This window comes from Streptomyces sp. PA03-3a, from assembly GCF_033792735.1.
Taxonomy (GTDB): Bacteria; Actinomycetota; Actinomycetes; order Streptomycetales; family Streptomycetaceae; genus Actinacidiphila.
Genome location: NZ_JARAVM010000001.1, coordinates 57,672 through 115,080 on the forward strand (window position 1 = coordinate 57,672; position 57,409 = coordinate 115,080).

Consider the following 57,409-nt stretch of genomic DNA (forward strand, 5'->3'; position numbering starts at 1 on the left):
CCGATGCCGCAGCTCAACCCCGAACAGGCCCTGCTGATCGAGCTGCGCCAGGCCGACTGACCCGTCCCGCGCCCCGGCCCGGACCGCTTCGGGGGAACCGGGGCCCCTACTCCTCCTCCGCGTCCCCGGGCGCCGCCGTGGCCTGGCGGCCAAGCCAGTACAGGGCCGTGTCGACGTCGCGGGCGGTCCAGCGGTCCGCGTCGGGGCCCGAGCGGACGAGGAGGTCGTCGAGGAGGTCCATGTAGCGGCCGTAGCGGCCCGGTGCCGGTGTCAACTGGTAGCCCAGCCGCTCCAGGCCGAACTGCGCGCGGCGGTCGTAGACGGCCATCCGGTCCGGCGCGGCGGCGGTGAGCAGCGCCGAGGCCAGTGCGTCGCCGTTGCGGCAGCCGGGCAGGGGGAGCAGGGCCCGGCGGCCCTCGCGGGCGGCCGCGCCGCGCGGGGCCTGCGGGTCGCGGACCGCGTCCACGGCCGCGGACGTGACGGCCCGGACCTCCGCGTCGCGCAGGTTCATCAGCTCGACGACCCACGCGGTGCCGGCCTGCAACCGCTTCCACACCACCAGCGCGGCGACGTCCGTCTTGCCGAGGCTTCCGGTGTCCCGGGCGCGCTCCGCGATCTCCGTCAGCACCTCGTCGTACGCGGCCGGGACGGCGGCGCGGTACGCCTCGCGGGCGGCGGAAAGGGTGGACCAGACCCCGTCGGGGAGCGGGGTGAGGGCGGCGGTCGCGGATGCGTTCATACGCCGATGGTGACCCGTCTCGGCCCGCTCCGTGTGCACTTGGCCGCTTGTGATCGATTCGGTGTGATGTGCCGTCAGGAAGGATCAGATCCAGCCACGCGCGTGGGCCTCCGCCCCGGCCTGGAAGCGCGTGCTCGCGTCCAGCCGTGCCATGAGCGCGGCGATGCGGCGTGTCGCCGTCCGTGTGCTCAACCCCAGCTGACGGGCGATCGCCTGGTCCTTGAGTCCGGCCCGGAGCATCGTCAGCAGCGCGACCTCCTCCGTGGTGGGACCCTCCTCCCCGGCCGCCCGGGCCGGTGCGCCGATCGGTTCGGCCCGGGCCCAGTACGCCTCGTACAGCTCGATGAGGGCGTCCAGCAGACCGGAGGGGTGCACGACGGCGAGGCTGTCGTAGACCCCGCCGACCAGCGGGACGAGGGCCACCCGGCGGTCGATGATGTGCAGCTTGAAGGGGAGGCTGGGCAGCATCCGGGCCTGCTCGCCGAGCGCGGCCATCTCCAGCACCGTCTCGAACCGGCCGGGCCGCTCCATGGACTCCGGGCAGTACACCGACCGGATGTCGACGCCGTCGCGCGCCCACGCGGCGGTCGACGCCCTCTCGGCCTCGTTGGTGTGGGGGAGGCCGTCCGCGCGGTCGAGGTAGGGCGGCTTGTCGAGGATCCATATGTGCGTGCTGACCGAGCGGTTGAGCTCGTCGATGCGCGGCGCGACGACGTCGCGCCCCGACAGCACCTCGACCAGGCTGCCCGGGTCGCTGCGCAGCCGTCCGGCCCGGTACTCCTCGGCGAGGTCGTCGACGACCGACCGTACTCCTGCGAAGGCCGCCTCGGCCTCCAGCCGGCGCTGGTCGAGCAGGGCGGTGAGCGCGGTGCCGGGCCCGACGGGGCGGAACTCGCCCCGGCCGTCGCGGCGCAGGAGACCGAGCCCGGCCAGCCGCGCCGCGGCGTGGCGGACGCGGTCCGGGGAGACCCCCGCGGTTCGGGCGTACTCCTGTGCGTCGAGGCCGGCCCGGGTGAGGAAGGCGCGGTAGACGGCCTCGTCGAACTCGCTGATACCCAGGGCCTGCAGCACGTACGCGCTCCTTGTGATGGCGTGGTCCGCCAGCTGTCCGAAGACGCCACAAGATTATCTGGACATCGAACGGCCGTGGGCCGTTCACTTTTGAATCGTTCCTCACACCGCACCGGGAGCGGCGGTCCCGTACCCGCCCCCGCACACCCCACCGCGCCCGGACGTGCGGTGACGTCCCTGGCCTCTTCCCTCTGGAGGACCGAACGTGACCTCGAAGTCACGCATCAGACCCGCCGCCCTGGTGGCGGCCACCGCCGTCGCACTGGCCCTGTCGTCCGCCGTCCCCTCCCAGGCCGCTCCCGCCGCCGGCACCGAGCCGGTCCCGGTGGCGGGCCACCTCGTCGCGGGCCGCTACATCGTCACCCTCGCCGACCGGCCGATCGACGCCTACCGCGGCGGAGTCGACGGCATACCCGGCACCGCCCCCGCGCCGGGCGCCAAGGTCGACCTGGCCGACGCGGACGCCGTGCGCTACCGCGCGCACCTCACCGACGCCCAGCGCGCCGCGGCCGCCTCGGTGGGCGCGCGCATCAAGCGCCGGTACTCCGTGGTCACCAACGGCTTCACCGCGGACCTGTCCGCCACGCAGGTGGCGGAACTCTCCAAGGCGCCCGGGGTGCTGTCGGTCGCGCCCGACACCCTCAACAAGGTCTCCGACGACCGGAACTCGCAGGACTTCCTCGGGCTCACCGGGCGGCACGGCCTGTGGTCGGCCCTCGGCGGCACCAAGGAGGCCGGCCGCGGTGTCGTCGTCGGTGACATCGACACCGGCATCTGGCCGGAGAGCCGCTCCTTCGCCGCCGCCCCGCTGGGCACCTCGCGGCCCACGTCGAAGGACCCGTACCGCCCCTACCGCAAGGGCGACAAGGTTGTCATGCGGAAGGCTGACGGCGGTACCTTCACCGGAACCTGCCAGGCCGGCGAGGAGTTCACCGCCGGCGCCTGCAACAGCAAGGTGATCAGCGCCCGTTGGTTCGGCGACGCCTGGCTGGCCCAGGTGCCCCCGGAGCGCCGAGCGGACTACGTCTCGGCGCGGGACGGCGAGGGCCACGGCACGCACACCGCCTCCACCGCCGCGGGCAACAGCGGGGTGGACGTCACCGTCGACGGGCGGCACCTCGGAGAGGTCTCCGGCGTCGCGCCGGCCGCCGCGATCGCCGTCTACAAGGCGTTCTGGACCGGCAAGGCGGCCGGCGACAGCGGCGGCATGACCTCCGACATCGTCGCGGCCGTCGACCAGGCGGTCGCCGACGGCGTCGACGTCCTCAACTACTCAGCGGGCTCGGTCATCGAGACCGCGCCGGACTCCCCGGTCCAGGCCGCCTTCCGCACCGCCGCGGCCGCGGGCGTCTTCGTCGCCACCGCGGCCGGCAACTCCGGCCCCGAGGTCTCCTCCGCCGACAACGTCGCCCCGTGGACGACCACGGTGGCCGCGAGCACCCTGGCGCCCTACGAGGCCACCGTGCGCCTCGGCAACGGCGACACCTACGTCGGCGGAAGCACCACCGTGGACTCCCCGCTCGGCCCTAAGCCCCTCGTGCTCGCCGAGAAGGTGAAGAACGCCTCCGCCTCCGCCGGCGACGCCGCGCTGTGCCAGGACGGCACCCTCGACCCGGCGAAGGCCGCCGGCGCGATCGTCGTCTGCGACCGGGGCGTCAACCCGCGCGTGGACAAGTCCCACGAGGTCCAGCGGGCCGGCGGAGTCGGCATGGTCCTGGTCAACGTCAGCGACCTCGACACCGACGGCGACCTGCACGCGGTGCCCACGGTGCACCTCAACACCCCCGGTGCCACCGACGTACGGGCGTACGCGGCCACCGCCGGGGCCGAGGTGAGCCTGCTCCCGGGCGGCACGACGGGCCAGCCGTACCCGCAGATCGCGCCGTTCTCCTCGCGCGGTCCGTCGACGGTCAACAACGGCGACCTGCTCAAGCCCGACATCGCCGCCCCGGGTGTCGGCATCCTCGCGGCCGTCGCGCCCGCCTCCAACTTCGGCCACGACTACGACTTCATGACCGGCACCTCGATGGCGACCCCGCACATCGCCGGCCTGGCCGCGCTCTACCTGGCCGAGCACCCCTCGTGGTCGCCCATGGCCGTGAAGTCCGCGATGATGACGACCGCCGTCGACACCAGGACGGCGACCGGCGCGAAGAACACCGACCTGTTCGCGCAGGGCGCCGGTGAGGTGCGGCCGTCGGACATGTTCGAGCCGGGCCTGGTCTACGACTCCGCCGAGAAGGACTGGCTCGGCTACCTGGAGGGCCTGGGCGTCGACACCGGCAGCGGGGTGAAGGCCGTGGACCCCAGCGACCTCAACTACCCGTCGATCGCCATCGGCCGGATGGTCGGCTCGCAGACCGTGACCCGTACCGTCACCGCCGTGACGCCGGGCACCTACCGGGCCTCGATCTCGGTGCCCGGGGTCAAGGCCACCGTCCACCCGTCCGTGCTGCACTTCAGCAGGGCGGGCCAGAAGGCCCGGTTCAGCGTCTCCTTCGAGCTGACGACCGGGCGGTCCGGCGAGACCGTCACCGGTGACCTCACCTGGCGGCACGGCCGCACCGGCGTGCGCAGCCCCGTCGTCCTCACCCCGTGGAGCCTGATCGCCCCCGACCAGGTGTCCGGCACCGCGGGCAGCGGCAGTGTCTCCTTCCAGGTGACGCCGGGCACCACCTCGCTCGCCCTGGCCCCCCGCGGCCCGGTCGCGGGCACCCCGGTCCGCAATGCGGTGTCCAACGACAAGCCCGAGCAGGACTTCACCTTCACGGTGCCGGAGGGCACGCAGGCCGGGCAGTTCTTCGTCACGCCCGACAACCCCGAGGCCCGCCTCAGCCTGCTGCTCGCGTACGACCCGGGCGACGGCCAGGACCCGTACATCGTCGGTGACCTCGCCCTCGACCAGACGCGGCCGGTGGTGAGCCTGCCGAGCATGAAGGCGGGCAAGTACCTGGCCCTCGTCATGACGCTGGGCGGCCAGCCGGAGCTGACGGACTTCCCGTTCTCCTTCCAGGCCAACCTGATCGGCCCGGACAGCGCGCCGACGCAGGGCACGTTCACGGTGACACCGCGGAACCCCGCCACGAAGCCCGGCGTCCCGCTGACGCTGACCGCCTCGTGGAGCGGCGTCCCGTCCGACCGTCCCGCGACCGCCTACATCGGGTACCCCAACGCGGCGGGCACCCTCGTCACCATCGGCTGACGGGCCCCGTGCGACGGTGCCGGCCCCCTCATGACGAGGGGGCCGGCACCGCTCCGTGTCCGGGGCCGACGCCTTGACCGGGACGGCGACGTACGGCGGCGCGGCACGGAAGTCCGGCTCCCGCTCCAGCGCCCCGCGCGTCTGGAGGACCATCGCCACCCCGACGGCCAGTGCCACCACGGCGATCAGCAGCCATGCCCCGGCCGGAGACTTCTCCGGCTTCGCCGATCCCACCGTCTCTCCTCACCCCGCGCGACCCTCGGCCTGCCCCCATCCGATCACGCCGTGCGGAGGCCGCCGAGGCCCGTTGTCGGCAGCGGGCGACCCGTCCGCCTGCCGGGCCGAGACCGGCGACGGGCGCGCGCCGACGGAACGACGGCGCGGCCGGCCCCTCCGCACGGAGGGACCGGCCGCGCTGTGTGCGGACGCGGATCAGACCAGGCCGGTCGCCCGGATCACCGTCTGCGTCACCGTGTTGCCCCGCTTGTCCGAGGCGCGCACGCGCAGCGACAGGAACTCGGCCCGCCGCGGCGCGTCCAGCCGGACCCGGGCGGCGCCGTCCTCCGCGCCGCGCAGCGAGAGCCGGTGCCACGTCCGGCCGTCGTCGTACGAGGCCTCCACCGCGTCGGCGCTGACCCGTCCGGCCGACACGCCCGGCAACGGGGAGGCGCTCACCGTGAGTTCGGCGTCGCGTCGCGCGGCGCCGCCCGCGTCGGTGCGGATCCCGTAGTCGAGCTGCAGGAGCGGGAGCACCTGCGGGTCGTCCGTGCCCGACGTCGCCGAGGAGAAGCCCCACTCGGTGCGGGTCGCGGTGGAGTACGGGTACCCCTCCGTCCGCTCGGTGGACGTCACCAGGCGGTACCGGCCCGACGCCGCCGGGACGTCGCCGCCCAGCCAGCCGCCCTCGGTGCGGGTGACCAGGTCGCCGCCCCGGTAGAGCTCGTTCACCTGCGAGGTGGTGCCCGGACCGACCACACCCGCGTGGTCGCGGCCGCCGTCACCCCAGGCCGGGATGGTGACGTCGAGGACGTCACCGCTGCGCTGCGGCAGCCACTGGCTCTCGTTCATCCGCGGGTGCTCCACGGGCCCGAACCACTGGACGTCGGTGGTGCGCCCCGCCGGGTAGCCGACCAGCCCGGAGAACTGCATCGAGCGGATGCCGTTGGCGGCCTCCTCCATCCAGGTCGCCTCGCCCGACGGGGTGACCCAGTCGGTGCGCTCGGCGCCGGCGGACGACAGCCGGGTGCCGCCGACCTTGACGCCCAGGTAGGGCTGGATGTCGTAGCGGAACTCGTCGACCTCCGTGCCGGGTTCGTTGCGGAACCCGACGTCGACCCGGGCCAGGCGGTGCTCGGCCGGCGCGTAGCGCTGGGTCTGCGGGATCGTCCCGTGCCAGGTGTGCACCAGGTCGTACAGGTAGTCCGTCTCGGCGTGGCCGACGACCCGCATCGGCACCGAGCCGGAACGGCTGTCCTGGATGCGGCCGATCAGGGTCTCGCCCTCGGTGCGGGAGATGCCCGCGACGACGAGGGCGGTGCGGCGCACGGGCTCGCGCAGCCGGCCGTCCAGGTCGTTCACCACGACGAGCAGGGCGACGCCCGCCTTCTGCGCGTCGGTGAGCTGGTCGTCGTCCCCCGTGTAGCGGACCACGGCCACCTTGCCCTTGGCGCCGGCGGCCGCGTACTCGGCAGCGGTGCCCTTGCCGGCGAAGACCGCCGGCAGCGTCCCGGTGCCCTCGGCGGGGCGGCCGGAACCGGGCTGCAGCCACAGGTCGTCGAAGACCTGGTCGCCGGAGGAGAGCGCCAGCAGCGGCTGCTGCATGCGCCAACGGACCGTGTACGCCAGGTCGCCGCCGGAGGCCTTCGGCATGGGCAGCGCCCACACGCTGTCGAAGCCGTCGCCGACCGTCGCGGTGTCCGTGATGGCGGGGGACCCGTCCTTGAAGGACTGGTTGAAGTCCATGCGGATGTCGCTGTCGGTGGAGGTCTTCGGCGTGACGACCTCGGTCCGGCGCAGCTTCGTGCCGTCCAGCGTCGTGTCGGTGTCGGCGTTGCCGACCACGACGCCGGTCCTGGCAAGCAGAGCCCGCCCGTAGGAGGACTCGCCGTGGACGCCGCGTACGGCGCCCCAGGTCCAGACGGTGTACGTGCCCGGCGGGACGACGGTGTCGAGGACGCCGTCGAGGTCGGTGTAGAGCGCCTGCGCGTACTCGTCGCCCTTGCGCTGGTACATCACCAGGCCGACCATGGGGTCGCCGGCGCGGTCGGTGACGTGGACGCGCAGGTGGTGGTACTCGTCACGGGTGCTGACCGCGAGCAGGGTGCGGGTGACGGCCTTGCCGTCGACGACGCCCTCGACGTGCCCGGTGAAGCGGGATCCCGCCGGGGCCCGGTCGAGCGCGGTGGTCACGCTGGTCGACGCGGTGCCGTGCGCGGGGACGGTGACCTGGCGGTCCGTCACCGTGAACAGGCCCTCGGGCACGTCCGCCGCGTCCAGGCGCGGCGTCACGGTGACCGCGGTGTCACCGGAGTTGGCCCATTCCACGGTGCGGGTCACGGTCTCGCCGGCCGCGCCGCCCGGGGGGTGGATGCCGGCGTCGGCGGTGGCGGTGGCCACGAGCGTGCCGCTGGTGGCGGCCACCGCGTCCACGCGGCCGTTGCCGCCGGAGTCAGCGGGGATGTCCGGCGTCGCCACGGAGGTCGAGACCAGGGCGTCCTTGATCCGGGCCCCGTTCCAGTCGGGGTGCTTCGCCGCCACCAGGGCGGCGACGCCCGCGACGTGCGGGGTGGCCATCGACGTGCCGCTGAGGGTGGCGTACGACCCGGTGCCGAAGGGCGCCCACTGCGAGCGGGCCGCAAGGATGTCGACGCCGGGGGCGGTGATCTCCGGCTTCATCGCGTCGTCCCGGAAACGGGGGCCGCGGCTGGAGAAGTCGGCTATGGCGTCGGAGGAGTCGACGGCGCCGACGGTGAGCGCGGCGTCCGCGGCGCCGGGCGCCGCCACGGTGCCCTCGTAAGGGCCCGAGTTGCCGGCGGCTATGGTGAACAGGGTGCCGGTCTCGGCGCTGAGTTCGTTCACCGCCTGGCTCATCGGGTCGGTGCCGTCGGTGGGCTGGTCGCTGCCGAGGCTCATGCTGACCACGCGGGCCTTGGCCTCGCGGGCGGCCCACTCCATGCCGCTGATGATCCAGGAGTCGGAACCGCTGCCGGCGTTGCTGAGGACCTTGCCCACGTGCAGCCGCACGCCGGGGGCGACGCCCTTCTCCTTGCCGTCGGACGCGGCGCCGCTGCCGGCGATGGTGGACGCCACGTGGGTGCCGTGGCCGTGGTGGTCGTCGACGTCCTCGCCGGGCACGAAACTGCGGGAGTCGGTGACGACGCCGTCGAGGTCGGGGTGCCCGGGGTCGTAGCCCGTGTCCAGGACCGCGACGTCCACACCCTGGCCCGTGTCGCCGCCGGCCCACACGTCGGGGGCGCCGATCTGCGCGACGCTGTCCGCGAGGTCGGCCTCGACCTTGCCGTCCAGCCACACCTTGCGCACGCCGCCGGTGAGGGCGAGGCCGCTCGCCTCGGCCTTCGCGGCCGGCTGCGCGGCGGCCGGGCCGGTCAGGTCGGCCCAGAACTCCGCCGCCCGGTCGTGGTCCTGGGTGGTGGCGGTGCTGTCGATGCTGGTCAGCGCCCGTGCGCCGGTGGCCCCCTCGGGGAGGGAGGGCGCCGCGAGCCTGCGGCGGGCGTCGGAGGAGTAGGTCAGGATGACGGGCAGGCCCTTGGACCGGGCGTCGTCGTAACCGTCCGCGATCAGGCGCGTGACGTTGAAGAGGTCGGTGTCCAGCAGCCCGGCCGCCACGTACCGCTCGGCGGCGAACGGGTAGACGTAGGTGTCGCCTTGCCGCGTGGTGATGCGGGCGTCCGCGCGGTGGCCCCGGGGGCCCTCCACGGTCACGGAGGCGCGGCCGTCGCCGCCGGGGGCGACGGTGACCCGGTCGCCGGTGATGAGGGTGACGGTGCGCGGGGTGGAGCCGGCGGGGGCTCCGCCGGTCACGGTCACGCCGTCCGACGGGGAGCCGGTGGCGGCGTGGTCGCTGGCAGCCGCCGGTGGGATCGCCATCAGCACGGCCGCGACACCCGCGACGATCGGCAGGCCTGTTCGGCCTGGGAAGAGCGGTCTCACAGGGGATCCTTCACGTTAGATCCATCCAATGTCCGCCGCATGCTAGCGAGTTAAACGATTCAACGGGCGGTGAACGGCACACGGACTGCGGCGTCTTTCCGCCCTCTGTCGGGATCACGACAGGGCTGAAACCGGCCGCGCGAAGCCCCGCTCGGCCGGGGGCGGTTCGCACCGCCCGGCTGCGGGGCCGTCGTCCGCGGGTGCCCGGTTCGGTGATCCGCCCTTCGGGGGCATGTCCGGGGCCCTCGCGCGAGGGCGGCAGTGTTCCGCGGGGCCACGGACGGCCCAACGAGGGGACCGGCCGAAGGTAGCCGACCTCGCACGTAGTTACGATCTTCCCGATATGGCCGATTTGACTGGGTGTGAGCCATGGCCGGCTGTCGTCCGATCACCGGGAGCACGCGTGTTCGCACCTTCGCTGTCCCGTCGTGGATTGCACCTTTCGCGCTCCGGGGGCCGAGGCCCCTGGGAGAGCCGCGGCCGAATACGGCCCGGACGGGGCCCCCGATCCGGGCGGCTCGTGGTCGCAGGGCTCCTGGCCGCCGGTCCGTTGTTCGCCCCCGGTGGGGAAGCCGCGGCCGGCGTGCCGGTGACGATCACGTTCGCCTCTCCGGGGGAGCACGCCTTCACCGTCCCCGCGGGGGTGACGGCGGTGACGATCGCAGCCGTCGGCGCCCGCGGAGGCAACGCGGGGGGATCGGGCGCCACGGTGACCGGTTCCGTCGCCGTGACGAGCGGCAGCACCTACTACGTCCACGTCGCGAGAGGCGGAGCGGCGCCCACCGCGGGCGGTGGGGCGGGCGGCGGAGCCAGTGACGTGGCCACGTGCGGCTCGGCCGACGCGGGGTGCGTCCTGACCGGTGATCGGGCCACCGACCCGCGGTTGATCGTGGCCGCCGGAGGCGGTGGAGGGGCGGCCGTTTCCGGAAGCGGGGCGGCCGCGGCGGCAACGACCTGATCTGCGGCGGGGCCGGCAGCGACACCCTGACCGGCGGCACCGGCAACGACCGCGTCGAAGGCGGCGACGGCAACGACGCCCTGGCCGGCGGTGACGGCGACGACACCCTCTTCGGCGACGCCGGCAACGACGTCCTCTCCGGCGGTCCGGGCGTCAACGCCAACGACGGCGGACCCGGCTCCGACGTCTGCACCAACCCGGCCGCCGGTCCCGGCTGCAATCCCTGACCGCTCATCCGGCCAGGGCCTGGCCGCAGCGGCCCGGGTGGCCCCCGGCGAGGGCGCTACCGGGTCGTGCAGAGGCGGTCGACCAGGTCGTGCCAGCCGGCGTCCAGCCGCTCGGCGGGCATGCCCCGGACCGTGAGCAGGTACTCCACGAGCACGGTGTCGAGGTAGGCCTGCAGGGTGTGCCCGGTCAGTTCGACGTCGCCGGGCGCACCGGCCTGCCGCAGCAGCAGCGTCAGGTGCGTGTGCCTGAGCTGGTAGGCCGGGTGGAAGCGGCGGCTCAGTTCGCGGCGTGCGGCCATGTACAGGTCCCGGTGGGCGTGTTCGTGCCGGATCACGGCGGGGCCGAAGGCCCGCAGCCGCTCCAGCGGCGGGGCGTCCGGTCCGAGGGGCGGCGGGCCGGTGAGGAAGGCGGCCTGGATCTGCTGCTCGATGTGGTCGAGCAGCGAGAGCATCAGCCCCGCGCGGTCGCCGAAGCGCCGGAACACCGTCCCCTTGCCGACCTCGGCCGCGGCGGCGACGGCCTCCATGGTCACGTTCGCCGCTCCGTGCTCGGCGGCGAGTTCGGCCGCCACCTCCAGGAGGCGCTTGCGGTTCCGCGCGGCGTCGGCGCGCAGCCGAGGCGGCTCGCCCGCCGGTGTGAGCGAGAGGTCCATGGGCCCGGCGGAGGCGTCGCGCACGGGGAGGGTGGCGCGGGGCGGCTCGGTCATGGCCACAGCGTAGCGGCGGGAATGAAAGTGGACCGCGGTCCGTTTAGCTGGTAGACAGGTAAGCGGACCACGGTCCGTTTCCGGTTCCCAAAAGGAGATCCCCCATGTCCGTCCGCATCCTCGCTCTCGTCGGCAGCCTCCGCGCCGGTTCGCACAACCGCCAGCTCGCCGAAGCCGCCGTGAAGCACGCCCCCGAAGGTGTCGAGATCACGCTCTACGAGGGCCTGGCGGAGGTCCCCTTCTACAACGAGGACATCGACGTCGAGGGCGCGCTGCCCGAGGCCGCCGCACGCCTGCGGACCACCGCCGCGGCGAGCGACGCGCTCCTGCTCTTCTCTCCCGAGTACAACGGCACCATCCCGGCCGTCCTCAAGAACGCCATCGACTGGATGTCCCGCCCCTACGGCGCCGGGGCCCTGGTCGGCAAGCCGGTCGCCGTGGTCGGCACCTCCCTGGGCCAGTACGGCGGAGTCTGGGCGCAGGACGAGGCCCGCAAGGCCGCGGGCATCGCCGGCGCCTCGGTCCTCGACGACGCCAAGCTCTCCATCCCGGGCTCCGTGAACCGCTTCGCCGAGACCCACCCGGCCGACGACTCGGAGGTCGTCGAGGGCCTGACCCGGGTCGTCCGGCAGCTCACCGAGGCCGGCGCCGCGGCCTGACCAATCCACGCCGGGACCCCGCGGGGCGTTGCCCGCTGGGTCCCGTGTCCCCCGCGGCCCCGCGTCACCCGAAGGCGAGGCGCATGGCAGGGCCGTCGTCGTGATCGGCAAAGGACGGCGGCCCGCGCCGCGCATTCGTGCCCGCCCGCGCACCGAGCCCCTCGGACCTCGCGCTCCTGCGCCGCGAGGCGCTGCGCGTCCCGCGGCCCGGCCTCGACAGCGCGTATCTCGACGCGTACACCGACGGTGTGTGGCCGCGGGAGGTCCGGTCCCCGTACGCGGGCCTGTTCGCCCTGGCCCGGGAGGCGGTGACGGCCGGACGCGCTCAGGGAGGGACGACCCCGGAACGGGATCGACATCGACGCACGGGACGACGCGCGGTTCGGCCTGCTGCTCGACCTGGCCCCATACACGATCCACGCCGAGGGCCGGTGCGGAGGACGGACGGTGTTCACCGCCGACGATCCGGGCGACCTGTGGAGCGCCCTCACGCGGGCACAGGAGGCGGAACTCCTGGCGCGGCTCGCGGCGCACGGGATCCCGGAAGCCGCGCTCGCGGCGCGGGGGCGCTGACGGCGGTGCGGGCGGGCCGTGAACGGCCCGCCCGCACCGGTGGGGATGTGACGCCCTCCGTCAGCGCAGGCCGAAGGCCCGGTTCACGGTCTGGGTGACCGCGTTGCCCGCGGAGTCGTGCGCACGCGCACGCAGCGAGACGAAACGCGCCTGCTTCGGGGCGGACAGCTTGAAGCGGCCGTCGTGCCCGCAGGCGGTCTTCCGCCAGGTGTGTCCGTCGTCGTAGGACACCTCCAGCGAGACGGCCGAGAGTGCGCCCGCACCCACCGCGCCCGGGAGGTGCGCGGCCGTCACGGACAGCGTGCCGTTGCGGGCGGCCCTGCCCTCCGCGTCCGTGGCGACGCCGTAGTCGATCTGCGGCAGCGGCAGCACCGCGGCGTCGTCGCCCGACGGCGCCTTGGACGTGAACTCCCACTCGGTGTGCGTGGCGGAGGAGTAGGGGCTCACCGACGCGTCACGGCTCGCGTCCAGCACCAGGCGGTAGGGCAGCTTGCCCGCGGCCGGGGCGGTGCCCCCCATGCTGGTGTTGGTCGTGCTCTGCCCGAGGCGCGTGCCGCCCTGGTAGAGCGTCAGAGCCTGCTTCGTGCGGTCGTAGTCCATCGACATGCCGACGTGGTCCGCGCCGCCCCAGGCGGGGATGTCGAAGGCCAGCCAGCTCCCGCTGCGGGTGGGCAGCTTGTAGTTGTTGTTGAGGTACGGCCGCTCGACCGGCTTGAACCACTCCTGGCTGTGCCGGCTGCCCGCCCGGTACGTGGCGCGCGGCTCGATCTCGTAGATCAGGCCGTCGACGTAGGCCTCCTGGCCCCAGGAGTACCCGGCCCCGGTGGAGACCCAGTCGACCCGCCGGGAGTTCACCGGCTCCCGCATCGTCAGGCCGAGGCCCCAGTTGGAGTACACGGGCCAGTCGAAGCGGAACTCGCCGCCGCCCTTGGCCGGGTCGGGGCTCTCGAAGGTGACGTCGACCCTGGCCAGGTTGTTTGTGCCGCCCTTGACGACGAGCCGGCCCGGAATCTCGTTGTGCCACGTCCACATGAGGTCGTAGACGTACGGGCTGACCGGCTGCGAGCCGACCTTCAGTACGGCGCCACGTGCCGACGCGCGGCGCATGAGCCGTTCGCCCTCGTCGGTGCTCAGCAGCGCGACGTCGATGGCGGCGGGCGGGAGGAAGGGGTCGCCGGTGTAGCTCCGCAACTGCCGTCCCGGCTGGTCGTTCACGACGAGCAGGAGCCTGGCACCCGCCGCGACCGCCGCCGCGGCCTGCTCGGCGTCGCCCACGTTCCCGTTGCGGCGCACGACCACGGCCTTGCCGCGCGCGGAAAGGCCGGCGTAGTCCGCGCTCGCGCCGTCACCGGCGGCCACCAGCGGGAACGAGTAGTCGCCCTGGGGGAGTGCGGTGACGTCCTCCTGCCGCAGGACGTCGGTGAACTCGTCGTCGCGGGTCGTCACGGACAGCGCGGGCTGCTCCTTGCGCCAGCGGGCGCCGAGGTGGAAGTCGCCGTGGGTGACCTTGTGCGTGGTGGGCTGGGCCCAGAGGCTGTCGTAGCTGGTCTGGGTCTCCATGTAATCGCGCCAGCGGCCGCCGCCCATCGCCCGGTTGTACTCCAGGCGCTGGTAGGTCGCCTCGGTCGGCTGCGGTGTCGTCATCTCGACCCGCGTGACCTTCGTCGCGTCCAGCGTCACCGTCCGGTCGCGGTCCATGACGACCTCGGGGTCGCCGAGGAGCGCCATGCCCATCGAGTGCGGGCCGTGCACCCCGCGCACGTCCTTGAAGGACAGCACCGAGTAGACGTCGTTCGGGAGCCAGGTCTCCAGCCGACCGGTCGCGTCGGCGATGTAGAACTCCGGCTCGAAGTCACCGGAGCGCAGCACCTCGACGACCCCGGACATCGGCTTGCCGTCACCGTCCTTGAGGACCATGGTCAGCTTGTGGGCGGCGTCGCCCAGCGAGACCGCCGTGTGGGTGACCGCCTTCCCCGCCGTGTCGGCCGCGACGACCTGGCCGGACCAGCGGCCGTTGCCCGTCACCATCGAACCGTCGATGGCGACGGTGACCTCGGCGGTGCCGTGCGCTGGCACGACGACCCGGGCCGCGGACAGCGAGAACAGGCCTGCCGGGGCGTTGGGGGCCTCGACGGACAGGGCGAGCGTCACCGGGGCAGTCCCGGTGTTGGTGTACGTGACCGGGCGCCGGACCGCGGCCGCGCCGCCGCCCGCCTCCGCCTGGCCGGTGAACGCGGTCGCCGAGGCGAACACGTCGGCGCCGAGCGCCGAGGGGACGTCCACCCGGCCGCTGCCCGCCTGGAACGCGTCGTACTGCGGGGTCTGCTTCGAGCTGCTCACCAGCAGGTCCTTCAGCTGGGAGCCGGTCAGCCCCGGACGCGCGGCCGCGAGCAGGGCGGCCGCGCCCGCGACGTGCGGGGTGGCCATCGAGGTACCGCTGAGCGTCTGGTAGCTGCCCTCGCCCTCCGGCGCGTACTGCGAGCGAGCGGCCAGGACGTCGACGCCCGGGGCGGTGACCTCCGGCTTGAGCCCGCCGTCGCCGGCCCGCGGTCCCTGGCTGGAGAACCAGGCCACGTCGTCGGAGGAGTCGACGGCGCCCACGGTCAGGGCGGAGTCGGCCGCGCCCGGTCCGCCGATGCTTCCCGGCGTGCCCGCGTTGCCCGCGGCGATCACGAACAGCGCGCCGGTCTGCGCGCTCAGCCGGTCGACGGCCGCGCTGAGGGGATCCGTGCCGTCGGACGGCGTGCCGGAGCCCAGGCTCATGCTCACGATGTCCGCGTCCTGGTCGACCGCGGCCCACTCCATACCCGCCAGCACCCAGGAGTCCTGGCCTGATCCCGTGTCGGCCAGCACCTTGCCGACGTGGAGGTCGGCGCCGGGGGCGACGCCCTTCTCCCTGCCGTCGGAGGCGGCGCCGGTGCCGGCGATGGTGGACGCGACATGGGTGCCGTGCCCGTTGCGGTCGGTCACGTCCTGGTCCGGGACGAAGCTGCGCGTGGCCGCGATCCGGCCCGACAGGTCGGGGTGCCCGGTGTCGACGCCGGTGTCGAGGACGGCGACGTCGACGCCCTTGCCCGTGTCGCCGGCCGCCCATGCCCGCGGCGCGCCGATCTGGGCGGTGGTGTCGGCGAGATCGGCCTCGACCTTGCCGTCGAGCCAGATGCGGGCGATGCCCGAGGCGAAGGACGGGGCGGCGCCCGCCTTGGCGGCCCGCGCTGCGGCCCCGGACGCGGAGGTGACGGACCGCCAGAAGTCGGCGGAGAGGTCCCGGTCCTCGGTGAGGGCGGCGCCCTGGACGCTGCTGAGGTCCCTGACCCGGGTGGCGCCGCGGGGCGTCGTGGAACGCAGGCCCGCGGAGGCGCTGTCGTAGGAGACGATCAGCGGCAGGTGCTCGCGGTGGGCGTCGTCGTAGCCGTCCGCGACGAGCTTGCTGATGTTGAACAGACGCCGGTCCAGCGTGCCCGCAGCCACATAGGGGAGGGCCGACTCGGGATAGACGTAAAGGTCGCCACGCGACTCCATGATGTGCGCGCGGGCCTTGCCGCCGTCGGCTCCGCGCAACTCGACGGTGCCTCCGGCGGCTCCGGACTGCCGGGTGATAACGATGTCACCGGTGATCAGGGTGACCGTGTGAACGCCCGGCGGGACGTTGCTCCGTGGCGCCGGGGCGTCGGACCCGCTGCTCGCGGGCGTGGCGGCGTGGGCGGCGGAGAGCGCGGCGGGCTGTGCCAATGACAGGAGGGCGGCGCCGGCGGCGGCGAACACGCCCCAGCGTCCTGGTGATGGTCTCAAGGGATTCCCTGGCAGTTCCGTCGGGCCGGGTCGGCCCGGAAACGGTTAGGACTGCCCCGGTGGGGGCGGTGGCATCCTGGCCCCAAAACCGTCGTCGGAGGCCGTGCGTGCACGGTGATCTTCGCCACGTCCGCTGTGCCTCCTGGTGGGTTTGGGGTCGTCAGTCACGTTCCGCATGGGGGGAGTTGTCCGTCGCGCCGGTGGCGCGGCACACGGCTCCGCCCGACCCGCGCGGGGCGCGAGCGGCTCGCCGCGGCCGCTCCGGCGTCGCGCTGCGCCGCCCGGCAGCACCCGCACTGCTAGAAAGGGAGGAAATTCGCATACAGGGCAAAGAGGAAAGGGGGCCGGCGTGGGCTACGCCGCGTCCTTCGGAGCCGGCCTGGTCGTCGGCATCATGTACGGCCTGCTCAGGGTGCCTTCCCCCGCGCCGCCGTTCGTCTGCCTCGTCGGCCTGGCGGGCATCCTCGTCGGATACACCGTGCCGGGGTGGATCGCGTGAGGACGCTGCTCTCCCGGTGCCTCCTCGCCTTCTCCGTGGGAGCCCTGGCGGGTGTCCTGTACTGGCTGATGGGCGTTATGGCGCCGGCCCCGCCGTGGATCTCGCTCGTCGGTCTGCTCGGCATCCTCGCCGGTGAGGTGGCCACCCGGCACCTGCTGGCGCGGCGCCGGAACCGGCCCGCCGACCCGCCGGAGGGGGCGCCCCCGGCTACTCCCTGAGGGGCGCTCCCCGGTCCGGACCCAGCCGCGTCGGCCGGGCCCACCGCCAGTGGAGGGCGTCCGGCGGGCCCGCGGAGGCGTCCGCGAGTGGCTCACCGGTGATCTGCCGGAGCCGGCCGAGCCGGCCGGGCCATCCCCCCACCCGGCCCGCCGGCGCCCCACCCCCCCGATAATCCGTTGCCCCCGGCCGACACACGGGTGATCATCGCCGGATGCTCACCACCCCGCCCGACGGCCGCGCCGGAATCGATGCCTCACTGGTCACGCGCCTGCTCGCGGCGCAGTTCCCGCAGTGGGGCCACCTGCCCGTCACCCCGGTGGCGGCCGACGGCTGGGACAACCGCACCTACCGCCTCGGTCACGCCATGACCGTCCGCCTGCCCACCGCCGAGGGGTACGTCCCCGCGGTCGCCAAGGAGAACGAGTGGCTGCCGCGCCTGGCGCCCTCGCTCCCCGTGGCCGTCCCGTCCGTCCTCGCCATGGGCGTGCCGGGCGAGGGCTACCCCTACCCCTGGTCCGTACGCGGCTGGCTGCCCGGGGAGACGGCGGCCCCCGAACGCGTCGCCGACCTGCGCCGGTTCGCCGGCGCCGTCGGCGAGTTCCTGCTCGCCCTCCAGAGCTGCGATCCCACCGGCGGCCCGGCCGCCGGCCCGCACAGCTGGTACCGGGGCGCGTCGCCCGCCCACTACGACGAGGAGACCCGCCGCTGCCTGACCCTCCTCGAAGGCCATGTCGACACCACCCGCGCCCGCGTCGTATGGGACGCCGCCCTCGCCGCCCGATGGCACGGCCGACCCGTCTGGTTCCACGGCGACATCGCCTCCGGCAACCTCCTCGTCCACGGCGGCGAACTCACCGCCGTCATCGACTTCGGCACCTCCGGCGTCGGCGACCCCGCCTGCGATCTGGTCATCGCCTGGACCATGTTCTCCGGCGACAGCCGCGAGGCGTTCCGCCGCACCGTCCGCCAGGACGCCGCCACCTGGGCCCGCGCCCGCGGCTGGGCCCTGTGGAAGTCCCTGCTGGTGCTCTCCGGTTCGCTCACCACCGACCCGGCCCGCGCCGAGACCGACCGGCGGATCATCGCCGAAGTCCTCGACGACCACGACCGGTTCGCCCGGGAGGGCGCGGGCGCGGCGGGGTGAGCGTGTCCCCGCCCGGCGCAGGGCCGGCCGGGCCCCCGGCGCTCCGGCTCACGCGGGTGGCCGGCGCAGTACGAGCACGGCGCGTCCCTCGGCGTCGAAGCGGTCCACCGAGGCCCACCCCTCGACGAGGGCGCCGATCTCGTCCTCGTCCAGGGCGATGCTCCTCCGCTCCTCAGGGGTGTTCACGGCCAGGGGCGTGATCACCACCATGGCGCCCCCGGGGCGGAGACGGGCGGCGAGCCGGCGCAGCACGCGGCTGCGATCACGCAGGACCGCGACCACCAGGCGCAGCGTGATGAGGTCGTAGCCGGATTCGTCCAGTTCGGCGGGGACTTCGCCTTCGATGTCGCCGTACAACCAGCGCACGCCCTCGACGCCGTGCCCGCGCGCTCCGGCCCGCTCCAGGGCGCTCCCGGCGAAGTCGACCCCGTCCACCACATAGCCGAGTTCCGCCAGGTGCAGCGCCAACTCGCCCGTGCCGCAGCCCACGTCAAGCGCCCGCGACCCGGTCCCGGGCGGAACGTGCTCGGCGAACAGACCGCGTTCCGATGCGGTGAGGCCACGGAAGTCCCGCCCCGCGGCGTAGTGCTCGTCCCATACGGTCCGGCTCGTGGATGCCAACGGATCACTCCTGTCGCGTGGGTGACGGTCCGGCCGGGCAGGCCGCTCCACCGGACTCGACGAGCGGGCCGGCCGAGGCGACGACGGCTGAAACGCCGGTCGGCTCAGCCTGCGCGCTCCGCCGCGCTGCGCTCGACGCAGAACTCGTTGCCCTCCGGGTCGGCGAGCACCACCCAGCCCGTGCCGTCCGGGCGGCGCCGGTCGTCGACCTGCGACGCGCCGAGCAGCAGGAGGCGTTCGACCTCCTCGTCGCGGGTGCGGTCCTGCGGCTGGACGTCCAGGTGCACACGGTTCTTGACGGTCTTGGCGTCCGGCACGGTCACGAAGAGCAGCCCCGGGCCGCCGTCGACCTCGATCAGCACCTCCTCGTCACCGGGATGGTCGTCCTCGTGGAGCGGGCGGTCCAGGACGAGGGACCAGAAGCTCGCCAGACGGTGGGCGTCGGCGCAGTCGATCGTGATGTGGCGCATCGCGGAAGTCATGGGGACGGATTCTTGTGCACGGGGGAGGACCGGGGCAACGCGGTTTGTGTCAGGGGTGCGGGATAGCGTGCAGGTGTTCCCGTCCGGTCCCGTGCGCCGGGAGGAAGGAAGCGACAGCCGTGAGCGACGACGTCCTGTCGGTCATACCGACCGACCCCCGGTGGCAGCCGGGCCGTGACGCGGCGGAGCGTGCCGCCGCCCTGGTCGCCTCGCTGGTACCCGGGGATCCCGACGGCTCCGACGTCGAGATCGAGGTCAGCCGGTACGACACCATCACGCCGGTCGACTGCGGGAGCAACCTCGTCGCCCTCGGCTGCCCGTTGTGCGGCGGCTCCATCGACACGCAGTGGTGGGTCGACCTGCTGGAAGCGCATGCCAACCTGGGCTTCGAGACCCTGGCGGTCGACGTCCCGTGCTGCGGCGGCGCCACCTCGCTGGACGCGCTGCTTCATGACTGGCCGTGCGGCTTCGCACGCTTCGAGATCGCCGTGTGGAACCCCGGACGCGACTGGTTCGCCGACGACGAACTGGCCTCTCTCGGTGAGGTGCTCGGCCACCCCGTACGGCAGATCAGGGCGCACATCTGAGGCGCCCGGGGGCCGGACCGTCAGTCCACGCGGCCCGTCGCGGCGACCGTGACGCCGAGGCCGATCATCGTCAGCCCGCCGGCGCCGCCGATCGCGGAGAGGCGGCGGTCGGAGCGGCCCAGCCACATGCGGGCGGCGGAGGCGGTCAGGCCCCACAGGGTGTCGCTGACGAGGCCGATGCCGATGGGGACGAGGCCCAGGAGCAGCATCTGCGCGGGCAGCGACCCGGCGGAGTGGTCCACGAACTGGGGGAGCACGGCGGCGAAGAAGACGATGCCCTTGGGGTTGGTGACCCCGACCGCGAGGCCGTCGGCGACGGTCCGCAGGTCGCCGCGGGCCGGCCGTTCGGGGCCGTCCATCGCGCCCACCGTGAGCTCCCGGCGGTGCCGGAAGGCCTTCACGCCGAGGAAGACGAGGTAGGCGGCCCCGGCCAGTTTCACGGTGAGGAAGAGCGTCAGGGACCGCTCGAACAGCGAGCCCAGGCCGAACGCCACGGCCACCACCAGCAGGTACGAACCGATGAAGTTGCCCAGCACCGACGCGAGGGCGGTGCGACGGCCGTGCGCCAGGGCGCGGCCGATGACGAAGAGCACGCTGGGCCCCGGGACGACGATGACGAGCAGGGACATCGCCGCGAACGCGAGCAGCCGGTCTGTGGACACCATGGTCCCTCACCTCCGCGGCCATTGAACCAGGTGCCCGGGTTCCCCCGCCGGTCGTGCGGCGACCGGTGGGGGAACCCTGGCGGCCCGGGAGCGTCAGTCCCGGCCCACCACGGCCTCGCCGTACGGGACCAGCCGGACCGGCCCGACCAGCCCCGTGCGCTGCGAGGCGGCACCGCCGTACACGGACGAGTCGCTGACGCGCAGCCGGTTGATCAGCGGCGTGGCCACCTCGACCTCGATGGTGTTGGTGCCGCTGCGCAGCAGCCCGCCGAGGTCCACCACGGGGTTGATGTGGCTGGTCACCGGAGCCGGACGCCCGTTGACGCTGACCCGGAAGGTGTCGGTCACCTCGCCGAGTTCGAGCACGGCGCCGAACCCGCCGCTCCAGGACCCGTCGAGTTCGACGGTGGTGCGGTAACGGCCGATGCCCGCGGCGTCCGTCAGGTCCGGGACGGCGTTCCACGGAGCCAGGGCGTCGAGGGCGATCCGGTGGCGTACGACCGTGGTGCGGTCCGGGTCGGCGCCGGGACGCCAGTCCTCGGCGTCCAGGGTCCACGAGGTGAGCTCGCGCGGCGCGGGCACCTCCTCGACCACGGTGCCGACCGAACCCCCGCGCGACAGCGCGGTGGTGTAGGTACCGGCCGCGCGGGCGCGCAGGACGAGCCGCCCGTCGTCGAAGCGCACGTCGTCCGCGTCCGTGGCGACGGCGTGCGTCCGGCCGGGCCTGCCGTGGAACCGCCCCGGCGGCGCGAAGGCCACGACCGTCGACTCGGACGGCTGCAGGGCCACCCGGAACGTGAACAGGTCGCCGTCCTGCGCGTACAGCGCCAGCGGCCGGGCCTCACCCGTCCACGGGTCGAGCAGGTACGGCACCGCGCCGGAGCGGGTGCGGCGCACCGTGACGGCGTGGTCGATCGCGGCGACGGGGGGCTTGACGGTCTCGGCGTGCTTGCCGTTGACGAGGTAGAACCAGTCGACGCCCTCGTCGAAGCGGTGCATCGTCAGCAGCGTCGACGGCACGGCGTAGCTGACGTCGGGCACCAGACCGAGGTCCGCGAGGGCGTTTCCCACCGCCGTCTTGTCCGCGACCTGCCGGACCCGCGGCTGCGCCAGCAGCTCGGCGACGAGGGAGCGGACCTGCTGCAGCCGGGAGTCGTCCGCCACGCCGGGCGTCGTGACCGTCGTCCAGTCGCCGAGCAGGACGATCGGCAGCCCGGCCCGCGTCAGGCGCAGCAGGTGGCGCGCGTCCGCGAGGGTGAGGGTGACCGCGGAGCCGGAGAAGAAGTCGCCCTCGACGAACAGGGCCCGGTAGGCAGGGCCGTCGGGGGCGAGCCGCCCGCCGCGGACCTTCGCCGACGGCAGGTCCAGCAGGGGACCGCTGACGAACTGGTGGGTCCAGCCCAGCGGCACGCCCGTCGAGGTGAACCAGGAGGCGCCGATCCCCGTCGCGGTGTACCCGGTCTGCCGGAAGACGGCGACGTCGATCCGGGAGGTGCCGCGCTGCATCGCGTGGTGCACCCGGGAAAGGTACCCGGACACGTCGCCGACGTGCCGCCAGGTCGGATGCCGCGGTCCCCATGACTCGCCGTAGCCGACGGTGCCGTTGTACGGGGTGAAGGCCGCGTAGCCGGGCCACTTCACCCCGGGCAGCGTGGCGTAGGAGAAGCCGTGCACGACGGTCTGGTTGACGCCGGCCGCGTAGGCGCCGCCCATGGTGCGCAGGAACTTCTCCCACGTGGTGCTGTACGCGGAGCCGGTGTAGGCGCCGGACTCGCAGGACAGCACCGTGTGGCCCGCCATGTCCCGGCCGCCGGCCAGGCAGCGGTAGTCGTCGAGGTTCTTGAAGCCCAGCGACTCGCCCTCGGGGATGTCCAGCAGCGCGGCGGACTCGATCGCGTCGGTCTGCAGCCCGTACGGCTGGGCGCGCATCCCCAGGCCCAGCGTGTGCGCCCAGTCGCGGAGCGCCGTGAGGTGGTGGGTGTTGTACAGGTCGCTGACGGTGTCCCAGAAGTCGTGGCGTATCTGGCGGGTCGCGACGGCGTCGTAGGCGTAGACCTGGTTGCCACCGCTCATCGCGATCACCGGCAGGACGGGCAGCAGCGGGTAGCCGTTGCGCCTCTCGAAGGCGGCGGGGAGCCCCGGGGTCCAGGGCAGCGCCTTGGTCTCGATCTCCAGTGAGTCCTCGAACAGGACGCCGCCGGCGCTCTTGAGGAGTCCCCGGATCTCCTTGGTGAGGAGGTTCCGCTCCCAGAAGCGGGTGACCGCCGCGGTGCCCGCCGCGCTGAAGTGGTCCACGACGTACGCGGTCGGCGAGGTGTGCGGGCCGCCCTCGGGGGTCTGGCCGGTGCCGCGCTGCCAGAAGGCGGTCAGCACCCAGTCGCCCTCGGCCGGGGAGGTCCAGTCCACGGCGCCGTCGACGACCTGAGCGGTGAGGTCCCGGACGCTCGCCCGGTCCAGGCCGGTCTCCTTGCGGGTGGCGTTCCCCGGGGCGATCCGGGTGGCCAGCACGCCCAGCAGCCGCTGCCGGGTCACCCCGGAGGCGGGAGCCGCGGAGGGCGGCGGCACGGGGCCCGAGTAGGCGGCGCCGGCGGCCACGGTCACGGCGCCGAGGGCGAGTTCCTGCACCGCGGCCTCGCTGTCGGGGGTGATCCCGGGAACGGCGGCGGGCCAGCTGGGGCCGACGGTGAGGTCGATGGTGACGCCGCGGCGGCGGGCCTGGTCCAGGGCCGCGCGGACGCCGGCGACCCAGGCGGGGCTGCCCCAGCCGTGGTGCTCGGTGTCCAGGACGGAGGTGTCCTTCACGCTGTGGTGGACGGCCGCGATCTCGGCGCCGCCGAACCCGGCGTCGGCGATCTGGTCGACCTCGCGTCTGATCTCGTCGGGGTCCACCAGCCCGTCCGGCCACCACCAGCGGAACTTGGGCCGCACCGCGCCGCCCGGCTCGGCGAAGGAGCCGGGCGCACCGCCCTCGCCCGCGGCCCCGGTTGCGGTCGGCGCCTCGGCGGCGGCGGGCAGCGCGGGGGCCAGGGCCGCCGCGGTGCCCGCGACGGCGGTGGCGATGAGGAGGCTGCGGCGGGAAACCCCGCCGCCCTCGGGGCGGTTGCTGTCGTCGTGCATGGTTCCGTGGCTCCCCGGAGTGAGAGGTGGAGGTGCTTTTTCACCTCGGAGTGATCAGTGCCGAGGTGAACGTGCTGACGGATTGAACCGTTTCAATCCTCGCGGAGGCTACGCGACTTCCCGGGCGGGGGCAAGGTCCGGGCGGACACGAACCCCGACGGGCGCGGTGGGGGCGGTGCTCGCGGCGACAGGGGGTGGGGTCCCGGCGGCCTGCGCCAAGGCGTCGCGGCACGTGTGTGCCACGAGATGAGAACGTTTCAGACAGGGGTCCCGCCGGACGGCGTCCAGTGCCGTCCGGAAGGGGCGGCGCAATCCGTCACCCGGCCGGCTCCGCCGGAATCCGGGGCGCTCGGCGGCCGTTTCCCGCGTTTCCACCGTATAGCGCACGGGGGGCCTTGCGGCAAGGCCCCCATAAGGGATGAAAATCGCTCCTCGCGCGCCGACGGAACGGCGCGGGACGGGAGCGAGATGCGTTTTCTGTTGTCCACGATCGGGACACGTGGAGAAGTCCAGCCGCTGATGGCGCTGGCGGTGGAACTGAAGGCCATGGGGCACGGCGCGGTGGTGTGCGCGCCCCCCGATTTCCGCGAATGGGCCGGGTCCCTGGGAATCACGTACGTACCCGTCGGGCCCGAACTCCGCGGGACGGCGAAGCGGAGTGCCGAAGCGATCCCGACACCGGACCAACGCCGTCGGATGATCGAGGGCACGGTCGCCGCGCAGTTCGAGGCCGTGAGCGCGGCCGCCGAGGGCTGCGACGGCGTCGTGGCGGGCGGCGCACTTGCCGTCGCCGCCCGATCGGTGGCCGAACAGCGGGGGCTCCGCTACGTCTATGCCGCCTTCGCCCCGGTCACCCTGCCGTCCGCGCACCACGCGCCGCCGGTCTTCGGCATGCTCGGGCAGGAGCCCGCGGAGGGGGACGCCGGCAACCGCGCGCTGTGGGCCGAGGACGCCGCCCGGTGGGACGCCCTGTGGGCCGCGCCCCTCAACGCACGCCGCGCCGCCGCCGGACTTCCACCGGTGCGGGACGTACGCGCCCACATCTTCACGGCCTCCCCATGGCTGGCAGCGGACCCGGCGCTGGCGCCCTGGCCAGAGCCCTCCGCCTCGTTCGACGTCCTCCAGACGGGCGCCTGGCTGCTGCCGGACGAGCGTCCGCTGTCCCCCGAGGCAGAGGCGTTCCTGGACGCCGGAGAGCCACCTGTCTACTGCGGCTTCGGCAGCATGCGCGCACCGGACGGCGTTGCCAGGACGGTGGTCGGCGCCGCCCGCGCGCTCGGACGGCGCGTCATCCTGTCGCGGGGCTGGGCCGGTCTGGAGGCCTTGGACGACGGATCCGACTGCCTGACGATCGGCGAGGTGAACCAGCGGGCGCTCTTCCCGCGCGTCGCGGCCGTGATGCACCACGGCGGCGCCGGCACGACCACCGCGGCCACCGCGGCGGGGACGCCCCAGGTCGTCCTCCCGCAGATGTTCGACCAGTTCTACTTCGCCGATCGGGTGTCCCGGCTCGGCATCGGCAGCGCCCACCCCGCCGGCACCCCCGACGCGGAATCCCTGCACGCGGCCCTGAACGCCGCCCTTGCCCCCGAAGTGGCGGTCCGGGCCCGGTCCGTCGCCGCGGCGGTCCGCACGGACGGCGCGCGGACCGCCGCCCGGCGCCTGGTCGAGGCGGTGTAGCGGGACGTCTCGCGGAGCCTCCGCGGCGGGGATGTCGCCCACGGCACGGTCCTCGCCCGCCCCTCGCCCGCCCCTCGCGCGGGCGAGGGCGGTGCCCCGTGCCGCCTACTGACCGACGGTGAAGATCACGGCTCGGCCCTCCCGGGTCGCCGCACCGTGGAACTGCTTCAGCACGGGCAGGAACGCCCTGCGTGTAGGCGATGTCCTCCGCGTCTGCCGTGCCCTGATAGGCGTCGAAGGTGAGCGTGGCGTAGCGCTCGCGCAGCCACTCGCCGTCCAATGGCTCCAGGGCGTCGGCGACCGCGGGAACCTGCTCCGCGGTGACGTGGCAGACGATGTAGCCGCCACTCTCGTGGAGCGGTACCCCGCCGAGGACGGCGTGCGACAGGGGAAGTCGCCGTTGCCGAAGGCCGGCTCGCCGTCCGTGAGGCACCGGTGCGGCGCGTCCCAGAACGAGTCGAGTTCGCAGAGGCGGTCCGTGTCCCGGCGCTCCTCGATCTCCGCGGCAACACGGATGAGCGCGTCGTCGTCCGCGCAGGCCAGGCCGCGTGCTGAGTCGGTGGCGTCCAAGGCGAAGAGAACGGCGCGAGTCCCCAGCGTCCTCTCCCTGCCGGGGTCCGGATGCGGTGCCGTGCGATCCCACCACACAGCGGTGCGGGCTCGCGCTACGTTCGGGGCCATGCGGATCACGAAGTACACCCACGCCTGTGTGCGCATCGAGCACGAGGGGCGCGTGCTCGTCATCGATCCCGGGACGTGGAGCGAACCGGCCGCGCTGACCGGGGCGGACGCCGTGCTGGTCACGCACGAGCACACCGACCACGTCGACGTCCTCCGCCTGGCCGGGCTCGGCGTGCCGGTCCACGCCCCCGCCGGGGCGGACATCCCGCGGCTGGAGACGAGCCGGGTCACCGCCGGCTCGGAGTTCACCGCCGCGGGCTTCCGCGTGCGCGCGGTGGGCGGCCGCCACGCGCCCGTCCACGCCGGCCGGCCGGACTGCGCGAACCTCGGCTACGTCGTCGAGGACGCCGTCTACCACCCCGGTGACGCGCTGCACCTGCCCGGGCTGCCGGTCGAGACGCTGATGGTCCCGCTCCAGGCCTCCTGGCTGAAGACGGCCGAGGCGATCGACTTCGTCAACGCGGTCGCCCCGCGGCGGGCGTTCGGTATCCACGACGGCCAGATGAACGAACGCGGTCTGAGCAGTGTCAACGGCTGGCTCGCTGAAGGGACCGACCACGGCTACCGGTACCTGCGGACCGGCCGATCGCTCTGACCCCGCGTGGGGCGGCGACGAGCGGGTCGCCCACGCACGGCCCACGGGTGAACGGCGTTCGCCGGGACGCGGTAGGAGCGGGCCGGGCGCACTACGATCGCGCGATGGCTGACGACACCTTCCTCGCCCACGGTCCCCGGGTGGCCATCCGGCGGATCACCGTACGGGACCACGCGGAGATCGACGCGCTCGCCCGGGCCAGCGCCGCACTGCACGCGCCCTGGGTGCCCCGGTGGGAGCACACCCCCGAATCCTTCGCCGCCTACGTGGAGCGCTTCGACCATCCGACGCACAAGGGCTTCGTGATCTGCCTCCACGAGACGGGCGCCGTCGTCGGCGGGGTCAACATCAACAACATCGTCAGGGGCACCATTCAGAGTGGCTCCCTGGGCTACGCCGCGTACGCGCCGACCACGGGCCGCGGCTACATGACGGAGGGGCTGCGGCTAGTGATGGCGTACGCCTTCGACGACCTCGGCCTGCACCGGCTGGAGGCGAACATCCAGCCCGCGAACGTCGCGTCGATCAGGCTGGTGGAGCGGCTGGGCTTCGAGCGCGAGGGGTACTCGCCGCGCTTCCAGTACCTGGACGGCGCCTGGCGAGGTCACGAACGGTGGGCCGTGACCGCGGAGATGGCGCTCGGAGACCCCCGCGACGGCGAGTGAGGCGGCACCCCGCGTGCCGGACGGGACGGGCGGGCCGCGGTGTTAGCGTCCCGGCCATGGACGACAGCGTTTACGTGGGCAATGCCGGTGAGGACGCGCCGCTCGACCGGGGCTGGCTGCTGGGGCACTTCAAGGAGGCCGGGGACCCCCGGCACAGTGACGCCGTGGAGATCAAGTGGGGCTTCCACCCGGCGGGGGACGAGCGCGGCGAGTGGGTGCGGGGCGAGGAGCGCACCGCGCTGCAGGTCCTCGTCAGCGGGCGCTTCCGCGTCGAGTTCCCGGGGCGGTCGGTGGTGCTGGCCCGTCAGGGGGACTACGTCGTGTGGGGCAAGGGCGTGGACCACTCGTGGGTGGCGGAGGAGGACTCGACGGTGCTGACCGTCCGCTGGCCGTCCGTGGCCGGGTACGCGGTCCCGGACGCCGGGGAGGCGTAGGGCCTGTCCCGACGGGTCGGTCGTGCCGCTCTCGGGACCTTCCCCCTGCGACCGCTCCGCTTCACTCGGGCCCCTGGCGGGCCCGGCGTGCGGCTCGTGCCTCGGGGAGCGGCCCTGTCAGTGGCCCCTGCGATGCTGCGCACATGACCGACATGACCACCGCCGCCGGCTACGCATGGTTCAGTGAGCAGTACGAGGAGTTGATGGAGGCGTACTGCATCACCCTGGTCCAGGGGCTTGCTCCCGAGGAGCTGCTCGGGGCCCTCGGAGTCGGGTCCGCGTCGCGGATCGCGGGTGTGGCCGGGCTGGGTGAACCGTCATACCGACTGGGCGGCGGCGACGAGCTGTTCGTGGGCGCCGCTTCCCTCGGCGGCTGGTCCCTGATGGTCGAGTACAACGGCTATCTGGGTGTCACTGATGAGGCGATGCTTCCGTTGTCACGCGGGCGCACAGTGGTCTCGCACTTCCGCAACGTCAATGCCGTGGACCATTTCTGCTGGTACCAGGACGGCGCGGTTCGCCTGCATTTCGAACCGCTCTTCCCCTACCACCGCGATGGGACTCATCCGGACGAACTGGTCACGGTCATGCGGGAGTCGAGTTTCAATCTCAGCGACGCGGACGACCGGGACTTCGACGAGCACAACGAAGCCGCCTTCGCGCTGGCTCACCGCATCACGGGTGTCCGTCTGGCACCGGAGCTCCTCGCATCCGCGGAATTCGTCTGCGGGCTCGCCCCGGTGCCCCGCACGTAGCTTCGATCCACCGGTGCCGGCGGTCGGCCCGTCGGCTTCTCCCCCCGTCCGCCCGGCCCCGCGTTCCCCGTGAGCGCGGGTTCCGTCCTGCCGCGCCATCGCCAACCGCGCCGACCGCGCGGCGAGTTGACTACGGTGATCGGATTCCGGGACCGCCGCTCGGCCTCTTGGACGTTGGCTCGAAATTTTCGCCTCCGTCGCTGAATTGGACCGCCCGATGCCCGTAGCGGCCTCATCGACACCGCACTGATCAGGGGAAACACCCTCAGATCCGCATCATCCGGGCGGTGAGGGGTGTCCGCCACCGTGGCTGAATCTTTTCGGTCGCCACTGTCACCTCACTGTTGCCGCACCGTAAATCCGCACGTGGTCGGCACCGCGTGGGACCGCTCCCACGATGCGCACTCGACCGACTTTCGGACAATGATCTCCGCAGTGATGACAGCGGACGAACATGCTGAAACGATCCACCACGTCGCGCGAGCATCACTCGCACGTCACCTCGCGGAGGCCTCATCGGCCTCCAATGTTCCCGTCCCCAGCGGCCGTTCGCCTGGCCGCTCACAAGGAGCTCCACGAGTGACGAACCATCCCGCTGTCACGGGTGCCAGTTCACCGCCGAATCCCTCTCCCAACCGACGTGCGCACGGCGCACGCGGCCGTGTCGCGGCGACCGCCGCTGTCACGCTCGCCGCACTGCTGACCCCCCTCCTCCCCGCCACCGGCGCCGTCGCCGCGTCCGACGGGGACGGCACGGCGCCGCGCAGGATCGTGGCGGAATCCCGTCCCGAAGCGCGCGCCGTCGCCCTGTCCGCCGCGCAGCGCAAGCAGTTGCTCAAGGCGGCGTCCGACGGACGCGCCACCACCGCCCGCGCACTTCGGCTGGGCGGCAAGGAGGCGCTGATACCCAAGGACGTCATCAAGGACGCCGACGGCACGGTGCACACGCGCTACGAGCGCACCTACGCCGGACTCCCCGTCATCGGCGGCGACCTGGTGGTCCACGAGCGGGCGGGTGGTCGCACCGTCAGCAAGGCGTCCTCCGCGCCGGTCGAGGTGCCGAGCACCAAGGCCGCGATCAGCGCCGCGAAGGCCGAGAAGTCCGCCCTCGCCGCGGCCAGGAGCGAGCGGACCAAGGCCCCGGCCGCCGACGGCGCCCCCCGCCTGGTCGTCTTCCTCGCCGACGGCAAGCCGACCCTCGCCTGGCAGTCCTTCGTCAGCGGGACCCAGAAGGACGGGACCCCGAGCCGGCTGAACGTCGTCACCGACGCCACGACCGGCAGGGAACTCCAGAGCGTCGAGGAGATCCGCGCCGGCACCGGCAACAGCCAGTACAGCGGGCAGGTTCAGCTCGGCACCGTGAACAACGGTGGCGTCTTCGAGATGACCGACCCGGAGCGCGGCGGGCACAAGACGTACGACCTGACCGGTGTCGGCGGCATCGGCAACCTGCTGACCGACGACGACGACGTCTGGGGCGACGGCACGATCGCCGACCGCCAGACCGCGGCCGTGGACGCCGCCTACGGCCAGCGCGAGACCTGGGACTTCTACAAGGAGCGCTTCGGCCGCAACGGCATCGCCGACAACGGCGCCGGAGCCTTCTCCCGCGTCCACTACGGCGACAACTACGCCAACGCCTTCTGGGACGACGGCTGCTTCTGCATGACGTACGGCGACGGCCGCGGCAACGCGCACCCGCTCACCGAACTCGACATCGCCGCCCACGAGATGACGCACGGCGTGACCTACGCCACCGCCAACCTCACGTACGAGAGGGAGTCCGGCGGCCTCAACGAGGCGACCAGCGACATCATGGCCACGGCCGTGGAGTTCTTCGCCGACAACCCCGCCGACGTCCCCGACTACATGCTGGGCGAGCTCGCCGACGTCCGGGGCACCGGCAAGCCGCTGCGCTACATGGACCAGCCGTCCAAGGACGCCGACCCCGTCAAGGGCACGTCACTTGACTACTGGACGCCGGACCTGAAGAAGGAGGACGTCCACCACAGCTCGGGCCCGGCGAACCACTTCTTCTACCTGCTCTCCGAGGGCAGCGGCAAGAAGACGATCAACGGCATCGCCTACGACAGCCCCACCTACGACGGCCTGCCGGTCGCCGGCATCGGGCAGCACAACGCGATCGACATCTGGTACCGGGCGCTGACCACGTACATGACCAGCAGCACCGACTACGCCGGCGCCCGCACCGCCACCCTCCAGGCGGCCGCCGACCTGTTCGGGCAGGGCAGCGACACCTACGAGGCCGTGGGCAACGCCTGGGCGGCGGTCAACGTCGGCGCCCGCTACGTCAACCACATCGCCATCGTGACGCCCTCCACCCGCCCCGTGGCCGTCGGGCAGCCGATGACCCGTCAGATCGAGGCGGTGGGCTCCAGCCCCGGTCGGCTGGCCTACTCCGCGCAGCAGCTGCCCAAGGGCCTGTCGATCGACGCGCGCACCGGCCTGATCAGCGGCACGCCGAAGAAGGCCGGCACCTACACGACGGCCATCACCGTCGAGAACACCGCGCAGCGCGAGGCCAAGCGCACGGTGCGCTTCGACTGGCCCGTCCTCGCCTCCGGTGGGCGCTTCTTCGTCAACCCCGACCGCTACGACATCCCCAACTGGAAGACGATCGAGTCGCCGCTGATCGTGACCGGCCGCAAGGGCAACGCGCCCAGCGACCTCAAGGTGACGATCGACCTCGTCCACCCGTGGGTCGGCGGCCAGATCGTCACCCTGGTGAGCGAGACCGGCACGGAGATCCCGGTGAAGCCCTGGTACTGGGACACCGGTGAGGGCGCGGTGCACGCCACGTACACCGTGGACGCCTCGGCGGTCCCCGCCAACGGCACCTGGAAGCTGCGGGTCACCGACAACACCCCGGGCATCTTCACCGTCGACCCCGGCTACCTGGACCGCTGGAGCCTGACCTTCTGACCTTCCACCCCCGCGCGGCCGGTGCCGATCCGGCACCGGCCGCGCCGCCGTCTTGCCCTCGTGCCCCGCCGCCACGCGGGGGCGAGGGCCGTGCGCCGGAGCTGACGGGTAATCAGGACAGGTTCCGCCCGGGTGCCGGGCAGCGGGTGGGCGGCCGCGTCGACCGCGGTGATCACCACCCGCAGCCCGTCGGTGCGCAGCGTGTCGACGGTCCGTTCGGCGGCGCCCGCTCCGCCGTGCGAGCACGTCGCCGGACCGCGGCCCCACCGATCCCGCCGGAGCCTTCCGCGGGGCCGGCGCGGCCGGCCGACCCTGACCGCGCCGGGTGTGAGCACCCTGGCCGGGCGCGCGGACGCGGCGCGGGCGGACCGGTCGGGAGAAGCTGCCGCAGGGCCCCAGGCGGCCAGGGGCCCCGGTACCGTCCCGGAGCGTCGATAATCGACGTATGAGTCAGCGGAACGCTTCGAACACCACGCTGGGTGACTTCCTGCGGGCGTGCCGTGCCCGGGTGAACCCCGCGGACGTGGGCCTGCCGGACGACGGGCGGCACCGCCGGGTCCCGGGGCTCCGGCGGGAGGAGCTGGCGCAGCTGGCGAACGTGAGCGTGGATTACGTGGTGCGCCTGGAGCAGGGCCGCACGGTGCACGTCTCGACGGCGGTGCTGGAGTCGCTCGCGCGGGCGCTGCGCCTGCGCCCCGACGAGCGCGCCTACCTGCTGCGGGTCGCCGCGGCCGGCGCCGCACCGCTCGCCTCCGCGCCCGGCCGCATCCGGCCGCAGACGCAGACCCTGCTCGACGGTCTGCAGGAGTACCCGGCCCTGGTGCTGAGCCACCGGCTGGACGTGCTGGGCTGGAACGCCCTGGGAGCGGCGCTGCTCACCGACTTCTCGGCCGTCCCCGAACCGCAGCGCAACCTGGTGCGCATGGCGTTCCTGGACCCCGCCTTCCGCGAGCTGTACGTCGACTGGCGAACCGTCGCCCGTGAGTGCGTCGCGTACCTGCGCATGGGCACGGCGCGCGACCCGCAGGACCCGCGGCTGGGGGCGCTGGTGAAGGAACTCGCGGACGCCGACGCCGACTTCCGCCGCTGGTGGTCCGACCACCGGGTGCGGACCCGGGCGGCCGGCGAGAAGACCTTCCGGCACCCGGTGGCCGGCACGATGACCCTGGACTTCCAGAGCCTTGTCGTGGGCGACGACCCGGACCAGACCGTGTTCGTCTACACCGCGCAGCCCGGAACCCCGGCTCACGAGGCGCTGCGCTTCCTGGCCACGTGGTCGGCGAGCCCCGCGGCCGTGCGACCGTGACCGGATCCGGCTGGTACTGCCGGTCCCAGGCAGGCGTCTCCTACGGTTGATCCTTCTCTGGTCCGTCCCCCGCCGGATGCGGACGCTGGGACACGTCGACAGAACGACCCCCAGTGATCATGAGGAGCACATCACATGACGACGTGGTTCATCACCGGCGCATCCCGCGGGTTCGGCCTGGAAATCGCCCGGCAGGCCCTCGAGCGGGGCGACAACGTCGTGGCCGGCGCCCGCACTCCCCGCGCGGTGGAGGACGCCCTCGCGGCCCAATCCGAGCGGCTGCTGGCCGTACCGCTCGACGTGAACGACGAGGAGCAGGCCCGGGCCGCCGTCGAGGCGGCGGTCGAGCGCTTCGGCACCATCGACGTCCTCGTCAACAACGCCGGCCGGGGCCTGCTCGGCGCGGTGGAGGAGACCAGCGACGCCGAGGCGCGCGCGGTGTTCGACACGAACGTCTTCGGACTGCTGACGGTGACCCGAGCCGTCCTGCCCGTCATGCGGGCCCGGCGCTCGGGCCGGATCGTCAACCTCAGCTCCGTCGGCGGCTTCGTCGGGTGGGCGGGCTGGGGCCTGTACTGCGCGACCAAGTTCTCCGTCGAGGCGGTGACCGAGTCGCTGCGGCTGGAGCTCGCGCCGCTCGGCATCCAGGCGACCGCCGTCGAGCCCGGCCCGTTCCGCACGGACTTCCTGGACTCCTCCTCCCTGCACCGCACCGAGCGGGTCATCGAGGACTACCGGGAGAGCGCGGGCGGGATGCGCGCCTGGGCCGACGACAGCAACCACGCCCAGGACGGCGACCCGGTGAAGGCGGCGGCCGCCATCATCACCGTCGTCGGCGCGCAGGAGATGCCTGCCCGGATCCCGCTCGGCAAGGCGAGCGTCGCCGACGTGGAGGGCAAGCTCGCCGGTGTCGCCCGTGACGTGGAGACCTGGCGGGACCTCGCGCTGTCCACCGACTTCACGTCGTGATCCAGACCGCTCCCGCGGTTGCGTGAGAGGCCCCGGGTCCCCCGCCGTCGCGGCGGGGGACCCGGGGCCCCGGTCCGTCCGGCCGGCCTCAGCGCACCGCCTCGGGGCCGCCGCCCAGCGCGGTGAGCAGTGCCAGCGGCGTGGCCGCGGCCCAGGCCTGGGGCGAGCAGGAGTGCGGGTACGGCACGGGGACAGGGTGCTCGTCCCGTCCGTACCCGGCCATCACCTCCGGCAGGCGCCAGTCGTGCGCGGCGGCCGCCTGGACCAGCCCGTGGGCGATCCGCGAGGCCTCCTCCGCCAGACCGCTGCGCGCCAGGCCCAGGACGACGATCGCGTTGTCGTGCGGCCAGATGCTGCCGCGGTGGTACGACAGCGGGTGGTACGGGACCTGGCCCGCCGCGAGCGTGCGCACCCCCCAGCCGGAGAAGAAGTCGGGCTGCAGCAGCCTCCGGCCCACCGTCCGCGCGTCGGCCGGGTCGAGGATGCCGGACCACAGCAGGTGCCCGGCGTCCGAGGCGAGTGCGTCCACCTGCCGGTTCCCGCCGTCCAGGGCGAGCGCGGGGAAGTCCCGGCCGCTCATCCAGAAGTCCCGGCGGAACCGCTCCCGCAGGTCCGCCGCGGCCTTCTCCAGCCGGTCCGCCTCCCCGGCGTCGCCCCAGACCCCACGGGCCAGGCGCGCGGTGCGGACCAGGGCGTCGTACGCGTAGCCCTGGACCTCGGCGACGGCGAGCGCGCCCTCGGGCCGGCGGCCGTCGGCGAAGCAGATCGCGCCCTCGGAGTCCTTCCAGTTCTGGTGCGCCAGCCCGCCGCGCGCGGCGTCGGAGGTGTAGCGGAGGTAGCCGCCCTCGCCCAGCCCGCCGTCGCGGAACATCCACTCCACCGCGGCACGCGCGTGCGGCTCCAGGCGCCGCGCGAGCCCCGGGTCGCCGGTCGCGGCGCTGTGGGCCTCCAGCAGCACCAGGAACAGCGGCGTGGCGTCGGCACTGCCGTAGTAGCGGCCGTACGGCACCTGCCGGAAGTGGGCGAGTTCGCCGTGCCGGACCTCGTGCACGATCCTGCCCGGCTGCTCGAGTCGGGCCGCGTCGCGCCGGGTGCCCTGGGTCGCGGCGAGGGCGAGGAGGGTGTCCGCGGCCAGCTCCGGACGGTACGGCAACGCGAACAGGGAGGTCAGCAGGGAGTCGCGGCCGAACAGGGTGAGGAACCAGGGGATGCCGGCCGCGGGCACCAGCAGCGCCTCGCCCGCCGGGCCCGTCGCCGGCACGCGCAGCCGAGCCAGGTCGGCCAGGCCCGCCGCGCAGGCGCGCGCGAGCTCGTCCCAGTGGGTGAGCGAACGCGGCCGCGGGCGCGCCTGGACGAAGGCGTCCTCCTCGGCGGCGTGCCGGTTGCGCACGGACATCGGGTCCGCGGGCGCGGCCGGTTCCGCGGCGCCGGGGGGCACCGCCCGGACGCTCAGGGCGAGTTCGGCCGCACCGTGGCCGGGCAGCGGCAGGCGCCAGGTCAGCAGGCGCGCGGTGCCGGACGGCTCCAGCGGGCGGACGGCGGCGGGGGCGGGGGAGGCGGTGACGGTGGTGCGGGCGTCCCAGTCCTCGCCGCGCCGGTAGCGGAAGGCGACACCGTCCGCGCGGTCCTCGGCGGTGCGCCGGCCGTCTGCCTTGTCGTAGCGCCGGTGGTCGCCCCGCAGTTCGAACTGGTCCGCGAAGTCCGCGTCAACCTCCAGTGCGATCTCCACCGTGGCCGGTTCCGCGCGGTTGCTGACCACGCGGACGCGCTCGGTGAGCGTTCCCGCCTCGACGGCCTGCGTGCGGAAGAGCGAGTACGCCGGCGGTTCGTCCCGGCCGCCCTCCGGGGTGAGCACGAAACCGTCGTCGGAGGAGGTCAGCAGGGACGGTTCGACGCCGTCGGCGGTGAGCCGCCAGCGGCTCAGGTGGCGGGCGTCGCGCAGGAAGAGGCCGTCCGGGGTGTCGCCTCGGCGCCCCGTGATGTCGCCGGAGCGGCTGGTGGAGGCGAAGGTGCCGCGGTGGACCAGCAGACGTTCGACGCTCATCGGGCGGGCTCTCCTTGCGGTGTCCGGTGCAGCAGGTCCAGGGCCAGGGCTGCCGTCCAGCTGAAGCGGCGGATGCCGCGGCCCTGGCCGCTGTGCGGTTCGACGTACTCGGCGAAGCCGGTGCGGCGGGCGTCGTCGAGGGCCTGCTCGCGCAGGGCGTCGGCCGCCCGGTCGGCGCCGTGCTGCCGCAGTCCGCGGTGGACCAGCCACGCGGTGTTGAACCAACTGGGGCCCCGCCAGTAGCGGTTGCCGTCGTACTCCGGGGCGGTGAGATCGTAGCTCGGCACCAGGTGCACCCGGCCGAGCCCGAAGCGCTCGCCCTGCGCCGTCGCGATCAGCGACCGCGCGACGGCCTCCGGGAGGCCGGGCACGATCAGCGGCACCAGCCCCGCGACGCTGTGGCCGCCGACGGCCTCGCCGGTCGTCAGGTCTCGGGCGAGGAAGACGCCCGCGGCGGGGTCCCACAGCCGCTCGACCAGGGCGGCCGTGGCCTCGGCGGCCTTGCGGCGGTGCGGGGCGGGGTCCGCGCCCGTCGCCGCGGCGATCTCGGCGAGGGCGTGCTCGGAGGCGATGAACAGGGCGTTGAAGCAGGGGTCCTCGAGGGCGAAGGCGTGCGGGGTGCGCGCGTCGTCGTACCCGTGGTCGCGGTAGTCGGCGGCGAGCCGGACGTAGCGCCCGTAGTCGAGGTCGGTGGGGCGGTCGGCGGCCTCGCTGTGGTCGAGGTCCGCCCTGCGGAAGGACTCCGGCGGCGCCGGCTCCACCCGGGCGAGCGCCGCGTCCCACACCGGGCTGTTGTCCAGCCCCGGTTCCCAGGGGTGCACCACGGCCGCCAGTCCGCCGCCGCCCAGGTCGCGCGAGGCGGCGAGGTAGCGGTGCCAGGCGGCCAGCCGGGGGTACATCCGCCGCAGGAAGCCGCGGCGCCGGGACTCGGCCGGGTCCGCGAGGTGGACCTGCCAGGCGGCGAGGGCGTGCACCGGCGGCTGGACGATGCCGGAGGTCTCGATGTCCGCGGGAGCGCCCGAGGCGGCGCCCGCGCCCGAGCTGCGCCAGAAGTCGGGGCTCGGGAAGTACGCGTCCAGGGGCACGGAGGGGTTGAAGACGATGTGCGGCACACGGCCGTCGCGCCACTGCGCCCCCAGCAGGGTCTCCAGTTCCCGCTGGGCGCGGCGCGGGGCGAGCCGGGCCAGGCCGATGGCGATGAAGGCGGAGTCCCAGCTCCACTGGTGCGGATACAGGGTGCGCGAGGGGACGGTCGCCGCGCCCGTCCAGTTGGACAGCAGGACGCGGGCGGCGGCCCGGCGCAGCGCGGTGTCCCGGTCCTCCTCGCGGTCCGGGGACCGCAGGGCCGGTTCGAGGACCGCCGTCATCCGGCGGCCCGGTGCAGGAAGGCGGGGACGGAGCGCACGGCGTCGACGGGGTCTCCCGTGAGGCGGCACTCCGCGGCGAGGTAGCCGTCGTACCCTGCGGCGTCCAGCGCCCCGAGCCAGGCGGGCCAGTCCAGGTGGCCGGCGCCGGGCTGGAAGCGGTTGGAGTCGCTGACCTGGGCGTGGCCGATCAGCGGTGCCACGGCCAGAATGGCCGCCGCCGGATCGGTCTCCTCGATGTTCATGTGGTAGCTGTCGATCCCGATGCGCACCGAGTCCAGACCCACGGCGCGGATCAGCTCGGCGGCCTGCTCCAGCCGGTTGACCATGTGGTCCTCGTAGCGGTTGAGGGGTTCCAGGAAGAGTGTGACCCCCTCGGCGCGGGCGTGCTCGCCGAGTTCCGTCAGCCCCTTCAGGAGCACCTCGCGGTCCTCCTCCTCGCTGCGCGGCGGCTCGAAGGGCGGCAGCCGGCGGGAGAACATGCCGTACGAGGCGGGTGTCTGGGCGCCGCGCCCGCCGAGTTCGGCGATGACGCTGAGCTGCGACTTCATCTGCGCCACGGCGTCGCGGCGCAGGTCGGGGTCGAAGGCGCCGAAGAAGTGCAGCATGTCGACGCAGACGGTCGGCATGACGACACCGTCGGCCTGGGCCCTGCGCAGCTCGGGGAGTCGGTCGCGGAAGTGGAAGTCGCCCTTCCCGCGCAGTTCGATGGCGTCGTAGCCGGCCTCCTGGGCGAACTCCCACTTCTGCTGGAGGGTGTCACCGGGCAGCAGCTGTTCCTGGCAAGCGGTCTTGAACATGATCGAGGGGCCTCTCAGAACTCCAGGACGACCTGGAGCGCGTCGGCGGGACGCTCATCCAGCAGGACGTAGGCTTCGGCCGCGTCGGCGACCGGGACGACATGGCTGACGAGGGACCGCACGTCGACGTGGCCCTCGGCGACCAGCCGCAGGAAGGTCTGCTGCAGGCGCTCGACGGTCCAGCGCCCGCTGAGCTGCGGCGGGACCCCGCCGATCTGGGAGCAGATCAGCTGGACGCGGTTGTGGTGGAACTCGTCGCCGAGTCGCAGGCCCACGCCGTCGCCCTGGTAGAAGCCGGAGGCCACGACCCGGCCGCCGACCGCGACCGAGCGCAGGGCGTCGTGCAGGGCCGGGTAGGCGCCGCTGATCTCGATGGCGACGTCGGCGCCGCGGCCGTCGGTGGCGGCGCGGATCCGTTCGGCGACCGCATCGGTGCGGGCGTTGAGCGTGGTCGTCGCGCCGTACTCCCCGGCCTTGGCCAGGCGGACGTCGAGCGCGTCGACGGCGGTGACGCGGGCGCCGTTCAGCTGGGCGAGGCGTGTGGTGAGCAGCCCGATGACGCCCTGGCCGAAGACGGCGACGTCCTCGCCGAGATGGATGTCGGCGCCGAGGACGGCGTTGTACGCGATCGCGCCGACGCGGGCGAAGGCACCGGCCAGCGGCTCCAGACCGGCCGGGAGCACGTGCCCGACCATGCGCTCGGCGGGCACGACGCCCTCGCTGCGGTGGCCCCAGATACCCCAGACGAGGTCGCCGACGGCGGGCATGCCGGGGACGTCCGTGAGTTCGGGTGAGACTTCCGTCACCTCGCCGACCTCGGAGTACCCCCAGCCGGCCACGGGGTACTCGATGCCCGCCGCGCCGTCGCGGAACAGGCGCGCCTCCGGGTCCCAGGTGCGGGTCAGGTACGGGTTGGTGCCGCGGTAGGCGGTGAGTTCGGTGCCCGCCGAGATGCCGGAGTAGCGGGTTCGTACGCGCAGATGGCCAGGGGGCAGGGGGACTGACTCGCTCGGGGCGACCTCCACCTGACGGGGGCCGGTGAACTGGACTACGCGTTCCACAGGGGACTCCGGAAAGATCGGTTATGCGGTCCGTTCAGCCATCGAAGGCTGACTTACGTCGAAGATATCCGAGACTTAAGTCTTGTCAACAAGCAAAAGTGGTGCTCTGATGCAACGCGTACGTAACGCAAGGCTGACGATGAGGACGGTTGATGCGCATGTGGTCCCGACGGTCGAGGGCGCTGGCGAGCGGCTTGGCCGCCGTAGTGGGAATCGGGGTGATGTCCGGCTGCGCGGCGCAGGACAACGGGAAACCGGACAACAAGATCACCGTCTGGAGCCTGGAGAACCTCACCGACCGCGTGGAGGCGACGAAGAAGACCATCGCCGCCTTCGAGAAGGAGTCCGGGGTCAAGGTGAACCTGGTCGGGGTCGACGAGGGCCAGCTGCCGCAGCTGATCATGTCGGCCGCCGCCGCGGGCACCCTCCCCGACGTCATCGGGGGCATCCCCCTCGCGCCGGTCTGGCAGATGTACAGCAACGGCCTGCTGAACACCGCCGCCACGAAGAAGATCGTCGACGATCTGGGGCCGGGCACCTTCAACGGCAACGCCCTCAAACTGACGGGCGACGGCGCCACCCGCCTCGGCGTGCCCAGCGACGCGTGGATGCAGATCCTCGTCTACCGCAAGGACCTCTTCGCCAAGGCAGGTCTCGCCGCCCCCGACAGCTACGACGCGATGCTCAAGGCCGCGCGGAAGCTCAACAGCGGCGGTACCAGCGGCATCTCGCTCTCCACCGACCCCAGTGACGTCTTCACCCAGCAGAGCTTCGAGGACATCGCCCTGGCCAACGGCTGCGAACTCGCCGACCCCAAGGGCGACGTCACCCTCGACAGCCCGCAGTGCGACCGCGCCTTCGACGCCTACGACAAGCTCGCCGGCGACTACGGCGCCCCCGGCACCCAGACCGTGGACACCACCCGGGCCGTCTACTTCGCGGGCCGCTCCTCCATGATCGTGTGGTCCACCTTCCTCCTCGACGAGCTGGCCGGCCTGCGCGGCGACGCACTGCCCAGCTGCGCCCAGTGCAAGAAGGACCCGCAGTACCTCTCCGACAACAGCGGCATCGTCACGGCGCTGAGCGGTCCCGACGCCGCCAAGCCCGCCCAGTTCGGCGAGGTCTCCTCCTGGGTGGTCACCAAGACCGCCGAGACCGCGGCCTCGGAGAAGTTCATCGAGTACATGATGGGCGACGGCTACCAGGGCTGGTTCGGCATGGCCCCCGAAGGCAAGATCCCCGTCCGGGCCGGAACCGCCGACGACCCGCAGAAGTACCTCAAGGCCTGGCGGGCCAGCGACATGGGCGTGGACACCAAGAAGTCCATGCAAGAGGTCTTCTCCCCGCAGCTGCTCGACGAACTCGCGGCCGGCGTCAGCAACATGAAGCGCTGGGGCATCACCCAGGGCCAGGGCGCGCTCGTGGGCGCCACGATCGGCGAACTGCCCATCCCCAAGGCGGTGGGCGACATGACCACCGGCCAGACCTCCCCCCGGGAGGCGGCCGAGGAGGCCGACGAGGAAGTCGCGTCCCTGCAGAAGTCCCTCCAGTGAGCCGCCCCCGGCCTCGTCCTTCAAGGAAGCAGTGATGAGCACCGCACAGAGCACACAGCAGCGGAGAACGCCGGAGGCGGACACCGCGAACACCAGGTCCCGGCGCCCGCTGACCCTGGCCCAGCGGGAGAACCGGGCCGGACTCGCCTTCGTCTCGCCCACCCTCCTGGTGGTCCTGGTCGTCGTGGTCCTGCCGATCGCCTGGACCGTCCTGCTGGCCTTCCAGCACGCCCGGCTGGTCGACATCCAGGGCATGGGCTTCCTGTCCAACTGGACGTGGAGCAACTTCAGCGAGGTCTTCACCTCGCCCGGCTTCTGGACCTCGCTGTGGACCACCCTGGTCTACACCGTCGGCGCCACCGCCGGCTCCATCGTCCTCGGCCTGATCGCGGCGCTCGCGCTGCGCCGCCCCTTCCGCGGCCGGGCCCTGCTGCGCGGCACGATGCTGCTGCCCTACGTCGCGCCCGTCGTCGCCGTGACCTTCGTCTGGGAGATCGCGCTCAGCCCGCAGTTCGGCGTCGTCAACGAGGTGGGCACCAAGCTGTTCGGCTGGGACGAGCCGGTCGCCTTCCTGTCCACCAGGTCCCAGGAGATATCCCTGCTCGGCTGGCACGTCCACGTGCCGCTGGCCCTGCTGACCGTGATCGCCTTCGAGACCTGGCGCTACTTCCCCTTCGCCTTCCTCTTCCTGATGGCCCGGCTGCAGGCCGTCCCGGAGGGCCTGGAGGAGGCCGCCGTCGTCGACGGCGCCACCCTCACCCAGCGGTTCCGGCACATCCTGCTGCCCCAGCTGATGCCGGTCATCGCCCTGCTGTCGGTGCTGCGCTTCATCCTCACCTTCAACAAGTTCGACGACATCTACCTGCTCACGGGCGGCGGCTCGGGCACCGACGTGGTCGCGGTGCGCGTCTACGACTTCCTCACGGCCCGCTACGACGTGGGCGCGGCCGCGGCCCAGGCCCTCGTCCTCGCCGCGATCCTCGCCGTGCTGCTCGGCATCTACTTCAAGTTCTTCGCCAAGAAGGTTCAGGAGGAGGCGTGATGGCCAGTCGCGCACAGATCGAGGACCGCACCTTCGGGGTCCTTCGGTGGGTGGTGATCGCCGGACTCGCGGTCATCACGATCTTCCCCTTCTACTACATGCTGCTGCTCTCGGTGAAGCCGATCGACCAGCTGCTGCTCGACCCCGGCAAACTGTGGGTCGGCACCTCCGAGTTCACCCTCGACACCTACCGCACCGTCCTCAAGTCCGTGGACGACGGCGGCCAGGGCTTCCTGCGGATGCTCGGCAACTCCGCCCTCGTGGCGCTCGGTTCCATGCTGCTGACCCTGCTGGTGTCCGTCCCCGGCGCCTACGCCATCACCCGGCTCAGGTTCCTCGGCGGGCGGCAGGTCAGCGCGCTGTTCCTGGCGGTCTACCTCTTCCCGGCGACGCTGCTCGCGGTGCCGCTGTTCGTCATCTTCGCCCGGATCGGCCTGCAGGGCAGCCTGTTCGGCCTCGCGATCGTCTACATCGCGCAGACCGTGCCGGTGTCCATCTACATGCTCAAGAACTACTTCATCACCATCCCGGAGAGCATCGAGGAGGCCGCCGCCCTCGACGGCGCCTCGCGGCTGCAGACCGTGCGCAGGGTCGTACTGCCCCTCGCCGCACCCTCGCTGATGGCCACCGGGCTGTACGTCTTCATGATCGCCTGGAACGAGTTCCTCTTCGCGCTGCTCTTCCTCGCCGCCGACCCGGACAAGTGGACGGTGTCCCTGGGACTGCAGCAGCTCGCCAACGGCATCGAGGTGCCGAAGACCGTCCTCATGGCAGGCTCCGTCGTGCTGACGATTCCCGTGGTACTCCTTTTCTACGCGGCCGAACGGCTCCTCACCGAGGGCCTGACCAGCGGCGCGGACAAGAGCTGAGCACCATGGCCCGACACGAGGGGGAGCGAGGAAGGATGGCTACGCCCTGGAGCACCGCCGGACACCTGCTGGAACTGATCAGGACCGGGCAGGCGACCACCCGTGGGGAGCTCCAGCGCGTGACGGGTCTGTCCCGCTCCACCGTCGGCCAGCGGCTGGACCAGCTCTTCGCCGCGGGCTGGCTGCGCACCGTACCCGGCGGGCAGTCCACCGGCGGACGGCCCTCCACCCACCTGCAGTTCGACTCCGGGCACGCCGCCGTGCTCGCCGCCGACCTGGACACCACCAGCGCCCGCGCCGCGGTGCTGGACCTGTCCGGGCGGGTACTCGCCGAGCACACCGGGGAGTTGCTGCTCGACCAGGGCCCGGACCGGGTGCTGGACGAACTCGGCCGCTGGTTCGCCAAGCTCGTCGTCGCCGCCGGTGTCCCGGCGGCCGCGGTGTGCGGTGTCGGCCTGTCGGTGCCCGGTCCCGTCGACTGGACCACCGGCGTGGTGGTCCGGCCGCCGATCATGCCCGGCTGGGACGGGTACCCCGTGCCGGCCCGGATGCAGGAGGCGCTCGCCCGCCACGCCGGACTGCCCGCCTCGGTGCCGGTCCTGGTCGACAACGACGCGAACCTGATGGCCCTGGGCGAACAGCGCGACTCCTGGCTCGACTGCTCGGCCTTCGTCCTGGTCAAGGTGTCCACCGGCATCGGTGCGGGCGTCGTCATCGACGGCACCGCATTCCGCGGCATCGACGGCGGCGCCGGCGACCTCGGGCACATCCGCCTGCACGACGCGTCCGACGCCCTGTGCATGTGCGGGTCCCACGGCTGCCTCGCCGCCGTCGCCAGCGGTCGCGCCCTGGCCGGGCAGCTCAGCGCCCTCGGCGTGCGGGCCGGCTCCGCCGCGCAGGTGCGCGAGCACCTCGACGCAGGCCACCCGGACGCGGTGCGCCTGGCCCGCGAGGCCGGCAGGCGCTGCGGCGAGGTGCTGGTCACGGTCGTGACCCTGCTCAACCCCGGTGTCCTGATGATCGCCGGGGACCTCGCCGAGACCCACTTCGTCACCGGGGTGCGCGAACTGCTCTACCAGCGCGCGCTGCCCCGGGCCACCCGCAACCTGCAGGTCGTGACCTCACGGCTCGGTGACCGCGCCGCCCTCGCCGGCGCCACCGCCATGGTGGTCGAGCACCTCTACGCCCCGGACCAGGCCAACGAACGGCTGGCCGCCGCGGCCCCGACCGACCCTGGAGCACAACTGTGAACACCCCCGCCCCCGTCGAGGTCGGACTGATCGGCGCAGGCCCCTGGGCCCGCGCCATGCACGCGCGGATCCTGGCCGCAGGACCCGAGACACGGCTCACCGCCGTCTGGGCCCGCCGGACCGAGGCCGCCCGCGAGATCGCCGACACCTACGGCGTGGTGACGGCCGGCAGCCCGGAGGAACTCTTCGACCGCTGCGAGGCCGTGGCCTTCGCCGTGCCCCCCGCCGTCCAGGCCGAACTCGCCGTACGGGCCGCCAAGGCCGGCAAGGCCCTGCTGCTGGAGAAGCCGCTCGGCCCCGACCTGGCCTCGGCACGCGCGGTAGCCGACGCCGTCGCGGAGGCCGGTGTCGTCTCCCAGATGGTGCTGACCAAGCGCTACCAGGCCGAGACCCGCGACTTCCTGCGGCGGGCACGGGAGGCCGAGGTCACCGGCGCGCGGTCCTGCTACCTGCACGGGGCCTTCCTCGGTGGGGAGTTCGCCACCGGCTGGCGCCTGGAGCAGGGCGCCCTGCTCGACCTCGGCCCGCACCTGATCGACCTGCTCGACGCGGCCGTCGGCCCCATCACCTCGATCCGCGCCACCGGCGACCCCCGGCGATGGGTGGAGGTCACCTGCGAGCACGAGAACGGGGCGGTGAGCCAGGCCTCCCTCTCCGGCAGCGTCCGGCTGCCCAAGCCCCGTACCCGGATCGAACTCCTCGGCCCCGGCGGGGAACTCGTCTACGACACCTCCGTCATCGACCACGAGGAGGGCTGGCCCGTCCTGCGCGCCGAATTCGCCGCCGCCGTCCGGTCCGGCCGCGCGGGCGAGCTCGACGCGCGACGCGGACTGCGCCTGCAGGAACTCATCGACGCGGCCCTGCGCTGATACCCGGCGGGTATCACAGAGCGCGGAACAGGTCTTGGACACGGCGCCCGCCCGGCCCGAAGACTCGGAGGTGTCACAGGACACCCACGAGAGGGGCGAGCGTCATGAAGGTCTTCCTCACCGGAGGCTCCGGCTACATCGGGCGGGCCACCATCGAGGCACTGGTACGCCGGGGGGTCCAGGTCGTGGCCCTCGCGCGCAGCGAGGAATCGGCCCGGGTCGTCCGCGAGCTCGGGGCCGCACCCGTGCAGGGGGGCCTGACCGACACCGACGTGCTGCGGGCCGCCGCGCGCGCCGCCGACGGGGTCATCCACATGGGCCAGCACTACGGCCCCGACACCGCCGAGGTCGACCGGGCGGCGGCCGAGGCGTTGCAGGACGGCGCCGGAGCGCGCCCGTACGTGCACACCGGCGGGGTGTGGGTCTACGGCGACACCGACGGCGTGGCCGACGAGGACGCCCCGCTGTCGCCGCCCCGCATCACCGCCTGGCGGCTGGAGAACGAGAAGCGCGTCCTGGCCCGGGCCGGGACGGGCGAACGGCCCGTCGTGGTCATGCCAGGCCTGGTCCACGGCCGCTCCGGCGGGCTCGTCGAGACGTTCTACGCGGCCCCGGGCCGGGAGACCGGCTCCGTGCCCTGCGTCGGCGACGGCGCCAACCACTGGTCGACCGTGCACGTCGACGACGTCGCCGAGCTGTACGTACTCGCCCTGAACGCCGCGCCCGGCTCGGTGTACGCCGGGGTCGGCGATCTCTACCCGACCCAGGCGGAGATCGCCCACGCGGTGAGCCGGGCGATCGGCCGCCCCGGAGCGGTCCGGCATCTGACGGAGGCGGAGGCCGAGGAGCGGATGGGCCCCATCGCCGAGGCCTTCGCCCTCGACCAGCGGCTCACCGGTGCCCGGGCCCGCCGGGAGCTGGGCTGGCGGCCCACCCGGTCCGACCTGCCGGCCGACCTCGCCCGCCCGTGAGCCCGCGCGCGAGCGTGCCCACGAGCCAGCGCGTGAGCCCGCCCCGCTGAGAAGGGCGGGCCGGGCGGATACGCTCGGATGTGTCCGTCCCGGCGTGAATGCGAGGAGGGACCCGTGGACCTGGATCTCCGCAAGCTGCGGTACTTCGTCGCGGTGGCCGAGGAACTGCACTTCGGCAGGGCGGCCGAGCGCCTGCACATCGCGCAGCCCGTGCTGTCACGGCAGATCAGGGCGCTGGAGGACGAGCTCGCGGTGCGGCTGTTCTCCCGCGACCGCCGCAGCACCGAGCTGACCCGGGCCGGCGCGCAACTGCTCACCGACGCGGGACCGCTTCTGGCGGCCGCCGACGCGACCCGGCGGCGCGTCGCCCGCGCGGCCCGGGGCGTGGCCTCCTTCACCGTGGGCTTCATGCCGGGACTGATCGTCACGGGTGCCGTGCGGGAGCTCTCCCGCCGGTACCCGGAGCTGTCGGTCGAGGTCGTCAGGACGAACTGGGACGACCAGACGGAGGTGATCCTCGACGGACGTGTCGACGTCGGCTACGTCAGGATGCCCGTCGACACCCGGGGCCTGGCGACCCGCAGCCTCCTCGCCGAACCCCGCGTCGCGGTCCTGCCCGCGGACCACCCCTACGCCGGCAAGCCCGCCCTGCGCATCGCGGACCTGGCGGGCGAACACCTCCTGCAGGACCCCGCCGCCGTGCCCGAGTGGCGGGACGTCGCCCGGGAGCTCGCCGACCCGCAGCAGCGGCCGGCCGTCCCGGGCTTCCGTTCCGTCGAGGAGAAGCTCGAGAGCGTGGCGGCCGGCCGCGGCGTCGTCGTGCTGCCGCTGTCCACCGCGACCTACTACACCAGGGCCGACATCGCCCACGTCGAGATCGAGGACATCGGCCCCAACCGGGTGTTCCTTGCCTGGGACGGCAGCCGGCACGACCCGCTCCTGGAGGAGTTCGCCGACATCGCGGTCGACTGCGCCGACTCGTCCGCCTGACCGACGCCTGACCGCTGAACGGATTCCGCACCCGATCCGTACTGAGGGCACGGGGACGAGAGGAGAAGCCCCGCGCGAAGGCGCGACGGGGCGGCGGAGCGGGAGAGAGACGCCGATGAATCTTGACGTGGTGGGGGAGCCGGGGCCGACGGGCGTCACCGGCGGGGCCGACGTCTGGGTGGAGAACTGGGGAGCGCAGGCCATGTGCCGGATGGAGGACCCGGACGTGCTGTTCGTCCAGGGTGCCGCCCAGAAGCGCGTCAAGGCCGTGTGCGGCGGTTGCCCCGTGCGCACCGAGTGCCTGGCCGACGCCCTCGACAACCGTACCGAGTTCGGGATCTGGGGCGGTATGACGGAGCGTGAGCGCCGCGCGCTGCTGCGCCGCCGCCCCACCGTCACGTCCTGGCGCACTCTGCTGCGGACGGCACGTCAGGCCTACGAGCGGGGGCCGCGGCGGGCCTCGGCCTGAACGCGCCGCACACCGGAGGCGGCGTGGACCCGACACCGTTGTCGGACCGCGCTGTTACGGTCAGCGGCCATGGTGGCAGACGATGGAATCGCGTGGATCGGCGAGCGCTGGCCGAATTCCGAGGACCCCCTCCTGGGGGTGCAGGCCGGTCTCGTGTTCGCCGAGCACGTCGCGCCGCAGGACCTGGCGGTGGTCTTCGGCGCCGTCCCCTGGGAGATACCCGAGCCCGTCGGCGCCGAGGCCAAGGCCGTCCACGACCGGACCCACCCCCGTATCCGGGTTCCCGACGAACCCCGCCTCACCGCCTACGGGAGGGAGGGGGACTGGTCCTTCCTCGCGGGGAACTTCGACTACCTGATCCACTTCCGGGAAGGCTTCGCGCTGCCGCGGGGAACGGGCCGGGCCGTCCTCCTCTACAACATCGCCGCGAGGGGCATGTACTGCATGGCCTACTTCGAGGGCGGCCGCCGGGTGTGGAGCGGCGAGATCCACGGCCGCTTCGGCGGCGCGGCCGAACCGGACGGCGGGCACTACTTCGACCACGTGCCGGAGATGTCCTTCCTCAACCGGGCCATGCACGACGCAGGATGCCGTCCCGAGGTCCACCATGCCGACGGGCGCCGGGTCTTCGAGAACGATGGCTGGATCACCGACTGGCGGGAGCGGTTCCTGAAGGGCCTGGAGATCGCCTTCGGGATCTCCGTGTGCCAGGAGGCCTTTGACGCCGGCCGGTACCCGCTGGCCTCCGTGTACGAGTCCTGATCACCGCCGGTGCGCTCCGACGACGCCGGACGCGACCGGGGCGGGCGATCGGGCACCATGGCCTGGTGAGCACCATCGTCAAGTTCTTCGTGGCGCCGGGTCACGAGACCGCGGCCGCGGTCGTGGTCGGCGGACCCGGCAGGGCTTTCGAGTCGCTGGAGTACGGCAACTTCGACGCCGAGGAAGCGCTGATCGAATGGGAGGGCATTGTCACCGGCCGGAGCTTCGGCGAACTCGTCGACGCCGGTGTGCCCGAGGCCGTTGCCGAAGCCGGCGCCTGGGAAGGTCCGGCCGTCATGGCCGTTTCGCGCGCCCTTCAGGACGCACTCGCCGCCGCCGACGCGTCCCGGCTCGCCGGGATCGGCGAGGCGTGGATCCGGGTGCGGGCGGAGGAGGGGGAGGTGTTCGACCACGAGATCGTGACCGAGATCCTGGGCGGTCTCGCCCGGCTGGCCCGCGGCATCGGCGCCCGGGACGGTCACCGCCTCTACTGCTGGATGGCGTAGGGGCGCAGACGTCACCGCCGATCGACTCCCGCTCGATCAAGGGCCCGTGTCAGTCCGTCGCGCCGGTGCCGTCGATCGCCGTGGTGATGGGCCCGTCCTCGCCGTACGCGTCGAACCCGACGATCCTGCCCTCCTCGACCGTGAAGACGTGCACGACCGCGGAGTCGAACGGCCGGCCGGTCCCGTGGCCCGCGCCCTGCGTCCGTCCCACGGCGACGACCTGGCCCCCCTCCTCGAAGAGCCGGTCGGTCTCGATACGGCTCTCGATTATGTGGAACGTCTTCTTGAAGAACGCCGCGAAACCGGCGAGTCCGGGGTCCGCGCCCCCGCCGGGCAGCGCGTCCGTCACCCGGATCCGGATCCCAGGGGAGGCGATGGCCGCCAGCGTGTCCCGGTCGGACCGCAGCATGGCGTCGTACATCGCCTCGGCGACCTCCTGTGGGGCCGCGCTCCCGGATCCGGGTGTCTCGGGCATGGCGATCTCCTGAGGTGATTCAAGGATCAACTGTTGGGAAGGTTGTCGGATCGTAGGTGAGCATAGGGGAGTCGGGGGTTCCTCCGCCGGGCGGTCCGAACGGCGGAATCCGGCGGCGTTCCACGGCGAGTCCGGGGCGTACCACCCCGGTCCGCGCCGGCCCGGGCCGTGGCGCTCGGACGAGGGCGGCGGGGCCGCACCGATGGGCGCCCGCAAACGGCGCCCCGCCGGTCGCCCGGAGAAGCGGCGTCCGGGTGCCTCTCGGCGGTTCCCGGCCGCCCACCCCGGTGGTACGGTCCGGTCCAGTCGTGGCCCCGTCCGGAGGGTGACGAGACGCACCCGAGGGTGACCGGCGAGGGAGAAGCGCGACGTGAGACGGATGACGGCCCGTCCGGCGAACGGGCACCAGGCGCGGGTGCTGCGCCTGCTGCGCGACGCGGGTCCGCAGTCGCGGGCCGTGCTCGGCGACCAGGTGGGGCTCTCCCGCTCCAAGCTGGCGGTCGAGCTCGACCGCCTGCTGGAGACGGGTCTTGTCGTCCCCGACGGACTCGCCGCCTCCCGCGGCGGACGGCCCTCCCACAATGTGCGCCTCGCCCCCTCGCTGCGCTTCCTGGGCGTGGACATCGGCGCCACCTCGGTCGACGTGGCGGTCACCAACGCCGAGTTGGAGGTGCTCGGCCACCGTGCCGCGCCGTACGACGTGCGCGAGGGACCGGTCGCGGTGTTCGAGCAGGTGCTGGCGATGGCGGCCGAACTGCGCGACACCGGCGCCGCGGAGAGCTTGGACGGCGCGGGGATCGGGGTGCCCGGGCCGGTGCGCTTTCCCGACGGCGTGCCGGTCGCCCCGCCGATCATGCCCGGCTGGGACGGCTTCCCCGTCCGGGAGGCGATGAGCCAGGAACTCGGCTGTCCCGTCCTCGTCGACAACGACGTGAACCTGATGGCGCTGGGGGAGCAGCATGCCGGGGTCGCCCGTTCCGTGCGCGACTTCCTCTTCGTCAAGATCGGGACCGGGATCGGCTGCGGCATCGTCGTGGGCGGACAGGTCTACCGCGGGGTCACCGGCAGTGCCGGGGACATCGGGCATATCCAGGTGGTGCCGGGCGGGCTCTCCTGCGCCTGCGGCAACCACGGGTGCCTGGAGGCCTACTTCGGCGGCAGCGCCCTGTCCCGGGACGCGGCCGCCACGGCGGCGGCGGGCCAATCGGCCGCGCTCGCCGACCGATTGGCCTCGGCGGGGACGCTGACCTCCGCCGACGTGGCGGCCGCCGCGGCTGCCGGGGACGGAGCGTCCCTCGACCTCATCCGGCAGGGCGGCAACCGCACGGGGCAGGTCATCGCGGGCCTGGTGAGCTTCTTCAACCCCGGACTCGTCGTGATCGGCGGCGGGCTCACCGGCCTGGGGCACACCCTCCTGGCGAGCATCCGCAGCCAGGTGTACGGCCAGTCGCTGCCGCTGGCCACCGGCAACCTGCCGATCGTCCTCAGCGAACTCGGTCCGACCGCGGGAGTGGTCGGCGCCACCCGTCTGATCAGCGACCACGTCTTCTCGCCGGTGTGACCCGACCGGCGGGCACGGCCCGCGAGTGCGCGGCCGTTCCCCTCCGTTCGCCGGTCCCTCGCCGTTCCGTTGCCGTGAGTTCGACGTCGGCGTCCTCCACGACCCCTGTACGCCAGGTGAGTTGGCCTGCGTTCAGACTTTGTCCTGGAACCGGGAAAAGACCTTGCCGATTCGTGCGCAACTTCTTCCCCCACCGGGCGGGCGCTGCTACTTTCCCATCGAAAGCCTGACGGAGCGGGACCGGCCGATGGCGGTCCGGTATCCCCATGCCGAGGGCCGGGGGAGGTGAGGGGCACGTGAGACGCATGACAGCTCGACCCGCCAACGCGCACCAGGCGCGGCTCCTGCGGCTGCTCCGTGACGGCGGACCCAACTCCCGTGCCCAGATGGGGGACCAGATCGACCTGTCCCGTTCCAAGCTCGCGGTCGAGGTGGACCGGCTGCTGGAGACGGGCCTCGTCGTCGCGGACGGCCTGGCGGCCTCGCGCGGCGGCCGGCGTTCGCACAACATCAGGCTCGCGCCTGGCCTGCGCTTCCTCGGCGTCGACATCGGCGCCACCTCGATCGACGTCGCGGTCACCAACGCCGAGCTGGAGGTGCTCGGCCACCTCAACCATCCGATGGACGTCCGTGAGGGACCGGTCGTCGTCTTCGAGCGGATCCTGGAGATGGCCGCCAAACTCCGGGCCGCCGGCCTCGCCGAGGGCTTCGACGGGGCGGGGATCGGGGTGCCGGGGCCGGTGCGCTTTCCCGAGGGTGTGCCCGTCGCCCCGCCGATCATGCCCGGCTGGGACGGCTTCCCGGTCCGCGAGGCGCTTAGCCAGGAACTGGGCTGCCCCGTCATGGTCGACAACGACGTGAACCTGATGGCGCTGGGGGAGCAGCACGCCGGCGTCGCCCGCTCGGTCGGCGACTTCCTCTGCGTCAAGATCGGCACCGGCATCGGCTGCGGCATCGTCGTCGGCGGTGAGGTGCACCGCGGTGTGACGGGCAGCGCCGGCGACATCGGCCACATCCGGGTCGAGGCCGACGGACGCGCCTGCGCCTGCGGCAACAAGGGCTGTCTGGAGGCCCACTTCAGCGGCGCGGCGCTCGCCCAGGACGCCGTGGAGGCGGCCAGGTCGGGCCGGTCCCCGGCCCTCGCGGCGCGGCTCGAGGCGTCCGGGCAGCTCTCCGCCGTCGACGTCGCCGCGGCGGCCGCGGTGGGCGACGCGGCGGCACTGGAACTCATCCGCGAGGGGGGCAACCGCGTCGGGCAGGTCATCGCCGGGCTCGTCAGCTTCTTCAACCCCGCACTGGTCGTGATCGGCGGCGGCGTCACCGGTCTCGGCCACACGCTGCTCGCCAGCATCCGCAGTCAGGTCTACCGCCAGTCGCTGCCGCTCGCGACCGGCAACCTTCCCATCGTCCTGGGTGAACTGGGCCCCACCGCCGGCGTGATCGGCGCGGCCCGGCTCATCAGCGACCACGTGTTCTCCCCGGCCTGATCCCCCCACCGGCCAAGGCTCCACCCGCACCACGGCACCACCGGCTCCACCTGCACGCTCTGCACGCGCACGTGTCACCCGCACCCGCCGAGGGGATCGTCATGGCACCTGAACCACCGGCACCGCCGCCCCCGACAGCACCTTCGCTGCTCACGATGTCCGGCATCACCAAGTCGTTCCCGGGCGTCCGCGCCCTGGACGGCGTCGACCTGGACGTCCAGGCCGGCGAGGTGCACTGCCTCCTCGGCCAGAACGGCGCGGGGAAGTCCACCCTCATCAAGGTGCTCGCCGGGGCTCACCAGCCCGACGGCGGGGAGATCACCTGGCGCGGGGAGCCGGTGTCGCTGAGGTCGCCGATCGCCGCCATGCGGCTCGGCATCGCCACCATCTACCAGGAACTCGACCTGGTCGAGGGGCTGTCCGTCGCCGAGAACGTCTTCCTGGGCCACGAACCGACCACCGCCGGCTTCGTCGTGCGCGGACGTGACGCCCGCCGCGAGGCCGCCGTGCTGCTGCGCCGGCTCGGCCATCCCGAGATCGACCCCGCCCGCCGCGTCGGCGACCTCTCGGCCGCCCAGCAGCAGATCGTCTCGATGGCCCGGGCGCTCTCCCACGACGTGCGCCTCATCGTCATGGACGAGCCGTCCGCCGCGCTGGACCCCGAGGAGACGGACAACCTGCTGCGCATCGTCGGGCAGTTGACCGCCGACGGCGTCGCGGTCGTCTACATCTCCCACCGGCTGGAGGAGATCCGCCGCGTGGGCGACCGGGTGACCGTACTGAAGGACGGCCGCGCGGTTGCCAACGGGCTCCCGGCCAAGTCCATGCCCACCCGGGACATCGTCGCGCTCATGACGGGCCGTGATGTCGAGTACGTCTTCCCCCCGCGCCCCTCGGGGCCGCGCTCCGGCGACCCCGTCCTGCGGGTCGAGGGACTCGCCCGCGACGGCGAGTTCGCCGCGGTCGACCTGGAGGTGCGTCCGGGCGAGATCGTCGGGCTCGCCGGACTCGTGGGCTCCGGACGGTCGGAGATCCTCGAGACGCTCTACGGCGCCAGGAAGGCCACCGCCGGCCGGGTCACCGTCGACGGCCGGCCCCTCAAGCCCGGCAGCGTCCGTTCGGCCGTCCGCGCCGGGCTGGGGCTGGCGCCGGAGGAGCGCAAGGCGCAGGCACTTCTGATGCTGGAGTCCGTCACCCGCAACGTGTCGGTCTCCACGCTCACCCGCTTCTCACGGGCCGGGTGGCTCGACCGCAGGGAGGAACGGCGCGCCGCCCGGGAGGCCACGCGCTCGCTGTCACTGCGGCCCGACAACCCCGACGCCCGGGTGCGAACCCTGTCCGGCGGCAACCAGCAGAAGGCCGTCCTGGCCCGCTGGCTGCTGCGCGGCTGCCGTGTCCTGCTGCTCGACGAGCCCACCCGGGGCGTCGACGTGGGCGCCCGCGCCGAGCTGTACGCGGTGATCCGCCGGCTCGCCGACGACGGGCTCGCCGTACTCCTCGTCTCCAGCGAGGTCCCCGAGGTCCTGGGGCTCGCGGACCGGGTGCTGGTGCTCCGCGAGGGACGCGTCGTGCACGCGGCGCCCGCGACGGAGCTCGACGAACACCGTGTACTCGACCTTGTCATGGAAGGGAGCCCGAGCCGATGACGCAGCCCGCATCCGAGGCCCCGCAGGCACCGACGCCGCCCGCGGACGCGCCTCCCGTCACGAAGGGCGGCGGCCGGCGTCCCGCGCTGGGGTTCCACGCCGACGTCCGGAACCTGTCCCTGCTCGGCGTCCTCGCCGCCCTCGTCCTCGTCGGCGGCATCACGCAGCCCGACTCCTTCCTGGACGTCTCCAACCTCCAACTGGTGCTCACCCAGGCCTCTGTCATCGGTGTCGTCACCGTCGGCATGACCTTCGTGATCACCAGCGGGGGCATCGATCTGTCCGTCGGCGCGATCGTCGCGCTCGCCTCCGTGTGGGCGACGACCCTCGCCACCCAGGAGTACGGCTTCACGGGCATCCTCTTCACCGCGGTCGTCGTCGGCGTCGGCTGCGGACTGGTCAACGGGGTGCTCATCGCCTACGGCGGCATGGTGCCGTTCATCGCGACCCTCGCCATGCTCGCCTCGGCGCGCGGCCTCGCCCTGTACCTGACCGACGGCAAGACGCAGATCGTCACCGTGAACTCGGTGCTCGACCTCGGTCTTCCCGCCAGCTACGTCCTCGGCATCCCGCCGCTGGTGCTGGTCTTCGCCGGGGTCACCGTCATCGGCTGGCTGGTGCTGAACCGGACGACCTTCGGGCGCAGGACCGTGGCCGTCGGCGGCAACGCCGAGGCGGCCCGCCTCGCCGGCATCGACGTCCGCCGGCAGCGGCTCTACCTCTACCTGCTGTCCGGGCTGTGCTGCGGCATCGCGGCCTTCATGCTGATCATCCTGTCCGGCTCGGGCCAGAACACCAACGGCAACCTCTACGAACTCGACGCCATCGCCGCGGCGATCATCGGCGGCACGCTGCTCAGCGGCGGCCGCGGCACGATCGTCGGCTCCGTCCTGGGCGTCCTGGTGTTCATCACCATCCAGAACATCTTCGCCCTCAACAACCTGGAGAGCGCCGTCCAGCAGATCGCCAAGGGAGCGATCATCGTGGCCGCCGTCCTGGTCCAGCGCAGCACCGTGCGCAACGGCGACGGCTGACCCAGCCCGTCGCGCCCGGCTCCACCCGACAACCCGCACGCGCCCCGCACCGCCCTATCCCGAAGGGTTTCACCGTCATGCCAAGAATCCCGGTCACCAGCCGCAGAGGACTGCTCTTCGGCGCCGCCGCCGTCTCAGCCGGAGCGGCCCTCACCGCCTGCACCAGCAACGAGCCGAAGAAGGCCGGCACGGCCGCCACCACGGCGGCGGCCGCCGACGACAAGCCCGGCACGCCGGTCACGATCGGCTTCGCCGGCCCGCAGGCCGACCACGGCTGGCTCAACGCCATCAACCAGAACGCCAAGGACCGTGCCGCGAAGTACTCCGAGGTGACGCTGGAGATCACCGAGGGCTCCAACGACACCGCCGCCCAGATCGGGCAGATCCAGACGCTGATCAACAAGAAGGTCGACGTCCTGGTCATCCTGCCGGCCGACGGCAAGGCCCTCACCCAGGTGGGCCTGCAGGCCATGAAGGCCGGCATCCCGGTGATCAACCTGGACCGGATCTTCGCCTCCCCGCAGGCGTACCGCTGCTGGATCGGCGGCGACAACTACGGCATGGGGCTCAACGCCGGCCGCTACATCGGCGAACAGCTCAAGGACAAGCCCGACGCCAAGGTCGTCGAGCTCGCCGGCATCGACAACCTGGAGCTGACCCGGCAGCGCACCCAGGGCTTCGACGACGCCCTGAAGAACTACCCCAACATCAAGAAGGTCGCCCGGCAGGCCGCCGAGTTCACCGTCGAGAGCGGCCAGGCCAAGATGGCCCAGCTGCTGCAGGCGCAGAAGCAGTTCGACGCGCTGTGGAACCACGACGACGACCAGGGCGTCGGCGCCCTGCGCGCCATCGCGCAGGCGGGCCGCGACGACTTCTTCATGGTCGGCGGCGCCGGGTCCAAGGCGGCGATGGACGCCATCAAGGCCGACAACGGCGTGCTGAAGGCCACCGTCCTCTACCCGCCCACCATGGCCGCCTCCGCCATCGACCTGGCCCGTGCGCTCGGCCAGAAGAAGGGCGTCAGCGGGATGTCGGAGCTGGAGATCCCCGCGTCGATCACCCTGTACTCCGCCGTCGTCACCAAGGAGAACGTCGACGAGTACCTGCCGACCGGCTTCATCTGACAGATCCGACCCGCCCGTCCGATCCGAGCAACCGACGAGGAGCAACGGCATGGCTGACATGGCCGGCAAGGAAGACAGTGAGGCAGGGGCCGCTTCGCCGGCGCTCGGCATCGGCATGGTCGGATACGCCTTCATGGGCGCCACCCACTCCCACGCGTGGCGCACCGTGGGCCACGTGTTCGACCTGCCGATGAGGCCCGTCATGGCCGCGATCGGCGGCCGGGACGCGGGCGCCGTCCGGGCCGCGGCCGCCCGGCACGGCTGGGCGGCCGCGGAGACGGACTGGCGGGCACTGGTGGACCGGGACGACGTCCAGCTGGTGGACGTGTGCACCCCCGGCGACAGCCACGCCGAGATCGCCGTCGCGGCGCTCGAGGCGGGCAAGCACGTGCTGTGCGAGAAGCCGCTGGCCAATTCGGTCGCCGAGGCCGAGGCCATGGCCGCGGCGGCCGAGCGGGCGGCCGCCCGCGGCCAGGTGGCCATGGTCGGCTTCAACTACCGGCGGGTGCCCGCGGTCGCGTTCGCCCGGCGGCTCATCGCGGACGGGAGGGTCGGCACGATCCGCCACGTGCGGGTGACCTACCTCCAGGACTGGCTCGTCGACCCGGACTTTCCGCTGACCTGGCGGCTCAAGCGCGAGTACGCGGGCTCCGGGGCCCTGGGGGACCTCGGCGCGCACGCCGTCGACCTCGCCCAGTACCTGGCGGGGGAGCTCCTGGTGGGCGTCTCGGCGCTCACCGAGACCTTCGTACGGGACCGGCCCGAGCTGGACGGCGCCTCGTCGGGGCTGTCGGGCTCCGGGAGCGCGCGGCGGGGGCCGGTGACGGTCGACGACGCGGCGCTGTTCACCGGGCGGCTCACCTCGGGGGCGCTCGCCTCGTTCGAGGCCACCCGGATGGCGTCGGGGCGCAAGAACGCCCTGCGGCTGGAGATCAACGGCGAGCGCGGTTCGCTCGCCTTCGACCTGGAACGGCTGAACGAGCTGTCGTTCCACGACCACACGGAGCCCGCCGAAACGGCCGGCTTCCGGCGGATCCTGGTGACCGAGCCGGGCCATCCGTACCTGGAGGCGTGGTGGCCGCCCGGCCACGCGCTCGGCTACGAGCACACCTTCACCCACCAGGCGCGCGACCTCGTCGTCGGCATCGCCGAGGGGACCGCCCCGGCGCCGTCGTTCGCCGACGGCCTGCAGGTGCAGCGCGTCCTGGCCGCGGTGGAGGAGAGCGCCGAGAAGAACGCCGTCTACACCCCCGTCCCCTCCTGACCACACCCGCATCGAGGAGGCCCTCGCCGTGCCACGACCCTTCACACTCTTCACCGGCCAGTGGGCCGACCTGCCTCTGGAGGAGGTCTGCCGACTCGCCCGCGACTTCGGTTACGACGGGCTCGAACTCGCCTGCTGGGGCGATCACTTCGAGGTCGACAAGGCTCTCGCCGATCCCGCGTACCTGGACGGGCGGCGGGCGCTGCTCGACAAGTACGGACTGAAGTGCTGGGCGGTCTCCAACCACCTGGTCGGACAGGCCGTCTGCGACAACCCCATCGACGAGCGCCACAAGGGGATCCTGCCCGCCCGCATCTGGGGCGACGGTGAGCCGGAGGGCGTGCGGCAGCGCGCCGCGCGCGAGCTGGCCGACACCGCGCGCGCCGCGGCGGCCTTCGGTGTGCGCACCGTCATCGGCTTCACCGGCTCGTCGATCTGGCATCTGGTGGCCATGTTCCCGCCGGTCCCGGAGCGGATGATCGAGCGCGGCTTCGAGGACTTCGCCGAACGGTGGAACCCGATCCTGGACGTCTTCGACGCCGAAGGGGTCCGCTTTGCCCACGAGGTCCACCCCGCCGAGATCGCCTACGACTACTGGACCACGCACCGCGCGCTGGAGGCCGTCGGCCACCGGTCGGCGTTCGGGCTGAACTTCGACCCGAGCCACTTCGTGTGGCAGGACCTCGACCCCGTCGGGTTCCTCTGGGACTTCAAGGACCGCATCTACCACGTCGACTGCAAGGAGGCCCGCAAGCGCCTCGACGGCCGCAACGGGCGCCTGGGCTCCCACCTGCCCTGGGGCGACCCG

49 protein-coding genes and 1 pseudogene (2 of these 50 only partly in view) are annotated in these 57,409 nt (G+C 73.1%); 35 read left to right on the top strand and 15 right to left on the bottom strand.

From position 1 onward, the window contains the following. A protein-coding gene (locus tag PV342_RS00225; protein ID WP_400797357.1) for an alpha-galactosidase crosses the window boundary here: on the top strand, nt 1-60 show its 3' portion. The gene continues 2,121 nt to the left of window position 1, outside the view; only the last 60 of its 2,181 coding nucleotides appear in the window; its start codon lies off the left edge, out of view; its stop codon occupies nt 58-60. Nucleotides 61-106: 46 nt separating this feature from the next. Here the strand turns inward: PV342_RS00225 and PV342_RS00230 are convergent, their stop codons facing one another. Both PV342_RS00230 and PV342_RS00235 read right to left on the bottom strand, forming a co-directional pair. Next, nucleotides 107-739, bottom strand: coding sequence for a hypothetical protein (locus PV342_RS00230; RefSeq protein ID WP_500315518.1), 633 nt, complete (start codon nt 737-739; stop codon nt 107-109). An 84-nt stretch (nt 740-823) separates the two neighbouring features. Then, nucleotides 824-1,810, bottom strand: coding sequence for a transcriptional regulator (locus tag PV342_RS00235; RefSeq protein ID WP_400797351.1), 987 nt, complete (start codon nt 1,808-1,810; stop codon nt 824-826). Nucleotides 1,811-2,015: 205 nt separating this feature from the next. Between PV342_RS00235 and PV342_RS00240 the strand changes: the two genes are divergently transcribed. Beyond that, entirely contained in the window at nt 2,016-5,012 is a 2,997-nt protein-coding gene (locus PV342_RS00240) for a S8 family serine peptidase (protein ID WP_500315519.1), read from the top strand. A gap of 432 nt (nt 5,013-5,444) precedes the next feature. Here the strand turns inward: PV342_RS00240 and PV342_RS00245 are convergent, their stop codons facing one another. Then, nucleotides 5,445-9,182, bottom strand: a complete 3,738-nt coding sequence (locus tag PV342_RS00245; RefSeq protein ID WP_500315520.1) for a S8 family serine peptidase — start codon at nt 9,180-9,182, stop codon at nt 5,445-5,447. Between the two features lie 520 nt (nt 9,183-9,702). Here PV342_RS00245 and PV342_RS00250 point away from each other — a divergent pair. Both PV342_RS00250 and PV342_RS00255 read left to right on the top strand, forming a co-directional pair. Continuing rightward, nucleotides 9,703-10,140, top strand: a complete 438-nt coding sequence (locus tag PV342_RS00250; protein ID WP_500315521.1) for a hypothetical protein — start codon at nt 9,703-9,705, stop codon at nt 10,138-10,140. Beyond that, the gene (locus tag PV342_RS00255; RefSeq protein WP_500315676.1) at nt 10,140-10,367 is read left to right on the top strand and encodes a calcium-binding protein; all 228 of its coding nucleotides are present in this window, start codon (nt 10,140-10,142) and stop codon (nt 10,365-10,367) included. Before PV342_RS00250 ends, PV342_RS00255 begins: the two co-directional genes overlap by 1 nt. A gap of 56 nt (nt 10,368-10,423) precedes the next feature. On the opposite strand, the gene PV342_RS00260 is transcribed toward PV342_RS00255, so the two are convergent. Next, on the bottom strand, nt 10,424-11,074 hold the full coding sequence (locus PV342_RS00260; protein WP_400797339.1) for a TetR/AcrR family transcriptional regulator: 651 nt from the start codon (nt 11,072-11,074) through the stop codon (nt 10,424-10,426). 104 nt (nt 11,075-11,178) lie between these two features. Between PV342_RS00260 and PV342_RS00265 the strand changes: the two genes are divergently transcribed. After that, a complete protein-coding gene (locus tag PV342_RS00265) occupies nt 11,179-11,733 on the top strand; it encodes an NAD(P)H-dependent oxidoreductase (RefSeq protein WP_018563698.1) in 555 nt (184 codons plus the stop codon). A 447-nt stretch (nt 11,734-12,180) separates the two neighbouring features. Next, nucleotides 12,181-12,306, top strand: coding sequence for a hypothetical protein (locus tag PV342_RS00270; protein WP_400797336.1), 126 nt, complete (start codon nt 12,181-12,183; stop codon nt 12,304-12,306). A 60-nt stretch (nt 12,307-12,366) separates the two neighbouring features. On the opposite strand, the gene PV342_RS00275 is transcribed toward PV342_RS00270, so the two are convergent. Beyond that, nucleotides 12,367-16,071 carry a S8 family serine peptidase gene (locus PV342_RS00275; RefSeq protein WP_500315522.1) on the bottom strand — a complete coding sequence of 1,235 codons (3,705 nt, stop codon included), beginning with the start codon at nt 16,069-16,071 and terminating at the stop codon, nt 12,367-12,369. Nucleotides 16,072-16,447: 376 nt separating this feature from the next. On the opposite strand from PV342_RS00275, the gene PV342_RS00280 reads away from it, so the two are divergent. The 3 genes from PV342_RS00280 to PV342_RS00290 all read left to right on the top strand — a co-directional run bounded on the left by PV342_RS00280 (nt 16,448) and on the right by PV342_RS00290 (nt 17,960). Continuing rightward, the gene (locus PV342_RS00280; RefSeq protein WP_500315523.1) at nt 16,448-16,597 is read left to right on the top strand and encodes a DUF1427 family protein; all 150 of its coding nucleotides are present in this window, start codon (nt 16,448-16,450) and stop codon (nt 16,595-16,597) included. Then, nucleotides 16,585-16,815 carry a DUF1427 family protein gene (locus PV342_RS00285; RefSeq protein WP_500315524.1) on the top strand — a complete coding sequence of 77 codons (231 nt, stop codon included), beginning with the start codon at nt 16,585-16,587 and terminating at the stop codon, nt 16,813-16,815. The genes PV342_RS00280 and PV342_RS00285 overlap by 13 nt, the downstream gene beginning before the upstream one ends. A 212-nt stretch (nt 16,816-17,027) precedes the next feature. Then, nucleotides 17,028-17,960: an aminoglycoside phosphotransferase family protein gene (locus PV342_RS00290; RefSeq protein ID WP_400797330.1), complete on the top strand. Its 933-nt coding sequence runs from the start codon at nt 17,028-17,030 to the stop codon at nt 17,958-17,960. A gap of 48 nt (nt 17,961-18,008) precedes the next feature. Here the strand turns inward: PV342_RS00290 and PV342_RS00295 are convergent, their stop codons facing one another. Together PV342_RS00295 and PV342_RS00300 are read right to left on the bottom strand one after the other, a co-directional pair. Further along, nucleotides 18,009-18,581, bottom strand: a complete 573-nt coding sequence (locus tag PV342_RS00295) for a class I SAM-dependent methyltransferase (RefSeq protein ID WP_500315525.1) — start codon at nt 18,579-18,581, stop codon at nt 18,009-18,011. A gap of 104 nt (nt 18,582-18,685) precedes the next feature. Continuing rightward, nucleotides 18,686-19,063 carry a VOC family protein gene (locus PV342_RS00300; RefSeq protein WP_018563704.1) on the bottom strand — a complete coding sequence of 126 codons (378 nt, stop codon included), beginning with the start codon at nt 19,061-19,063 and terminating at the stop codon, nt 18,686-18,688. 119 nt (nt 19,064-19,182) lie between these two features. On the opposite strand from PV342_RS00300, the gene PV342_RS00305 reads away from it, so the two are divergent. Further along, entirely contained in the window at nt 19,183-19,650 is a 468-nt protein-coding gene (locus PV342_RS00305; RefSeq protein WP_500315526.1) for a hypothetical protein, read from the top strand. A gap of 20 nt (nt 19,651-19,670) precedes the next feature. On the opposite strand, the gene PV342_RS00310 is transcribed toward PV342_RS00305, so the two are convergent. Beyond that, nucleotides 19,671-20,315 carry a LysE family translocator gene (locus tag PV342_RS00310; protein WP_400797323.1) on the bottom strand — a complete coding sequence of 215 codons (645 nt, stop codon included), beginning with the start codon at nt 20,313-20,315 and terminating at the stop codon, nt 19,671-19,673. A gap of 93 nt (nt 20,316-20,408) precedes the next feature. Further along, nucleotides 20,409-23,432 (bottom strand): glycosyl hydrolase, encoded by a 3,024-nt coding sequence (locus PV342_RS00315; protein ID WP_500315527.1) that lies wholly within the window; start codon nt 23,430-23,432, stop codon nt 20,409-20,411. A gap of 468 nt (nt 23,433-23,900) precedes the next feature. Here PV342_RS00315 and PV342_RS00320 point away from each other — a divergent pair, with 468 nt between their 5' ends. After that, the gene (locus tag PV342_RS00320; RefSeq protein WP_400797317.1) at nt 23,901-25,112 is read left to right on the top strand and encodes a glycosyltransferase; all 1,212 of its coding nucleotides are present in this window, start codon (nt 23,901-23,903) and stop codon (nt 25,110-25,112) included. Between the two features lie 256 nt (nt 25,113-25,368). Here the strand turns inward: PV342_RS00320 and PV342_RS00325 are convergent. Further along, nucleotides 25,369-25,836, bottom strand: a pseudogene (locus PV342_RS00325) (DUF1877 family protein); the annotation flags it as partial. Here PV342_RS00325 and PV342_RS00330 point away from each other — a divergent pair. The 7 genes from PV342_RS00330 (at nt 25,792) to PV342_RS00360 (ending at nt 33,460) form a co-directional block, all read left to right on the top strand. Beyond that, a complete protein-coding gene (locus PV342_RS00330) occupies nt 25,792-26,388 on the top strand; it encodes an MBL fold metallo-hydrolase (protein ID WP_018563710.1) in 597 nt (198 codons plus the stop codon). The pseudogene PV342_RS00325 and the gene PV342_RS00330 overlap by 45 nt on opposite strands. A 104-nt stretch (nt 26,389-26,492) precedes the next feature. Continuing rightward, entirely contained in the window at nt 26,493-27,053 is a 561-nt protein-coding gene (locus PV342_RS00335; protein WP_018563711.1) for a GNAT family N-acetyltransferase, read from the top strand. A gap of 56 nt (nt 27,054-27,109) precedes the next feature. Next, a complete protein-coding gene (locus PV342_RS00340) occupies nt 27,110-27,487 on the top strand; it encodes a cupin domain-containing protein (RefSeq protein WP_500315528.1) in 378 nt (125 codons plus the stop codon). Nucleotides 27,488-27,630: 143 nt separating this feature from the next. Next, complete coding sequence (locus PV342_RS00345) at nt 27,631-28,242, top strand: DUF6461 domain-containing protein (RefSeq protein ID WP_500315529.1); 612 nt, start codon at nt 27,631-27,633, stop codon at nt 28,240-28,242. Between the two features lie 579 nt (nt 28,243-28,821). After that, complete coding sequence (locus PV342_RS00350) at nt 28,822-31,185, top strand: M4 family metallopeptidase (RefSeq protein ID WP_500315530.1); 2,364 nt, start codon at nt 28,822-28,824, stop codon at nt 31,183-31,185. A 445-nt stretch (nt 31,186-31,630) separates the two neighbouring features. After that, nucleotides 31,631-32,491, top strand: coding sequence for a helix-turn-helix transcriptional regulator (locus tag PV342_RS00355; RefSeq protein ID WP_386993943.1), 861 nt, complete (start codon nt 31,631-31,633; stop codon nt 32,489-32,491). Nucleotides 32,492-32,626: 135 nt separating this feature from the next. Then, complete coding sequence (locus tag PV342_RS00360) at nt 32,627-33,460, top strand: oxidoreductase (RefSeq protein ID WP_400797310.1); 834 nt, start codon at nt 32,627-32,629, stop codon at nt 33,458-33,460. 88 nt (nt 33,461-33,548) lie between these two features. Here the strand turns inward: PV342_RS00360 and PV342_RS00365 are convergent, their stop codons facing one another. Genes PV342_RS00365 through PV342_RS00380 form a run of 4 tightly spaced genes read right to left on the bottom strand, consistent with a single transcriptional unit; the run spans nt 33,549 to nt 38,729 of the window. Beyond that, nucleotides 33,549-35,504 (bottom strand): amylo-alpha-1,6-glucosidase, encoded by a 1,956-nt coding sequence (locus tag PV342_RS00365; protein WP_500315531.1) that lies wholly within the window; start codon nt 35,502-35,504, stop codon nt 33,549-33,551. Beyond that, nucleotides 35,501-36,871, bottom strand: coding sequence for an MGH1-like glycoside hydrolase domain-containing protein (locus PV342_RS00370; RefSeq protein WP_400797307.1), 1,371 nt, complete (start codon nt 36,869-36,871; stop codon nt 35,501-35,503). The genes PV342_RS00365 and PV342_RS00370 overlap by 4 nt, the downstream gene beginning before the upstream one ends. Next, entirely contained in the window at nt 36,868-37,668 is an 801-nt protein-coding gene (locus PV342_RS00375; protein WP_391579837.1) for a sugar phosphate isomerase/epimerase family protein, read from the bottom strand. The genes PV342_RS00370 and PV342_RS00375 overlap by 4 nt, the downstream gene beginning before the upstream one ends. Nucleotides 37,669-37,682: 14 nt before the next feature. Continuing rightward, nucleotides 37,683-38,729, bottom strand: coding sequence for a zinc-dependent alcohol dehydrogenase (locus tag PV342_RS00380; protein WP_386993935.1), 1,047 nt, complete (start codon nt 38,727-38,729; stop codon nt 37,683-37,685). Between the two features lie 152 nt (nt 38,730-38,881). On the opposite strand from PV342_RS00380, the gene PV342_RS00385 reads away from it, so the two are divergent. From PV342_RS00385 to PV342_RS00430, 10 genes are all read left to right on the top strand, one after another. After that, on the top strand, nt 38,882-40,282 hold the full coding sequence (locus PV342_RS00385; RefSeq protein WP_400797302.1) for an ABC transporter substrate-binding protein: 1,401 nt from the start codon (nt 38,882-38,884) through the stop codon (nt 40,280-40,282). Between the two features lie 34 nt (nt 40,283-40,316). Next, on the top strand, nt 40,317-41,324 hold the full coding sequence (locus PV342_RS00390) for a carbohydrate ABC transporter permease (protein ID WP_329183628.1): 1,008 nt from the start codon (nt 40,317-40,319) through the stop codon (nt 41,322-41,324). Further along, nucleotides 41,324-42,193 (top strand): carbohydrate ABC transporter permease, encoded by an 870-nt coding sequence (locus PV342_RS00395; RefSeq protein ID WP_018563723.1) that lies wholly within the window; start codon nt 41,324-41,326, stop codon nt 42,191-42,193. Before PV342_RS00390 ends, PV342_RS00395 begins: the two co-directional genes overlap by 1 nt. Nucleotides 42,194-42,228: 35 nt before the next feature. Beyond that, complete coding sequence (locus tag PV342_RS00400; protein ID WP_500315532.1) at nt 42,229-43,443, top strand: ROK family transcriptional regulator; 1,215 nt, start codon at nt 42,229-42,231, stop codon at nt 43,441-43,443. After that, on the top strand, nt 43,440-44,312 hold the full coding sequence (locus PV342_RS00405; protein ID WP_500315533.1) for a Gfo/Idh/MocA family protein: 873 nt from the start codon (nt 43,440-43,442) through the stop codon (nt 44,310-44,312). Before PV342_RS00400 ends, PV342_RS00405 begins: the two co-directional genes overlap by 4 nt. Before the next feature lie 104 nt (nt 44,313-44,416). Continuing rightward, nucleotides 44,417-45,283, top strand: a complete 867-nt coding sequence (locus PV342_RS00410; RefSeq protein ID WP_500315534.1) for an NAD-dependent epimerase/dehydratase family protein — start codon at nt 44,417-44,419, stop codon at nt 45,281-45,283. A 114-nt stretch (nt 45,284-45,397) separates the two neighbouring features. Further along, a complete protein-coding gene (locus PV342_RS00415) occupies nt 45,398-46,273 on the top strand; it encodes a LysR family transcriptional regulator (RefSeq protein ID WP_386993928.1) in 876 nt (291 codons plus the stop codon). A 115-nt stretch (nt 46,274-46,388) separates the two neighbouring features. Then, a complete protein-coding gene (locus PV342_RS00420) occupies nt 46,389-46,742 on the top strand; it encodes a WhiB family transcriptional regulator (protein WP_051102266.1) in 354 nt (117 codons plus the stop codon). A gap of 69 nt (nt 46,743-46,811) precedes the next feature. Continuing rightward, on the top strand, nt 46,812-47,504 hold the full coding sequence (locus tag PV342_RS00425) for a hypothetical protein (protein WP_500315535.1): 693 nt from the start codon (nt 46,812-46,814) through the stop codon (nt 47,502-47,504). Nucleotides 47,505-47,569: 65 nt separating this feature from the next. Next, complete coding sequence (locus PV342_RS00430) at nt 47,570-48,010, top strand: hypothetical protein (RefSeq protein WP_400797279.1); 441 nt, start codon at nt 47,570-47,572, stop codon at nt 48,008-48,010. Nucleotides 48,011-48,059: 49 nt separating this feature from the next. On the opposite strand, the gene PV342_RS00435 is transcribed toward PV342_RS00430, so the two are convergent. After that, entirely contained in the window at nt 48,060-48,485 is a 426-nt protein-coding gene (locus tag PV342_RS00435) for a nuclear transport factor 2 family protein (protein ID WP_500315536.1), read from the bottom strand. 379 nt (nt 48,486-48,864) lie between these two features. Between PV342_RS00435 and PV342_RS00440 the strand changes: the two genes are divergently transcribed. The 7 genes from PV342_RS00440 to PV342_RS00470 all read left to right on the top strand — a co-directional run. Then, entirely contained in the window at nt 48,865-50,046 is a 1,182-nt protein-coding gene (locus PV342_RS00440; RefSeq protein ID WP_400797507.1) for an ROK family transcriptional regulator, read from the top strand. Between the two features lie 305 nt (nt 50,047-50,351). Beyond that, nucleotides 50,352-51,533: an ROK family protein gene (locus PV342_RS00445; RefSeq protein ID WP_400797276.1), complete on the top strand. Its 1,182-nt coding sequence runs from the start codon at nt 50,352-50,354 to the stop codon at nt 51,531-51,533. 101 nt (nt 51,534-51,634) lie between these two features. Continuing rightward, nucleotides 51,635-53,179: a sugar ABC transporter ATP-binding protein gene (locus PV342_RS00450; RefSeq protein ID WP_400797273.1), complete on the top strand. Its 1,545-nt coding sequence runs from the start codon at nt 51,635-51,637 to the stop codon at nt 53,177-53,179. Then, nucleotides 53,176-54,213: an ABC transporter permease gene (locus PV342_RS00455; protein WP_329183612.1), complete on the top strand. Its 1,038-nt coding sequence runs from the start codon at nt 53,176-53,178 to the stop codon at nt 54,211-54,213. The genes PV342_RS00450 and PV342_RS00455 overlap by 4 nt, the downstream gene beginning before the upstream one ends. Nucleotides 54,214-54,290: 77 nt before the next feature. Next, nucleotides 54,291-55,337 carry a substrate-binding domain-containing protein gene (locus PV342_RS00460; protein ID WP_400797270.1) on the top strand — a complete coding sequence of 349 codons (1,047 nt, stop codon included), beginning with the start codon at nt 54,291-54,293 and terminating at the stop codon, nt 55,335-55,337. A gap of 49 nt (nt 55,338-55,386) precedes the next feature. Continuing rightward, nucleotides 55,387-56,601, top strand: coding sequence for a Gfo/Idh/MocA family protein (locus PV342_RS00465; RefSeq protein WP_386993920.1), 1,215 nt, complete (start codon nt 55,387-55,389; stop codon nt 56,599-56,601). Between the two features lie 28 nt (nt 56,602-56,629). Next, a protein-coding gene (locus PV342_RS00470) for a sugar phosphate isomerase/epimerase family protein (protein WP_400797266.1) crosses the window boundary here: on the top strand, nt 56,630-57,409 show its 5' portion. The gene runs 225 nt beyond the window's last position; 780 of the gene's 1,005 nt are visible here — the first part of the coding sequence; it begins with the start codon at nt 56,630-56,632; its stop codon lies beyond the right edge, outside the window.

Excerpts from the sequence above, each read along its gene's own strand:
- PV342_RS00455 (WP_329183612.1), top strand. The coding sequence starts at position 53,176 with ATGACGCAGCCCGCATCCGAGGCCCCGCAGGCACCGACGCCGCCCGCG.
- PV342_RS00315 (WP_500315527.1), bottom strand. The coding sequence starts at position 23,432 with ATGCACGACGACAGCAACCGCCCCGAGGGCGGCGGGGTTTCCCGCCGC.
- PV342_RS00435 (WP_500315536.1), bottom strand. The coding sequence starts at position 48,485 with ATGCCCGAGACACCCGGATCCGGGAGCGCGGCCCCACAGGAGGTCGCC.
- PV342_RS00320 (WP_400797317.1), top strand. The coding sequence starts at position 23,901 with ATGCGTTTTCTGTTGTCCACGATCGGGACACGTGGAGAAGTCCAGCCG.
- PV342_RS00425 (WP_500315535.1), top strand. The coding sequence starts at position 46,812 with ATGGTGGCAGACGATGGAATCGCGTGGATCGGCGAGCGCTGGCCGAAT.
- PV342_RS00410 (WP_500315534.1), top strand. The coding sequence starts at position 44,417 with ATGAAGGTCTTCCTCACCGGAGGCTCCGGCTACATCGGGCGGGCCACC.
- PV342_RS00290 (WP_400797330.1), top strand. The coding sequence starts at position 17,028 with ATGCTCACCACCCCGCCCGACGGCCGCGCCGGAATCGATGCCTCACTG.
- PV342_RS00330 (WP_018563710.1), top strand. The coding sequence starts at position 25,792 with ATGCGGATCACGAAGTACACCCACGCCTGTGTGCGCATCGAGCACGAG.
- PV342_RS00360 (WP_400797310.1), top strand. The coding sequence starts at position 32,627 with ATGACGACGTGGTTCATCACCGGCGCATCCCGCGGGTTCGGCCTGGAA.
- PV342_RS00390 (WP_329183628.1), top strand. The coding sequence starts at position 40,317 with ATGAGCACCGCACAGAGCACACAGCAGCGGAGAACGCCGGAGGCGGAC.
- PV342_RS00310 (WP_400797323.1), bottom strand. The coding sequence starts at position 20,315 with ATGGTGTCCACAGACCGGCTGCTCGCGTTCGCGGCGATGTCCCTGCTC.
- PV342_RS00400 (WP_500315532.1), top strand. The coding sequence starts at position 42,229 with ATGGCTACGCCCTGGAGCACCGCCGGACACCTGCTGGAACTGATCAGG.
- PV342_RS00355 (WP_386993943.1), top strand. The coding sequence starts at position 31,631 with ATGAGTCAGCGGAACGCTTCGAACACCACGCTGGGTGACTTCCTGCGG.
- PV342_RS00450 (WP_400797273.1), top strand. The coding sequence starts at position 51,635 with ATGGCACCTGAACCACCGGCACCGCCGCCCCCGACAGCACCTTCGCTG.
- PV342_RS00460 (WP_400797270.1), top strand. The coding sequence starts at position 54,291 with ATGCCAAGAATCCCGGTCACCAGCCGCAGAGGACTGCTCTTCGGCGCC.
- PV342_RS00300 (WP_018563704.1), bottom strand. The coding sequence starts at position 19,063 with ATGACTTCCGCGATGCGCCACATCACGATCGACTGCGCCGACGCCCAC.
- PV342_RS00345 (WP_500315529.1), top strand. The coding sequence starts at position 27,631 with ATGACCGACATGACCACCGCCGCCGGCTACGCATGGTTCAGTGAGCAG.
- PV342_RS00395 (WP_018563723.1), top strand. The coding sequence starts at position 41,324 with ATGGCCAGTCGCGCACAGATCGAGGACCGCACCTTCGGGGTCCTTCGG.
- PV342_RS00265 (WP_018563698.1), top strand. The coding sequence starts at position 11,179 with ATGTCCGTCCGCATCCTCGCTCTCGTCGGCAGCCTCCGCGCCGGTTCG.
- PV342_RS00335 (WP_018563711.1), top strand. The coding sequence starts at position 26,493 with ATGGCTGACGACACCTTCCTCGCCCACGGTCCCCGGGTGGCCATCCGG.
- PV342_RS00375 (WP_391579837.1), bottom strand. The coding sequence starts at position 37,668 with ATGTTCAAGACCGCTTGCCAGGAACAGCTGCTGCCCGGTGACACCCTC.
- PV342_RS00445 (WP_400797276.1), top strand. The coding sequence starts at position 50,352 with ATGACAGCTCGACCCGCCAACGCGCACCAGGCGCGGCTCCTGCGGCTG.
- PV342_RS00260 (WP_400797339.1), bottom strand. The coding sequence starts at position 11,074 with ATGACCGAGCCGCCCCGCGCCACCCTCCCCGTGCGCGACGCCTCCGCC.
- PV342_RS00465 (WP_386993920.1), top strand. The coding sequence starts at position 55,387 with ATGGCTGACATGGCCGGCAAGGAAGACAGTGAGGCAGGGGCCGCTTCG.
- PV342_RS00230 (WP_500315518.1), bottom strand. The coding sequence starts at position 739 with ATGAACGCATCCGCGACCGCCGCCCTCACCCCGCTCCCCGACGGGGTC.
- PV342_RS00365 (WP_500315531.1), bottom strand. The coding sequence starts at position 35,504 with ATGAGCGTCGAACGTCTGCTGGTCCACCGCGGCACCTTCGCCTCCACC.
- PV342_RS00340 (WP_500315528.1), top strand. The coding sequence starts at position 27,110 with ATGGACGACAGCGTTTACGTGGGCAATGCCGGTGAGGACGCGCCGCTC.
- PV342_RS00420 (WP_051102266.1), top strand. The coding sequence starts at position 46,389 with ATGAATCTTGACGTGGTGGGGGAGCCGGGGCCGACGGGCGTCACCGGC.
- PV342_RS00385 (WP_400797302.1), top strand. The coding sequence starts at position 38,882 with ATGCGCATGTGGTCCCGACGGTCGAGGGCGCTGGCGAGCGGCTTGGCC.
- PV342_RS00440 (WP_400797507.1), top strand. The coding sequence starts at position 48,865 with ATGACGGCCCGTCCGGCGAACGGGCACCAGGCGCGGGTGCTGCGCCTG.
- PV342_RS00370 (WP_400797307.1), bottom strand. The coding sequence starts at position 36,871 with ATGACGGCGGTCCTCGAACCGGCCCTGCGGTCCCCGGACCGCGAGGAG.